Raw genomic sequence first — 57,671 nt, 5'->3', positions numbered from 1 at the left:
CTTTTGCAGGCAAACGATTCTGTTAGTTATAAGACAGAACAAACCAATGAGTCCGGAGAATTTCGTTTTGGCGGTCTAGTAAAAGGCGATTACCTGCTAAAAATGAAAGCAATTGGTTTTGAAGAGTATTACAAAAAGATCACTATTCAAAAAGATACAATTCTGGGCGTACTTTCTTTAAAAGAAATTTCAAACAATCTTGAGGGGATTACAGTTACTTCAACCAGACCTATTGTAAAACGACTGACAGACAGGCTCGAATTTTCGGTAGAAAACTCATCGCTTTCATCAAATAATGCCTGGGAAATTCTAAGTAAAACCCCGGGAGTAATGACCAGTTCCGGAGGAGGAATAAGTATTCGCGGCAGTCAGAGTATACTCGTAACCATCAACGATAAGAAGGTTTATCTTAGTGGCGAAGAATTAAAGCAGTTTTTAGAAGGCACAAGCGGTGAGGAGGTAAAATCGATAGAAGTCATCACTAATCCGCCTGCAAAATACGAAGCGCAGGGAAGTGCCGTATTAAACATTAAACTAAAAAAGAATTTATCATTAGGCTATAAAGGCTCTGTAAATACTGCCTATGTACAATCCAAATACCCAAAAGGAATTGCGTCTGTAAATCAGTTTTATAAAGGAGAAAAATTGTCCCTTGCCGGAAGATATGGCCTTGGTTCTGGTGTATATGTCAATGAAGGGACAGATGTTGTACATTATTTAAAAGAAGATGGCTCGATCGATTCCCGTTGGGAAAGCATTATGATACGTAAGTCAAAGTCGCTGGAGCAACATTCTTACCGCCTTCAGGCTTCGTATGAAATTGATTCACTTAATACGATCTCCGCGGGAGGTACCGGATTGGTTACACCTAGACAACAGGGAGATTTTACAGTACCAACATTTATTTATGGTTCGAATGGTGCTCTGGATTCGTTATATATTACCCGAAACAACCGCAAAAATCCGTTACGAAATAATGCCTATAATATGTCTTTTGATCATTTGTTTAACGCAAAAGAGAAAGTCTCGGTAACAGCAGATTATACCCAATATTGGCGTCAGGAACGTCAGGATATTGTTTCAGCATTTTCGCTTCCCGAGGAAAGTCCTTATCGAACTACGCGTTTTATTAGTGATAATGCACAGGATATTCAGCTTTTTTCAGCCCAGACCGATTATTCGAATGAAAAAAACGGTACGCTGGAAGCAGGTTTGAAATTCGGAAATGTAAAAGCCCAAAGCAATCTCGATTATAAAGACGAAATCAATGGCGATTTCGTGAACAATCCCAATAGAACCAGTCTTTTTCTTTATGACGAGTCTATATTCGCGGGTTACACGAGTTATAGCAAAGAATTCGGGAAATGGAGCCTTAAAGCAGGCTTACGCGGAGAATATACAAGTTTGGAAGGAAACTCGGTTACTACTTCTGAAATTAATGAACAGCATTATTTTAAGCTTTTTCCAACGTTTTACGGACTTTACAAGCCATCAGAAGGTCATGAGATTGGTATTTCGTACGGCAAGCGAATTACGCGCCCGCAATACAGCAGGTTAAATCCATTTCGCTCTTATTATAATTCTTACTCCTATTTTGTGGGAGATCCAAAGTTGTTGCCTACCATTAGCCACAATGTCAATTTACTTTATACACTGAAAAATAAATACAATTTTGATCTTTTTTACCGTCTGGAGAAAAATCCTTCAATGGAAATTTCTTATCAGGATTATGAAACCAACATGCTGGTGTATCATTTTACAAATATCAAAGAAGATTTTGCTTTTGGACTGGAATTTAATACCAACCTTACTTTGTATGATTTCTGGGAATCCGGGATTCAGGCAGGATTAAGTTATGTCGAAGATAGTTTTCAGGGCAGGGATGGGAGTTTCTATAAAAACGGAAAACCTACTTATAATGCCAGCATCAGCAATCGTTTTGTACTCAACAAAAAGAAAGACTTAACCGGAGAATTAAACTTTCAATACAATTCCTCATCCGTACAGGGAACTTTTGTTATCAGTCAAACCTCGAACCTTTCTGCGTCTATTCGCAAGAAAATATGGAAAGGGAATGGAGAAGTATATGCCATCTTTTCGGATATTTATCGCGGAGAACAAGAAAAGGTCGTTACCAATTATGCAGACCAGTACAATTACTTTAAGTCGTATGGTGATACCCAGAGTTTTAGACTAGGATTTCGTTATAATTTTGGAAATCAGAATCTGGTCAACAAAAAGAAAGAAGGGCAGACCGAAGAGCAGCAACGCTTATAGCAAACAGAGCAGCATGTAAACGATTGAAGCTCAAAAAAACTTTAGAAAACAATAAGAAAATCCCATTTCTTACGAAATGGGATTTTCAGTTTTTTACTTTTTAAAACTATTTATTGAGCGTCCCAAGAAGCGCTAGGATAATAAATAGAACTGGTTACCGGAGCTTTCCAGTATTCCTGACTGCCACCACGGAAGGTATGCAGACTTACTGCATTTACATTTCGCTTAGAATCGTTAGTTACCCAACGAATGGTTTGGTTTAACAGCTCTGTACCATTTACATAATATTTGACATATCCGTCAGTATTTGATCCGGTATTTAACTTAACTGAGATTTGACAGTTGTATGTAACGCCTTCTTGTATGAAATATTTTTTTCCAAAATCATTACCAAATTGTCCCGGCTGATCTTTATAATAAACATAGGGCTGAAGGTAAGCGCCGCTTCCTTTGGCACTGTTTGATCCGTTTGGACAATACCACATAAATCGGGCACTACCGCCATTACCATCCCATCCAGGATCGCCACCGGTGTTCTGATCGCCAATTAGGATACCATATCCGCATTTACCGCCTCTGCTCCAATAAAATCCGGAATTAAATTTCATCTGGAACCAAACAGTGTAAACACCGCCCGACCAAACGCCGTAGGATGTACACAAACCACCCGGACACGATAGTGTATTTGTTTGCAATGTAATCGTTCTGGCACCGGCACCGCCACCTGCTAAAGCAGCAGCAGCTTTGTGAGTGTTTTGCGTTGCGTCATTAGCACTTTGCGATGCTTCTTTGCTAACGGCTTGGGGCTCATTTAACTCTTGTTCCTTTTCGCAGGAATTAAACACTAATGCCATAATAAATAGCAAACTTGTTAATTTGAAGATTTTTTTCATTTGTAAAAACTTTAAGGTTAATAATTAATTAATGGTTATTAAAATATGGATAGTAATTTATCAATGCATAAGCGGTTAAAAAACAGCGCATTATAATTGATGCAGCAAAGTTGAATAATAACAATTTGAAAGGGGAGTAAAAAAGTACGATTTTAGGTATGTAAAAATCTTACATATGTTATTTGTGTGTTTTTTTAGTATTTAAAAAATGTTTTTATTAAATAAATAGGTAAAAAATTGTGTACTATTTAAATAATTAAGATTATGATGATCTATATGTAAATGTACAGTGCAGAGGAAACTTTGAAAAGGGTAGAACGTGTATTTTTTTCGTAGTAATTCTTTCTCCGGAGTTTTTTTTAAAATTTAAAATAAATAAAGCATAATTTATTATTAATGTTTATTTTAAAATATACTTTTTAGTATATTTGCAATCTAATTAATGAACAATGCTTAGTAAGGCTGAAAGAACAAAACAATTTATACTGGAAACTGCGGTACCTCTTTATAATGAAAAAGGTATTTCGGGGGTTAATATTGATGATATTCTCGAAGCCACTAAACTTACAAAGGGCTGCCTTTACGGTCATTTTGAAAATAAAGAAGATTTATCAGAGCAGGTTATTGATTTGTCACTGAAAATGGTTTCAGACCGAATCAGAGGAGCGGTTTATCAGGCAAAAACAAGTAAAGGTAAAGTGTTTGCATTTTTAGATTTTTATAAAGACCCAATTGAAACTTATATTTCCGGGGGTTGCCCCATACTTAATACTGCTGTAGAAGCAGATGATAATTATCCTCTTATAAAAGAGAAAGTTGCCAAAGTATTTAGAAGCGGTCAACAGGAGTTAGCGGGGGTACTTCAGGAAGGAATTAATATTGGGGAGTTTTCCGCTAAACTTGATCCTGCTGTCTTTGCTTTTAAATTAGTAGCTTCAGTTGAAGGAGGTATTGTAATGTGCAGAGTTATGGGTACAGCAAAACCAATGCAGGGACTTATCAAAAGTTTAAAATCTGAATTAGAACAATACATCATATAATTTTTTTTTGATTAAAAATAGACCGAAAAGTATATTTTAAAATAGACTAAAAAGTCTAAAATGTAAAATAAAATAAAAATAATAACTCTTTAAATACATCATAATGAACGTACAAGGTAAAACAATATTGATAACCGGCGGAGCATCCGGAATTGGGCTTGAAGCCGCCAAACAGTTTTTAGCAATTGGTGCGAAAGTAATCGTTACCGGAAGGAATCAGGCCAAACTTGATGCTGCTAAAAAAGCAAATCCTGCTATTATAACAATCCAAAGTGATATAGCCAATAAAGAAGATGCGAAATTTCTTTTCAATAAAGTAAAGGAATTGGGCGGTATCGATATTTTGTATAATAACGCCGCTGTACTTGTACCACCTTCAAATTTAGGTATTGCTAATGACACACATACTGATGGTGCTGCCTACGAAATGGAAGTGAATTATCTGGGAGTAGTAAGACTGAATAATATTTTTATGGACATGCTGAAATCACGAAAAGAAGCAGCGATAATAAATACTACATCAATACTTAGTCAGAGTCCGTCGCTGCTGGAAGCTACTTATTCTTCTTCTAAAACAGCATTGGCTTTTTACACGATATCGCTACGTGAACATTTAAAGATCATTGGCAGTAACGTAAAAATATTTGAACTGATCCCGCCGCTTGTTGCTACAGAAATGACTGCAGAACGGAAAGATAAAAAAATATCTGTTGAAGAAATGGTAAAAGGCCTTATCGCCGGGCTTCGAAAAGAACATTATACAATACGAGTTGGTGACGCAAAACTATTTAACGTAATCAACAGGTTTTTCCCGAAAATGGCTTATAAATTAATTAATCCAAAGAAAAGTTATCAACTTTTAAAAAACTAACATGAAAGCATTTATCATAAATAAATATACCAAAGGAGCTCTTCAGCTTGCAGATGTTCCAAATCCTGTTGTGGGTAACAACGATGTTTTGATTGAGGTCTATTCAGCGGGCGTTAATGTTCTGGATTCAAAAATTAAAAAAGGAGAATTTAAATTGATGCTTCCTTACAAATTGCCTATGATTCTTGGTCATGATGTGGCCGGTATCGTTACCAAAGTGGGTAAAAATGTCACGAAATTTAAAGTTGGTGACGAAGTATATTCACGTCCTGCAGATTACCACGTAGGAACCTTTGCGCAATATATCGCCGTAAATGACAAAGATGTGGCATTTAAACCCAAAAACATTTCGATGAACGAAGCAGCCTCTATCCCGCTGGTAGCACTAACGGCATGGCAGACATTGGTTGAGCGTGGAGATTTAAAAAAAGGTCAGAAGGTATTTATACAGGCAGGTTCAGGCGGTGTGGGAACTGTAGCCATACAACTGGCAAAACATCTTGGAGCACAGGTTGCCACAACAGCCAGTAATAAAAGCTTTGAATTACTTAAAAATCTGGGCGCTGATGTACTGATCGATTACAAAACACATGATTTTGAACATGTACTTAAAGAGTATGATGTTGTAGTAAACAGTCAGGATCAAAAAACACTTGAAAAATCATTAAACGTCTTAAAACGAGGCGGTAAGATCATCTCTATTTCAGGGCCTCCAACACCTGAATTTGCGAAGGATTTAGGATTGCCATGGTATATCAAAATGATTATATCATTGATTAGTTTTGGCACAAGAAGCAAGGCTCAAAAAAAGCAGGTTGTGTTTAGTTTTTTATTTATGAGGGCAGAAGGAAGCCAGCTGCAGGAAATCACTAATCTGATTGAAGCTGATGTTATTAAACCTGTAGTAGATAAAGTATTTGCTTTTGAACAAACAAATGAGGCGCTGGAATATGTAGAAAGTGGTCGTGCAAAAGGTAAAGTTGTAATACAAGTAAAGAGTGAGAACTTTTAATTATGTCTTCTAAGATTTTCTTCATCTTTCAATTATAAATTTATTAATCGCAGCAAATGCAAATAAATAATGACACTCCCACTAATGTTGCTGAATATCATCTGAATCAATATCAGCATAACGTGCCAAGATTTTCGGTGCATGAAATTGATAATTATTTAAAAAAATATGATAAAAAAAGGAGGAAAGCTCATGCCGTGGATCATTACCAGATCATTTGGTTTAAAAAAGGAAGAGGCAGGTATTTTATTAATTTTAAAGCATATGATATTGACGAAAATACGCTGTTTTTTTTGAGCAAAAATGATATTCATTATTTTGACAGGAATACCGATTATAAAGGAGTGTTAATTCAGTTTAATGAAGAGTTTCTGATTCAGAACAATAGTGATATAGAGTTTTTCTTCAAACAAAGCCTGTTTAACAATCAGAAACACCCCTCCTGGACGCTTAATTCAGATGATACTTTTATTTTAGATGAATATTTAAACCTGATAAAAAATGAAATAGAAGATAAGAATGAATCCAGTCATGAAGAACTTTTAAAGTGTTACCTCAAAGTATTTTTGATTCAGGTGCAGTACAGATGGAGAAAATCGAATACAATTGATGGGCGCCAGATCTTACCTGAGGATAAAAAACAGCTTCAATTAATTAAATTTGTTAATCTTATAGAGGAAAATTATAAAAAAAGACTTAAGATATCTGATTACGCAGGGCTTCTGCAAATATCATCCAGAACATTATCAGACTTAACGAGTCAGTTGTTAGATAAAAGCCCTTCTGAGATGATTCACGAAAGGATTATTGCAGAAGCTCAAAGATTGCTTCTTGATACTAATTACAATATCAATAAAATAGGATATCATCTTGGTTTTGATGATGATTCTTACTTTGTAAAATATTTTAAAAAACATACTAGTATTTCTCCTTTAGATTTCAGAACTTTCCATTTAAGAGAAATATAAAGGCTAGAAAGCTCTTTTTAAATTTAATTTTATAATTAAAAAAAATACAGAATAAAAAGTCTTTCTGTAAGTAATCTTGAAATTTCATAATTACGGCTTAATTGGTAAATAAAATTTGGTAGTTTTACTGAAGCAACAATTACTGATATGAATATATATTATAATTTAATCTATGTGCGAAACCGGAAAAGAAATTAAACTTTGCACTTGTTTTCCAGCAACTATGGATAAAGTGGTACATCATAAAAACTCAAGAAAATCTAAAAATAAAAGACGTAACGACTTTACCTGGACGTTAGAAAGATGCTTAGGCCCAAGTAAATATACAATGGATGGAATGGGGTATTTACCGGATAAAACTTTATCAGAAGATTTGACTACTGAAAAAATGCTTATTGATCTTAACAGTAAAAATTGTTTTGATTTTGATTACGAACCTGCCGAAGGAGATAATCTTACAATTTATACTCCGGAAAACAATATTAGAAAACACTTATCTTTTATCTTTCAAAATGAAGAATGGATTGATGATTACTATCTGCCTTTCAAATACGAGATGAAAAAAATAAATTATGGGAAAGTAATTTTTGAAGATAAAAATGATAAATGATCCAAGCAACTTTTCTTTAAAAATTTTATATCTGACCGCAGATTAAATACATAAATCGAATCCTTCATCCTAAGCATCTAACAACAATTTAAAAAACAGCAATTTTCCCTGTTTGAATTTCGCCTGAGTTGGTAATTATTTTGTAGATGTAAATTCCTGCCGCAGTATTTTTTAGATTGATATCATTGGTTTTAGAAATCAAAGGAGAGGTAATAGTATTTTGTCCGTTTATAGTATACAAATAGAAAATAGCGTTTTCCTCTTTTTTGGCTTCAATATTTAATTCTTCATTTTTGCTTAATAGAGTAGGATGCACAAAAAACAAATCATTGCCTAAATAATTAGCATCAAGAATTATAGAGCTTATTATAGTATTGTTCTCTAAAACTATATTTATTTTATATTTATTGGTACCCTTTGTAGGGATAGTATCTAAAAAAGAGAATGTTTTTGAATCGATGTCATTTATTGTGCTAATAATAGTTTCGGTAGTATTAATTATTTTTACGAGCTCAATTCTTTTGATATTGTACAAACTGAAAAGACTGGCATCAATTTTTACTTTATTTTCCTCAAAAACTTCTGCAAAAGCCAACTCGAAATAGCAATTAGAGTTTTGAGTATACGGCAATGTTGATTCACTTTTTATTCCTTCATTACTATCAAATACTGGAGAAATAGTATAAATTTTCGCATCAGTATAGGCATAAGTAGTGTTTGTTGTTTGTTCTTTAAATTCTAAATGATCTCCTGTTAGTTGATAAATAGTAAATGAAGCAACATCGGCAGGTTTGTCCCAATTAATTTCTGTAGTTCCATCGCAAACTAAACTGGTACTGATATTTAAATCATAAGAAATTGTAAATTGATCAGAGATATAATCGGTATTTGCAATGGTCATCTTTAATATTGCTTTCGAAAATTTTTTCTCTGCAGGAGTATAGGTAACTTGTTCATTATCCAGATTTATATTGTCTGCGATAATTTCCCAGGTCTGTCCATTATTATAACTTATAGACAATTGTCCGGCGACACCAGAAAAGGAAGAATTCCATTTAAAAGGTGAAATCGTTTTGCCATCATAAGGGAAATTATCATTAGCAACAGGGTAATTCCATTCGAATTGATTTTCCGGTTCATATTCGTAAGCAATACTGTATTCCTGAGCTGTATTCGATACGTATGTACCCATAACGTTTATAGTATAAGATCGGGATGCGGGATTTTCGATAGTTACTTGCTCTATATTGTTAATCTTATCTTTTCCTCTTGTAGCTTGCTGATCAGGGGCATCAGGATTAAGAATCCAGGGTAAAAAAGTAGTATTTTCAGCCGAAACAATTTCCAGATCCAAATCGTTTACCAAACTTATATTGCTATTGATCGCAGCGGGTAAATCGTTCCAGACTAATGTGATTTTTAAGTTTTTTGCCTTTAGCGGAAGCGTAATAATATGTGAATTTGTCTGACCAGAGGTCAAATTACCAGATATAAATCTGTTTTCGCTGATTGTTTTTAAACTTTTATCAGCATTGATATTTCCATAACCATAAGTAAAATCCGGACCTATATTACCTAAATCTTTGGCACTATTAATTAAAATGGCTTTTGCGAGGGAATTAGACAAAGAGGTATTGTTTAAAGTTTTATAATGCTGTTTCATAAGCGTAATAATTCCTGTAGCTATTGCGGTAGAATTTGAAGTTCCTTGTGTGCTAAAAGCGACTAACTCTGGTTTTATACGGCCATCGTAAGCTGGACCTTTGGATGAAAACGGCATAATTACTTCGTTTTGGTCAATACAACCCACTACAATACTATTTTTGGATTGCTTGAAGTTACCCGTAATAGATTTATAACCCTGAAGACCGGTATTTCCGGAGGAAAAACAATGAGTTAAATCAGGGTTTGAGAATAATTGAGAATCATAAGCATTAGCCAGCGAACCATATAAATTTTCAATTTCTGTTCCGTACGAATGATTTTGAGTAGCAGCACCTTGCAAAGTAGCTACTTCATCAGGATAAATATTCAAAAAGTCAGATGAAAGCAGCTGAGTCTTTTGAGCAACTCCTTTTCCTAATGCAGAAGTATTTCCTAATCCGGAAACTATCGTAGCCATGGCTGTAGCGTGGCTGGAAACAATAGAGGATTCAATTGTAGAGGGGATGTATTTATTTAACAGATCAATATCATTCACATCAAAAAGATCATCTTTAATCGCTACAATTTGATTTTCGCCAGTTAAAAGAGGAAAATTTGTATTGGCTTTATTGATAGAATTGATCGTAAAATTTTGATCTGCTATTTTAGATTCAACGTTGGGCTGTAATGCTTCCTGAGAAATAGAAGAAACACTTTGTAGAGTTATAATTTCATCAAGAATTTTTTTAGAATCACTTTTTATCAATACAAGATGGTTGTCTACTATCCTGATATCAGAAATATTCAATGATTTCAAGTCAGTAAGTAACACTTCGATTGCATCAGTTGCGATTATATATTCCTTGCCTTCGGTATGATTTGAAAAATTGGATGGTAATTTCCATAAAGGATTAACGGCGAAAGTTTTTTTTGATGAAAGATTTGATCTTAAACTTTCATTTTCGACAATGCAAAAAGTAGTATCCAGTTTTTTTACAACCTTGTATTTGTTGCGATGTGCATTTTCTAAAGTTGTAAAATAGTATTTCTCAAATTTTATTTCGTTTTCTTTTTTTATGTATTGTTTCCATTTGTCAGAACTCTGTGAGAGACTGATTGTCGTTATCATAAAAAAGAGAAAAGTAATTTGTGTCTTCATTTACTATAGATGTTGGGGGTAATTGTAAATATTAATGGTCAATCTTATAAAAATTGACTTTGGCAACTATTTATTACTTCTTAATGGAGAAAAATCAAAGATGAAATTTTTGATTAATGATTTCGATCTAAAATATTTCTCCGTTGTAGGTAAGTCAAAGTTATTAAAATATTTGTAATAAAATTATGGGTTTTTATTTCATTCAAAATCTTCAAAATTCTTATCAGAACGATTCTTTTTTTATACCCTTTTTATGTTTTGGATGATAGAAAACACTAAAAGTCATTTTTTGACACAGAATACACAAAACAGATCACAAAAATCGCATTATTATAGATAACAAGTTGATTTGTATTGAATTACTGATTTTACTGGGCTTAGAGCAGTTGTAAGATAATTATCATTAATAGATTTATGCGATTATCGGGTAAATAGTGTTAAAATGTTATATTATAAGTATTTTAATACTAAAAATATCTAAATTTGGTCGTGAATATTACAAATATTTTGTGAAGACCCAAATTTATCAACTTATTTTAACAACCAAATTTAAACCTATTATGAAAAAAATTAAATCACTTTTAGCCCTGTCATTTATAGCGCTAACAATTGTGTCTTGTAACAAAGAAGATGTTGCAGATCAATCTAATCAGGAATCACTTAAAGTAACACCAGAAGTGTTAAATAAACTGAGTTCACTTTCACTAAATACATCAGATGTGCAGGTGATTCAGAATACAAAATTAGATGGTACTACTGAGGATGCATTCCTGATAGAAGGAGATATTATCGTGACTGAAGAACAATTAAAGAATATGGATCTTCACGGAGGTATTACCACAGAACAATATCGTACTACAAATTTAGTAACAGCTCCAAAAACTATTAAAGTGGTTGGATTATCAGGGACTGGTACAACAGCTCTGACTACAAATATGCGTGCTGGATTGCAGGCCGCTATAAACAGATACAATAGTTTAGGATTGTCTATCAACTTTACACTGACTTTTAGTTCAAGTACTACGGGTGCAAATATTGTGGTAAGAAGACAGACAGGATCTGCCGGTGGAGTAGCAGGTTTCCCTACTGGAGGAAATCCTTATAATTCAGTTACATTGTATTCAGGATTAGATACTTATTCAACAGGTGTAAACGCACACGTAGCGGCACACGAAATTGGTCACTGTATTGGTTTACGTCATACAGACTGGTTTAGCCGTCAAAGTTGTGGACAAAATTCAAACGAGGGAACAGCAGGTGTAGGAGCAATCCAAATACCGGGAACACCTTCAGGGTATGACGCAACTTCTTATATGAGAGCATGTTTCGGTTCAAACGAAACAGGAGCTTTTAACGCTAACGATGTTACAGCTCTGAATTATTTATACTAGAAAGTTGATTTAGAGTTGTCTTTACAAAATATAGGAGGCTGTTTCAAAAAATTTTGAAGCAGCCTCTATTTTATTGAATGGTTTGTTCTAAACAGCTTACTGTTTTAATCAATATATTGGAAATTATGCTTAATTGAGAATCTAATATTCATCAACGGCATCTTGTTCGAAATTAAAAACAGAAAAACAGCAACTTTATATAGTTTCTACTGTTTGTCTTAAAGGAAGAGTAACAGTGAATTCAGCCCCATTGTCTTTTTCTCCGGTAGCGCTGATTTTTCCGTTGTGTCTTTTTGCGATTTTTCTGCACAGCGCAAGTCCAAGACCATTGCCTTCATAATGATCTTTAGAATGCAGTCTTTCAAAAGCTGTAAATATTCTTTCGGCATATTCAGCATCAAGACCAATGCCATTATCTTTGATTGTGATCTGCACTGCATCGACGCCATCACTATTTACAAGAGCGCTGGTGATAATAACTCTTGGAGGCTGATCTGCTTTTGAGAATTTCAAGGCATTTTGTATCAAATTATAGAAAAGCTGGCTGATTAAAATAGGCGCTCCTTCTATTTCAGGAAGATCGCAAGTTACTAAAATAGCATCTTTTTCTTTTATTACCAGTTCAAGGTCTATTTTGATATTTTCAATAACTTCATTGAGATCTATGGTGTCAATAATCTGCAGCGTTTTATCTAAAGTAGAATAGGTTAAAATTCCCTCTATGATATTTTCCATCCTTTGAGCAGACTGACTGACCTTATGAATGTATTTTCTGGATTTTTCATTAACATCACTTTCGACATTATTTTTTAAAAGAGTATTGAAAATTTTAATTTTACGTAATGGCTCTCTCAAATCATGACTGACTACGCTGGCAAACTGCATAAGATCATTATTAGATCGCGTTAATTCATCTGTACGATAGGTAACCTGTTTTTTTAATTCTTCTTCAAATTCTTTCTGTTCATGGATATCCTGAATAATTCCAATTATAGTTTTTGAATTACCTTCTTTATCCTTTATAATCTTACCATTAATTTTGGTCCATCGCGCTGATTGGTCCTCATTTACAATGCGCGCTTCGTAGCATATTTTTCCGCTTATTGCAGCTTCCTGATGCGCTTTTTCGCGTGCAGGCAGATCATCCGGATGAAGTTTTGCAATTAAATCTTCATTGGTTACTTCGTTTTCAATATTGCACATAGCATTGAAATTACCTGAGGTTTTAATTTTTTTTGTAGCAAGGTCTATTTCATAACTTCCTATTCCTGAGGTATCGATAGCCATGGTAAGCCTTTCAGTCGAATTTTGTATTTCTTCTTTTGCCAGTTGTAAATCGGTTATATCAGTACCAGTGTTGAGAACCCCATAAACTTGTCCCTTATCATCAAACAAAGGAATAAAACTATAGTTGAAGTAATGCTCCATCATGGTTCCCTCTATTACCAGATCTACTTTTTTGCATTTGGCATGAAAAGCAATTCCGGTTTTTAGTACGCCTAATGCCTGATCTAAAATTTGTTGTTTTTCAATTTCCGGAACAACATCAAGATAGGTTTTTCCAAGTACATCATTTCCTTTGCCCCAGGTCTTGATCATGGATGCATTAGCTAATTCAATTTTAAGATTATTTCCTATATATACCCCAATGGGCAGCGGAATCGAGTCAATTATATTTTGTAAAAGCCTTGGATTTTGATACATAGTGGTTAGGGTTAATTGATATAGTTTTTATTGCGAAGCTATTGGTTTTTAAAAGTTTCCTGTTACATGAATTCATTATAGTATATCACAATTCCAATAACTTTTTCATAATTATAATGGTAAGGACATTATACATAAGAATTATAGCGAACTAACGAAGTTAAGTAAAAAACATATAGTTTTGTTTAGAGTTTAAAGAAAATACTTAAACAATAAGCATCTTTAACATTCCGATATTTACTTTAATAAAATGAACCTTAATTCTTATAGGATTTAATAGATAATATCTGATTTTTTGAAAAAAGGATTCAGGAAGCAGTTTGTGCAGGGCCAAACTTAAATCTTTAAAAAAGACGAATAATATTTTGATTGTTGGCAGTAAAGAAATTGATAATGCTGTTTAGGGCAAACAGTTGTACAATTATCAGGAGAACAATATCAGCAGAGCAGGAGTAATCCTGATCTCATCCATTCAATTTGAAATCATTTACCTCAATGAGAATACGATTTCATAATGGTGTAAAATAAAAAAAGCACCTGTCAGACAGGTGCTTAATAAACTAGTTCTATAGTATATGTTATGCTATGATTACGTTTACTGCGTTTGGACCTCTACGGCCTTCTTCTACGTCATATCGAACTGAATCGTTTTCACGAATGTTTTCTGATAGACCTGAAACATGAACAAAAACTTCGTTTCCTCCATTATTTGGTGTAATAAATCCGAAACCTTTTTCTTCATTGAAGAATTTTACTGTACCTTCTTGCATATTAAATATTTAATTTTGTCAAATGTAGCCTATTAAAAAATAGAAAGTTAGAAAATAATTTTTAATTATGCTTTTATTAACTTTAATTACGTAAAGTTATCTTTCTTCATTTTGAATTTTAAATGAAAAACCCGCCAGATACATTACATATCAGACGGGCGTCCATAATAAACATAATCTTCCATTTTATGTCTACTCAAAATTTTTCTCAGCTTCAGACTGAATTAAAAAATAAATAAACACAGAATAGTAGTCCTTGGAATGAACACTGCAGAACTATTTATATAAGATATTTTTTGCCTTAGCAAAATAAACTTTACAGAAGTAATAGGGAGGTTAATTTGTTAGGTCAAAGATGCAACTTAAACAATACTATTATTTTATATGCATATGGTTTGTTGTTATATAATTCGCATAATGATTTAATGAGCCTAACGCAATATAAAATCTTTACCCCAAAATAAAATGCTGATTTAGTGTATTTAAATTGGAAGTTTTGATACTATTTTCCTGATATTATCCAGAACAAGTTTAGGTTCTTCAAGCTGAATAAAATGTCCGGATTTTGTTGTAGTAATATGTGTAAAATCAGTCACCCCAGCCTTAAGAGATTCTTTAGAGTCATACCATAGCTGCCTATCAGCCAAATTGTGTTCAGCATCCGTTTTCATACTTGTAATAGCAATAAGGGGAACGTCAGGTAAATTAGGCAATGTGGCCGTGTATTTAAAATCTTCAATTAATTGCAGGGTTTCTAATGCTATTCCTGAATTTGAACCGTAGGCTGTTTTATAATTATTGTAAAAGAGGTTTATTTGGTCTTGCGAATAATGATTGTACTTTTCGTGCGAAGCATCAACAAATACTAATCCGGCCACTTTTTCAGGGTTTTTTATAGCAAAATCTCTAATAATCAAGCCTCCTAATGAATGTCCTACAAGCACAACTTTTCTGCCATTTGCAAATTGATTCACAACTGTTTCAAGTTCGCTTCTTAATTTTTTAATATCTCTGGATTCAGTATTCAATCCTGATTTTCCATAACCGGCTCTATCGTATAATAAAACATCTGAATCTAAATAATCAGATATAGATAAGATTTCAGAGGATTTTCCGGTGCTGTACCAGGATGTATGATCATTGCCGTGACCTGATTCGAAGACAACTAAGTATTTTGATTGTTTTGATACCGAGTATGCCATTAGTTTATGTGTTCCTACATCTACTGTTGTTCCCGGATATTCTGTATTTTTATTTTTATCATCGTCTGAGCAGGAGATAGAAGAGCAGGCCGATGTGAAGGCAAATAAAATAAGTAGTAGTCGAATTGTGATGATTTGGTTTAGCTTTAATTTTTGTATTTCTTTCTTAAAGATCATGGTAGTATTTTTTAGTTTTAAAGATAAATTCGATGCAAATATTAGCATCATTTACCATTTAAAAGTTCTGATTTATGAATCAGAACCTATTTTAAAGCACACTATACTCTACATGATTTTTATCTAAAAAAAATAAAATAGCATTGAATAATTTTATGCTAAAACGAGATTTACTTTTTTAAATTCAGATGGGGTCAGGCCGGTGCTCTTTTTAAAAGTAGTATTAAAAACCGTTTTAGAATTAAAACCAACTTCAAAAGCAATTCCAATAATACTTAAATGCTGCATATTGGGATCCTGAATCATTTTTTTTGCTTCTTCGATTCGGTACCGATTCACAAACTGATAAAAGTTTTCATTAAAACCTTTATTGATCACATAGGAAAGCTGATGTGATGAGATATCCAATTGAGAAGCTAATTTGAATAAACTCAATTCAGGATCCAAAAAAGGTCTTTTATTGATCATTACGTCCATTAAAACCGATTTTGTTTCTTGTAAATCAATATCAGAAATTCGTTTTTTCTGGTTGCTTTCTACACCTGAATTCTCTTTTATAATAACATCGATTTCCTTTTTTTCCTGCTGATTAAGTTCTGAAATTTCTTTTTGTTTTAAAGAATAATAAGCAATATAAAAAATGCCTATTAGATAAATTAGACTTGCAATATGGTCAAATAACGGATTGTTTTTGGCTAATTTAAAGACATTGTCAATCAACCAAAGTCCTGTTATGATCAGTATACAAATCACTACTTTTTGTAGCCATTTTAAGTTAATTGTGGCTGTATTCGAAGTGTACAAAAACAAATTCTTTTGATAGGCTGCAATTTTTCTGTAAGCCGAGATACAATAAGGTATGACCTGAACACAAAAAAACAGATTAAAAACAGTCAGGATGATAGCGGCATTTTTTTTATCGGCTGCTGTTGGCGGATGTTTTACCTCAATCAATAACGAAAGTAAAAGCAATACCAGCATTACAAAAGCAAAACCAAAATGAAAATTATCTTTTCGTCTCCATTTTTTATCGGGCTGAATAAAATAAATTACGCTAAAATAGAAAACAGGAGCTACTATAAAATCTGTTATGCCCAGAAAATCATTAATGAACATTCTTGTTTTCATAAACTCAGTTTTTTCTAGTAAGTCATTAAACTGAATAAGAAAGATACATAAAATAAAGCAACCGAACCATTTGTTAACTCTGGTACTAACCGGATTAATATTGGCAAAAATTAAAAAGGCCAATAATAAAGCTGTTCCTGCAACAAAGTAGCTAATCAGTTGATCCATAATAAGAGCGTATTTTTTATGTTTTGAATGTTTGACATTTTCTTTAAATTGATAATAAGCGAAAGTAGCTTGATTTTTTCATCTTTAAGCAGCCATTTTTTTACATCTGAGTCCTTTGCTTTAGCAGAAAAATATGTGGTGGCGCAAATCTACAAGAAATTGGCATACATAATAACGGCATTCTCAAAAACTATAAAACATTTGTTTCTCTGATAATTAGGCCCCATTAAAATGTGAACATACAGAATAATTCGACTATAACTGGTAGATAAACTTAAAAACTGGTTGGTACTGGCTCATATTTATAAATGTAGTAACTACATTTGTTAATTAGTCAATAAAAAGAATGTAAAAAAACAGATTCAATATTTTATTCTGATTTTTTTAAACAGATCTTTTTTATTACTCTTAAAAATTAATGATTTTATATTCGAAAATAACGATGAATACTACCTTAAGTACCGGTTTAGATAGAAATTTTGTAGTCATAAGCTTTTTTATGGCAATGACATTTTTTTCTTCTAATGTTAATGCACAGCTTAAAGTTACGGAAACTGAAGTTGGTTTGGGCTGGAGCAATAATTCTGTTAATACCGTTATTTTTAGAAACAATGCGCTGACTTCTTTTAAAGGTGTTCAATATACCGCCTATTATGATCCTGAGGGCAGGATGGTTTTGGCAAAGCGTAACCTAAATTCAAAAAAGTGGGAGACAGTAGTTACTCCTTATACCGGCAATGTCAAAGACGCTCATAATGATATTAGTATAGTCATTGACAGCGAAGGTTATCTTCATGTAAGCTGGGATCATCATGACACCCGTTTGCGTTATGCCAGAAGTAAAAAGGCCTATAGTTTAGAATTAGGAGAAGAGCAGCCCATGACGGGAGAGGATGAATTGAAAGTAACCTATCCTGAATTCCATAATTTACCTAACGGAAAATTACTGTTTTGTTATCGGTCCGGAGCTTCCGGAAGAGGCAATATGATCATGAAATCCTTTGATGTAAAAACGCAGCAATGGACATCATTGCAAAATAATTTAATTGATGGCGAAAATCAACGCAGTGCGTACTGGCAAATGTATGTAGGCAAAAAAGGAATTTACATTTCATGGGTTTGGAGGGAAAGCTGGGATGTATCGACAAACCATGATCTTTGTTATGCCTTTTCGCCCGATGGAGGTAAAACCTGGCAGAAATCTACCGGTGAAAAATACACTTTGCCTATTACAAAACAAACTGCTGAACATGCCTGGGAAATACCTCAAAACAGCAGTCTGATCAATCAAACAGCAATGACCGTTGACGATCAGGGAAATCCGTATATCGCTACTTATTGGGATAATAACGGAATCCCGCAATACAAAGTAGTGTATTTGTCTAACGGAAAATGGAACCTGATTAACACCAGTTTTCATCTAAATCCATTTTCTTTAGGAGGTGGAGGCACTAAAAGAATCCCTATTTCACGCCCTGAAATTTTGGTCGATAAATCGATGTTGTATTTACTTTTTAGAGATGAAGAAAGAGAGAATAAAATAACATTGGGATATACCAACCTACAAAACAAAGATTGGAAACTACAAGATCTTAGCCGGTTTACGGTAGGACAATGGGAGCCTAATTTTGATAAAGAACTTTGGGAACAAAAAAAGCAATTGCATATTTTTTTGCAAAATGTAAGCCAGGCAGACGGAGAAGGATTAGCAAAAGTAGCGCCTCAAATGGTACAGGTTTTAGAAGTGCAAAAGTTGCCTAAATGACAAATAAATAATCATTTCAGCAAAAATAAATACAATATTTAGCTAAAGTATTATTTTTTGCTTTCACAGTTTTTTAATTTAAAAATAATGAAATGAGCTGTAATTTAACCTTATTTAAGCATTTTTAGTGGTTTATATTGATATGCCCCTTCTGTTTTATTGTAATGTCCCTCTTGTCTTATATGGTGTTATCTAAATTTGTGAACCCGATTTTATTTCTGATGGAGCTTACTCTTCTCTTTGAATTTGAAATAAAATTGGGGAGTATTAAATTTTAAAAACTGATTTTGTAAAAGTAATTAAATGAAAAAAATTGTATTAGCACTTGCTTTGTTTTTGAGTCTGCAAAATAATTTTGCCCAACATAACGAATGGGAAAATCCTCAAATATTAGACAGAGGAAAAGAAGCCGGCAGAAGTTCCTTCTTATTGTTCAGTAATGAAAATGAGCTGAAAGGCAACAATCCTCAAAAATCAGAATTGTACCAAAGTCTGAATGGAAACTGGAAATTCAATATTGTTAAAAGTCCTTCACAAAGACCTTTGGATTTTTATGCGGCAGATTTAAACGATTCTAACTGGAAGAATATCGAGGTACCTTCTAACTGGGAATTGCAAGGTTATGACATTCCTATTTATACCAATATTACATATCCGTTTCCTAAAAATCCGCCTTTTATAGCACCCGATTATAATCCGGTAGGAAGTTACAGACGCACCTTTACAGTTTCGGAATCCTGGAATGACAAAGAAATTATACTTCATTTTGCTTCGATCTCAGGTTACGCAAGAGTTTTCCTGAACGGAAAAGAAGTAGGGATGACCAAAGCGGCAAAAACGCCGGCAGAATTTAATATTACTTCTTTTTTAAAGAAAGGAGAAAATCTAATTGCAGTTCAGGTATTCCGCTGGCATGACGGAAGTTATTTAGAAGATCAGGATTTTTGGAGATTAAGCGGTATCGAAAGAGACGTTTATTTACAGGCAATGCCTAAAACGACAGTTTGGGACTATTTTGTAAAAAGTGATTTAGACAATCAATACAAAAACGGACTTTTTAATCTAGATGTTACTTTAAAACATTTTGAAAAAAGTAAAATTAAAAATCCGGCTGTCAAAGTGGAATTGTTTGACAATAAGGAAAATGTAATTTTTTCTGAAACTAAAAAAGTAAACAATAAAGAGGCAAAAATAAGCTTTGAAAAAACAATTGAAAATGTAAAACAATGGAGTAACGAAACACCTAATTTGTACCGTTATACCATTACATTGCTGGACAATAAAGGGAAAGTTTTGGAAATTATTTCTAAAAAAACCGGTTTTAGAAAAGTAGAAATTAAAAATGCCCGATTATTGGTAAACGGCAAGGTCATAATGGTAAAAGGAGTTAATATTCATGAACATGACGATGAAAAAGGACATGTTCCAAATGAAAAATTAACGCTGAAAGACCTTCAGTTAATGAGAGAACATAATGTTAATGCCATCAGGATGAGCCATTATCCGCACGATCCTCATATTTATGATTTATGTGATGAATACGGTTTTTATGTAGTAGATGAAGCCAATATCGAAAGTCACGCGATGGGAGCAGAGTGGCAAAACTGGTTTGATAAAACAAAACATCCTGCTTATTTGCCGGAATGGGCACCGGCGCACATGGATCGTATTGAAAGAATGTTTGCTGTCGACAAAAACCATCCTTCGATTATTATCTGGTCATTGGGAAACGAATGCGGAAATGGTCCTGTTTTTTACGATGCTTACGATTGGTTGAAAAAAGTAGATCATACACGTCCGGTTCAGTTTGAGCAGGCAGGAGAAAACAGAAATACAGACATTGTAGCCCCAATGTATCCGAGTATTAAAAGCATGAAAAATTATGCGAATTCAGATAAAGAGCGCCCTTACATTATGTGTGAATATGCGCATGCGATGGGACAAAGCAGCGGAAATTTTCAGGAATATTGGGATATGATCAATAACAGTAAACGCATGCAAGGCGGGTTTATCTGGGATTGGGTAGATCAGGGAATCAAAACCAAAAATGAAAAAGGCGAAGTTTTTTGGGCTTACGGTGGAGATTTAGGCGGAGCTAATTTGCAAAATGATGAAAATGGCTGTGCCGATGGATTGGTGTTTTCTAACAGAACTCCAAAACCAGCTTTAGAAGAAGTGAAAAAAGTATATCAAAACATTGAATTTAAACTGAATAACAAAACTGATTTAACAATAACAAATCATTTCAATTTTACGAATCTGTCCAATTATACCTTTAAGTGGGAGGTAATCAAAAACGGTTCAAAAGTAAAAACAGGAGAATTTAATTTAGATTTAGATCCGGAACAAAGCAAGAAAGTAGCTTTAGATTTAGGTGCTTTTGATGAAAGTTCAGAATATTTTATGAATGTTTATGCCCTTTCAAAATACGATACACCTTTAGTAGCTAAAGGATTTGAATTTGCAAGAGAACAATTTGAAGTAGCAAAAGGCAATTATTTTACAGCTAATGCAACAGCAAATTCGGGATCTAAATTGAAATATACGGTGGCAAAAAATGTACTTTTCTTTGAAACTGACAATATCACAGGAGAATTTGATTTACAAAAAGGAGAAATACTTAAATATACTTCGAAAAACGGAAAGAATGTTTTTAGCAATTTCCCAAGTCCTTATTTCTGGCGTGCTCCAACTGATAATGATTTTGGAAACGGAATGCCAAATAAATTAGGAATCTGGAAAGAAGCATCCAAAAATCCGACTGTTGTAAGCGTTAATTTGGATAAAAAATCGACAGAAGGAGTTCTTATAAAAGTAGCGTATCAATTGGCTCAGGCAAATGTTCCTTATACGGTAGAGTATTTAATTCAGAATAATGGAGCGATAAAAGTAACGGCGGCGATTGATTTGGCAGGAAAAGAATTACCGGAAATACCTCGTTTTGGAATGCGTTTAAAACTAAACGGAGCATTTGATAATTTGAGTTATTACGGAAGAGGACCTTGGGAAAACTATTCAGATAGAAACTCAGCGGCATTTATTGGTGAATATTCAGATAAAGTAATCAATCAATATGCGAGGAATTTTATTCGTCCGCAAGAGTCGGGTTACAAAACAGATGTTCGTTGGCTGACTTTAAAAAATGATAATGGACAAGGTTTAAAAATCCAAGGGCAGCAGCCAATAGGTTTTAGCGCATTGAATATTTCGACAGAAGATTTAGATCCGGGAAAAAATAAGGAACAGCGTCATCCTACAGATTTAGATTTAAATTCTAAAGAAGCGGTTTACCTGCATGTAGATTACAAGCAAAGAGGTCTTGGTGGTGATGATAGTTGGGGAAGTTTGCCTCACGATGCTTATCGATTACTGGATAAAAAATACAGTTATACCTACACGATTTCATTGGTTAATTAGTTTAGTGTCATTTTTAAGTTTGTCCGGAAAAGCCTATGATTTGTAGTCATAGGTTTTTCTGATTTTTAATAATTTTTTAGAACAATTTGGTAGTAAATAAGTATTTCAATATAACCTAATGCACAATATATTTTGAGAAATAAAGTCCTGTTTTTTTTAATATTCTTAGCTGGTATTGTGGCGAAACCGCAGTCAGCTGCAATATCGTCTGTTTCAAAATTTGAATCGGAAAAATATGATATTGGCTATATTGGTATAAAAAACGGACTTGCTAATAATGCTGTTACTTCAGTCTACAAAGACAAACGAGGTTTAATGTGGTTTGGAACGTACGACGGAATAAGCCGATATGACGGCTATAATTTTGTGAATTACAGAAACGAACCCAATGATCTTAATTCTTTAGTAAATAACAGGGTTGTAAGTATTTGTGGTACCCAAAACGAAATTTGGATTGGTACAAAAGGCGGAATCAGTGTTTACAGTTATTTGACCAACAGGTTTAGTACACGCTATAGTGTAAATCCTAAAACGGGTAAAAATGAACCCATTAATTTTGTCGTTAATCAAATCAAAGATTATAAAACAAATCTATACATTGCTACAGCCGGTAAAGGTTTGCTTTGTTCGAAAAATGGAAAGGAAATTACTTTTGTCCCCCTTTCTGTAAATGGAAAATTGCAGTGGGATTATCATGTTCAGGCAATAGATTTTGATGCATCGGGCAAATTGTGGGGTTTTGTTCAGGGTGTTGGCATTGTCGCTATGGACACGAACACCAATAAATTATCAGTAGTTTTCTCTGAAATTCTCAATGGTACCAGTATTTTTTATGACCCGTTCTCGAACATTTGGGTTGGTGTCGAAGAAGGTTTATTGAAGTACAATACCATCGATAAAACCTACCATGTGTACAGCAATCAGGAAGTGCGATATCCTATTGCTGACTTTATGTACAAGCGTGATACCAGGGAACTTTGGATCGCGACAAATGGTAACGGCGTGGTTCAGTATAATTATACTTCCAATTCCTTTTCTTCCCTTAATGCAAATTTTAGTGACGAAAAGTTAAACAGTAATGCCATTTCTTCTTTGTATTTAGACAGTGCAAATCGCGTCTGGATAGGAACTTTAAGAGGGGGAGTGAATAGAGTTGAGAGCAAAAAAAGCCCTTTTTTGACCGTTTCTAAAAATGAAAAAGCAACAAACACATTACCTAGCGATTTCATTCTTTCCTTATGCGAGCAAGACAGTGAAAACCTTTGGATAGGAACAGATGGAGGTGGTGCCAGTTTATGGAATCGAAAGAATAACAGTTTTACAAATTATTCCTATAATGCCAATAGCAGTAATTCGCTAACCAATAATTTTGTCTCGGCAATTGCAAAGGATGACAAAGGAACCTGGTTTGGAACTTATGGTGGAGGAATTTCTTTATTTAATGCCAAAACCAGAAGTTTTAAAAAGTATGCCCTTTTTAACCCTAAATACAATTCATTCCAAAAGAATATTTGGGTAATGTATCGCAGCAAAGACAAGGTTTTATGGGCCGCATCTCCTGATGATGAAGGCTTGTATCGTTATAATGAAACGACCGATAAATTTGATTTTGTTGATGCGAAAATTAATGGCATAATTTCAATTACCGAAGATGCTCAGGGATGTCTTTGGCTAGGGAATTTTACAGGTATTTTTAAGTACAATCCCAAGACAGCAAAAAGCCAGTTGATTCAATTAATAAAGTATCCGGTACGTTCGATTGTTGCTGTTTCGACTACTAAAATGCTGATTGGTACAGAAGGACGAGGCCTGATGATTTTTAATCCGCAAACATTAAAAGGGAAATTTTTGACCCACAAAGACGGAATTTCAAACAATTCTGTTCTTAATATTGTTCAGGATAATCAGGGCGCATATTGGTGTAGTACCTATAACGGAATATTTGTGTACAATGATGTTACGGGTAAAATAACAAGTTATCATGATAGTGACGGACTTCAGAGCAATCAGTTTAATTATAATGCTGCGCTGAAACTCTCAACGGGAGAAATTGTTTTTGGAGGAATTAAAGGGTTTAATATCATTAACACCAAAATAAATTGTGACGCTCATGGCTTCCCAAAACTGATCATAAATGCCATAAAAGTAAATAATAAAGCGATAGAAGAATCTGGATTGGCCACTTTTGGCATCGATAAACTGAAATTTCCTTATGATGAATCAATGCTGAACATCGATTTTGCAGCTTTAGAATACAGTTTGCCTGAAAAAATATCCTATGCTTATTTTTTAGACGGATGGGATTCGCAATGGCATTATGTTGATAATATCAGAAGCGCCAATTATTCCCGATTAACAGAAGGTGATTATGTGCTAAAAATAAAATCTACCAATGCCGAGGGAGTCTGGAATACTCAATCTATTTCACTGCCCATTACCATTTTGCCGCCATGGTACAGAAGCATTTTTGCTTATTTGTTTTATGCTTTGGCTGTTGCTTTTATTATTTACGTAGTAGATAAATACCAGCGACAACAGGAAAAACTTAAATATGAAGTAAAACTTTCGCAGGATTTAGCCAGACAGGAAAAGGAATTAAATGAAAAAAAACTAACCTTTTTTACTAATATTTCCCATGAGTTCAGGTCGCCTTTGACCATGATTATTAATCCATTAAAAGATATAATTTATGGTACAGATCAGCAAATAGATCCAGGTGCGATAGAGATGGTGTATAGCAATTCCAGAAGATTATTGAGTCTGGTAGATCAGCTGCTTCTTTTTCGAAAAACAGAAACAGAAACGGGAAAACTTAAAATAGGTCAAATTGATATTGTAGAACTCGCTAAAGAAGTTTTTAGCTGTTTTGTGCATCATGCTAAAACCAATAAAATAGATTATAGTTTTAGTATTTCTGAAGAAAAAGTATACCTGTATGTAGATCGCGAAAAAATAGAAATGGCTTTGTTTAATCTGATTTCGAATGCCTTAAAATTTACAGAGAAAGAAAACGGAGCAGTTGCCGTAAATCTGCGTTGCGTAAACAATGAAGTCATCATATCGGTTATTGATAATGGCGAAGGAATTCTGGAGGCTGATAAAGAGAAAATATTCGACTTGTTTTACCAATCCAATAAAAACATCAAAAACAACCGCAAAGGATTTGGTATTGGTCTTTATTTGGTCAAACAGTTTGTAGACCAGCATCATGGAGAAGTAAGCTGCAGCAACAATCAAAACGGAGGAGCTACTTTTGAGATTAAACTGCTTCTTGGAAAAGAACATTTTGGAGATATAGAAATAAGGGAAGATTTAAATGACAGAACCTTATTTTTAGAAGAAGCCTTAGAAGATACGTTGATTCAAAAAGTATCGCATACCATCGAAGAACCCGAAAATGTAAAAGATGTCATCAACGAAGCAAAAAGTATTTTAATTGTAGATGATAATCCTCAGATCAGAAATTATTTAAAACGAATATTAGCCTCAAAATATCATATTACTGCGGCCGAAAGTGCTGAAGCAGCTTTAGAAATAATTAGAAAAGTACAGCCGGATTTAATTATTTCTGATGTGGTCATGGGAGAAATGAATGGTGTGGCTTTTTGCAAATACATCAAAACAGATGAAGAGCTAAAGCATATTCCTGTAATATTACTCACAGGAGGAACTTCAGAGGAAGTAAAGCTGAAAGGCGCCGAAGTAGGAGCAGATGACTACATTACAAAACCCTTTGATAACGAATATTTATTAGCCCGAATTAGTGGAATATTAACAAGACGAGATACTGAACAGAATTACCTACTTAAATCCGTTACCAAAAATGCCGGAAGTCTAAAATTATCAGATGAAGATAAAATACTGATCGAACGAATTGTTGATATCATTGATGCGAATCTCGATGTAGATAATTTTAATGTAAATGATCTGGCGCTTCAACTGGGAATGAGTTATTCTTTGGTTTACAAAAAAATAAAAAAAATTACAGGAAAATCAGTTTCTGAATTTACCCGAAATGTGCGATTGCGAAAAGTGGCCACCTTACTTATTACAACCGATTTGCAAATAAGTCAGGCCGCTTCGATGGCTGGTTTTGGGGATATTAAATACTTCAGGAAACACTTTCAGCAATTTTATAACATAAACCCTTCTGAGTTTAAGAAAAAGTATCAAAACGTCAAGGATAATAAATACATATTGAATGAAAGTTTCTGGAAATCAACCTGATGATGAACAGGGATGAGAAGAAATTAAGAAAAAAACATATGAATCAATATTTAAAAAAGACCATTTTATTAGGACTTGTTTATTTTACAACGAGTACTGCTTTACAATCACAATCAAAAAGACTTCAAAAAAAATCTCCTGAAAAAGTACGTGAATTTTTTGTGTCCTCTTTAGTTAAAATTGGCGATCCCGTTTTAGTAGCATTAAGCAACAATCAGTTAAAACAATTGATGCCTGTAGAAAAATCGCCTGGAGCCTGGGACCAAAGAACACATGTGACTTATTTAGAAGCTTTTGGAAGGCTGCTTTCAGGAATGGCACCCTGGTTAGAATTAGGCCCGGATGAAACGCCCGAAGGAAAATTAAGAGCAAAATACATTGATTTAGCTCAAAAATCGATTCATAATGCCACAGATCCCAATGCGCCTGATTTTATGAATTTTGTAGTAGACAGACAGCCTCTGGTCGATGCTGCTTTTTTTGCGCAGGCTTTGCTTCGTGCACCAAAACAACTTTGGGAACCCCTCGATACCATTACCAAACAAAATGTAATAAAAGCATTAAAATCATCCAGAAAAATTGAGCCTTATCATAGCAATTGGCTGCTTTTTGCAGGAATGATAGAAGCGGCAATCATTAAATTTGATAAAGAGGAAGATAAAGACCGACTGAATTATGCTTTGGAGCAACATAAAAAATGGTATTTAGGAGACGGAACTTATGGCGATGGTCCTGATTTTCATTGGGATTACTATAATAGTTTTGTAATTCACCCGATGCAATTGGATATATTAAATGTATTGAATGAAAAAAACAGCAACTACAAAGCCGATTATGATACGGAGTTAAACAGAGCCCGACGTTATGCTGCTGTTCAGGAAAGATTAATTTCTCCTGATGGGACTTATCCGCCTATTGGACGTTCGTTGGCGTATCGTTTTGGAGCTTTTCAATTGTTATCTCAAATCGCACTTTGGAAAGAATTACCAAAAGAAATTGTTCCCGCTCAGGTGCGTTCGGCCTTGTATTTTATGATTCACAATCAACTAAATGCTAAAGATACTTTCGATAAAAAGGGCTGGCTTCAGATAGGGTTTTACGGACATCAGCCTAATATTGGCGAAGGATATATCTCGACCGGAAGTTTGTATTTATGTTCAGAAGCTTTTTTAGTTCTTGGTTTACCGGCAACAGATTCTTTTTGGAGTGATCCTTACCAGCCGTGGACACAAAAGAAAATATGGTCAGGACAGGAAATTCCAATTGATCATGCCTCAAAATAATTAAACATTAATTTTAATCTCATTATGAATTTTAGCAACTCATTTTTTATTCTAATGGCTTCTGTTTCTTTAACCATTGTTAGTTGTAAAACGGGCGCCGTAAAGTCAGAAACTCAAATAAAACAATCTAAGGCAGAAGTTATTGCTATTATTGACCAGGTAAACAATCGCTGGCAAACTACACATCCGGATTTTGGCAATGCTTTTTGGCATGTTTCCGCCTATCATACAGGAAATATGGAAGCTTATAAAGTTACCCAAAACAAAAAGTACTTGGATTATTCTTTGGCTTGGGCCGAAAAAAATCAATGGATGGGAGCCAAATCAAATAACAAATCAGAATGGAAATACAATTATGGCGAAACTGATCAATATGTATTGTTTGGGGACTGGCAGATTTGTTTTCAGACTTATATCGATTTGTACAACTTAACAGGTAAAAACGATCCTCGCAAAATTGCACGTACACAAGAAGTAATGGAGTACGAAATGAGCACCAAAGCCAATGATTATTGGTGGTGGGTAGACGGGCTGTATATGGTAATGCCAGTCATGACTAAGCTGTACAAGGTTACCGGAAATAAGCTGTACTTAGAAAAATTACATTCGTATCTGGCGTATGCCGACAGTATTATGTACGATGATGAGGCGAAACTGTATTTTCGTGATGCTAAATATGTATATCCAAAACACAAAAGTGCCAACGGAAAAAAAGATTTTTGGGCCAGAGGTGACGGATGGATTTTTGCGGGTTATGCCAAGATTATTAAGGATTTACCCAAAAAAGCCAAACATAGAACCGAATATATAAATCGTTTTAAAGATATGGCCAAAGCTCTGGCCGATGCCCAACAAAAGGAAGGATACTGGACAAGAAGTATTCTGGATCCGGAGCACGCGCCGGGACCGGAAACCAGTGGAACGGCATTTTTTACCTATGGTTTTTTATGGGGAATTAATAATGGAATTTTAGACAAAAAAGACTATTTGCCGGTGGTAGAAAAATCATGGAACTACCTGACGAAATTTGCACTACAAGCTGATGGTACAGTAGGATATGTACAGCCTATTGGCGAAAAAGCAATTCCCGGGCAGGTGGTAGATAAAAATTCTACAGCTGATTTTGGAGTGGGTGCTTTTTTATTGGCAGCATCAGAGATGTCTCGTTTTGTGAAGTAAAGTTTTGTTTTAGGTTAGTTTTACCACAGATTTTTACCACATAGATACACAAAGTTTTTTTAGCAGCTTATTTATTTCATTGAATATTGAGCTTCAGCGCAGCATGCTGAATTTTTCACAGAGTTTCACAAAAGCCAACCTGCTTCTTTGTGAAACTCTGTGAAATCTTTGCGTATCTCTGTGGTAAAACTTTCTGAAACTCCATGGTAAAATATACTCAACAACCAACCTGAAACATCAAAACCTGAAACTTGAAACTCTTTAAGGTATCTTAAAAAATTACGTAAAGTGTATTTTTAACACTAATTTTTTGCGGGAGACATAAAAATAACCTGTTTATTAGGGTAAAATGCTGATTTGACCCTGTTATAATGCTGTAATTACCCCCTTTTACTTGTACCCCTTATGCTAGATTTGCAGGGTAGATTATATAAATATGGGTTTGAAGTGTCCTTAAAAAAAATACTAACGGAATTTTAAGAGAAGTTCATTTCAGCTTATAGTTCAATAATTTCCAAAGCTTATTAACTAATCAATTAACCAAAAAATTACAACCAAAGATGACAAATTTTATTAGGAAAATCAAAGCTCCTGATTGCGTATCTGGATTTGATTTAAAAAAGAAACTTACCCTGTTTTGTGTATTGGTTTCCTTATCTCAAGTGCAGGCCTATACGAGGAGTTCAGGTAATGCAAACGGGCTTGAAAAAGTACAGCAGCAAAATAGTATTGGCGGACAGGTGAAAGACGAAAAAGGAATGCCTTTGCCTGGGGCAACTGTTTTAATAAAAGGAACAAAAATAAGCACGATAACAGATTTTGACGGAAAATTTACTTTAGCGGGAGACGAAAATTCAGTATTGGTAATTTCTTATATGGGTTTTGTAACCAAAGAAGTTCTGGCAAGAGACAAATCTAATATTGTGGTAAAATTAGAACAGAATCCTGCTTCTTTAGATGAAGTGGTAGTCGTGGGATATGGTAAAATGAAGAAAAAGGATTTAACAGGAGCCATTGTTCAGGTTAAAGCCGAAGCTTTGGCCAATCAAAACCCGCAGACCGTTCAGGATTTATTGCGAGGTGTTCCGGGGCTAAAAGTAGGTTATTCTGCTGATGCAAAAGGAGGAGGATCTTTGCAGATTCGTGGGCAGACTTCTGTTTACAATCCTGATGGTGCTAATCATAATTCACCTCTTATTATATTAGACGGAATGCAATTTTATGGTGAACTTTCAGAAATCAATCCTGATGATGTTGGCCAGATCGATGTTTTAAAAGATGCATCTGCAACAGCGGTATATGGTTCTAAAGCAGCAGCAGGAGTTATTGTGATTTCAACAAAAAAAGGAAAAAGTGGTAAACCTGTTATTAACTTAACTACAAACACAACCATTACCAACAAAAGTGCTTATCGCGATGTATACTCTCCAGATGGATATGTAAAATACCGTCAGGATTGGGAAGTAGCAAAAACGTATGGTCAAAATACAACATCAGGGCAATACGAACCTTATGTTGCAGCACGTGTGGGTCAGGCAGGATATTTTGCAAATCCTAATCAGTTAGATCAGTACGGTATTACTCAGGCGCAATGGTTAGCTTATCAGCCAACAGGACAAATACAGGGAAAAAGTTTGAATGAAGTTTGGGGACTTCGTTTAGGAATTACTGATGCTTCACTTTTGAAGAATTTTACTGAAGGAAAAACGCACGATTGGTATAATAGTACTTTTAGAACAGGAATAAATTACGACAATAATTTAAGTGTTTCCGGAGCAGGTGATAAAGTAAATTATTATATGTCTTTAGGATATCTAACATCTGAAGGAGCGATTCAGGGTAATGATTATTCTGCTGTTCGTGCGAATATGAAAGTGGACGCTAAAATTACAGATTGGCTTGAATTTGGGGTAAACGTTAATTTTCAGGATCGTTCAGATGGAGATATATCTGTAGGTACAGGTACTAATTATTGGGATGCTAATATGTTAAGAAACAGCCCGTTTTCTAACTTTACAGAAGCAAATGGCGATTATGCCAGACAACCAATGGGACCAACTATTGGAGGATATAATTACTATTATGACCGCCAATATATAGAGCTTGAGAAAGGGTATACGGTGTTGAATACCATTTTTAATACAAAAATAACTTTACCATTAGGTATTACGTATTCCTTTAATGCAGCACCTCGTTATCAATTTTTTTACAATCGTTATTTTCAGTCGGCAGGCAATAAAAACTGGAATGCTGCTAACATAGGAGTAGATAGAGAAAACGGTAAAAATTTTACATGGAATCTCAACAATACATTAGCATGGGATCATACATTTAATGAGAAACACCATATTATAGCCACTTTAGTTCAGGAAGCAGAAGATCTTAAAACATGGTCAGATCGTATTGATGCAAATAATATTCAACCTTCAGACGCTTTAGGTTTTCACAATATTGCTAATGCAACACTGGCCAATAGTACATTTTCATCTACAGATACACATCAGTCAGGTGATGCATTAATGGCGAGACTTTTCTATTCATTTGATAATCGTTATATGATCACAGGAACGGTGCGTCGCGATGGATATTCAGCATTTGGAGCTTCATATCCTTACGCAACTTTTCCTTCTGTAGCATTGGGATGGAACTTTAATAAAGAAAACTGGTTCAAGTGGGAGCCTTTAAGTACAGGTAAATTACGTTTATCATGGGGTAAAAACGGGAACAGATCATTGGCTGATCCTTATTTGGCTTTAGCCAACTTAAATTCAGGAACCGGAGCAACAATGGGTTATATCGATGCCTCAGGAAATATTGTCGATATGAAATATCTGGGAATAGACCGTTTGGCAAATCCTAATTTGCAATGGGAAAAAACAACAGCAACCAATATTGGTCTTGATCTTGGTTTCTTAAATGACCGCATTACAAGTACAATCGACATTTACAGATCTGTGACCAATGATATGATCATGAATCAGCGTTTACCTGAGTTTACAGGATTTTCATCTATTGCAACTAATCTTGGAGAGGTTGAAAATAAAGGTATTGAGATAAGTCTTAATACGATCAATATCAAAAAAACAAATTTTGAATGGACTACGATGGTGGCTTTTTCATACAATAAGAACACAATTAATGCCTTGTATGGCAACATGGAAGATATCAAGGATGCCAATGGTAATGTTATTGGAAAGAGAGAGGCAGATGATAAAACGAATGGATGGTTTATTGGTAAACCTATTTCTCAAATCTGGGACTATAAAGTGATTGGAATCTGGCAAAAAGATGAATTTGCAGAAGCGGCAAAATACGGACAACGTCCTGGTGACCCAAAAGTGGAGAACAGTTATACCGCTGACGATGTAAATGGAAAACCAACTTATAATGAAAAAGACAAGCAGTTTTTAGGTCAGGGAGCACCTCCAATCAACTGGTCGATGCGTAATGAATTCAAAATTTATAAAAGATGGGATTTAGCCATTAATATGTATTCGTACATGGGGCACAAATCACTTGACGGACGTTATATGAATACGTATAACGACGGTAGTTTATACACCAACAACTACAACCCGTTTGTAAACCCGTATTGGACCATTGATAATCCAACCAATGATTGGGCACGTCTTGATGCAAGAGGGCCTGCAGGAGCCGGAACACAAAAATTATACGATCGCAGTTTTATTCGTTTAGACAATATTTCGCTGGCCTATACACTTCCTAAAGATCTTTTAGATCGTTTGCATGTCAGAAACTTCAAAATTTATGCTTCAGTTCAGAACGCGGCAACATGGTCTGCTTCCGGCGAATGGAAATATTATGGAGACCCGGAAACAGGTGGACTGGCTACTCGAATGTTTAATTTAGGATTTAACGTTTCACTTTAACAATTACAACGATGAAAAGATATATTAAAAATAAGATCTCAGCACTTGCACCTTTAGTAATAGTGGCTGCTCTTATGGTTTCTTGTTCAGAGGATTTTCTGGAGCCGGATCCGCTTTCGTTTTACGAACCGGAAACGACATTTTCTACTGAATCTGGCTTACAGGCCGTTTTAGCAAGTGCCGATAAACAATTACGTAATAATTATATTCACTATAATAGTGCCGGCAATAGTGTGCCTATTGGTACAGAATATGTTTTCTCTGATATGGCCAAATACGGAAAAACGGATAATAGCAGTACTATTTCTGATTTTGCCAATACTATCGTTCCTACAGGAAGCTTTAAAACAGCAACAAATGATGATTTTTACCTGGGATTTTACTGGACTGAAGCTTACACTGGTATTAAAAATGCCAATACTATATTGACATATATTGATAATGTGACAAGTTTAACTCAGGAAGTTAAGAATAGATATATAGGTCAGGCCTATTTTCACAGAGCGTATCGTTATCTTAATCTGGTGTATCAATTTGGAGATATTCCGTTGATTACAAAAATTTTGAAGGTTCCAAAACAGAATTATTATTCGACTAAAAAAGAAGCAATTATCGAAATGATTACTGCAGATATGGAGAAAGCTGTAGAATGGGTACCGGATCAGGCGAAACTGCCTTATCTGGGTGTAGTAAACAAAGGAGCATGCCGTCAGTTATTGATTAAGTGTTATCTGGCTTCCGGAAGATTTAAAGAAGCAGAAACACAGGCAGATTTGCTGATTAATCAATCCGGTTATTCTTTAATGCAAAGTACTTTTGGTACTTTCGATCCGGGAGGAAATCCAACAACATGGGCGATTAACAGAAATGTTATATGGGATTTACACCGACCAGAAAATAAGGTTATTGCTGCTAACAGAGAAGCTATAATGGTGATGCCAAATGGTGGAGTACAGTCATTTTTACCGTTTGCTTCGATGAGAATTTTTGGACCTAACTGGAATTCAGGTACTCTTACAACCCCTGATGGTAAACAAGGAGCCAATCGTTTTGCCTCAAACAATGCGAATTACCAGGCGAAGTATGATTATGCAAGAGCACTTGGGCGTGGTATTGGAACTATAAGTGCTTCTTATTATTCGCAGCACCCTATGTGGGTCGTAAACGGTATTGAGGATAAGCAGGACCTTAGACACAATAGCGCTGTGGGTAACTGGGTAAATATGGAAGATCTTAAATACAGTGATAAAACTTCTTCTTACTACCAGCAAAATTTTAGATTGAAAGAAGGTAATACACTATTGTCAAAAGATACCCTTCGTGAATGGTTTGATTTTCCGTTATATAAAATCTACCTTCATGATGTTGTAAATGAAACCAATCCCAATGCAACTGATTTTCAGGGAGCAAGTACAGGAGGTAAAGCACACTGGTATTTATATCGTTTGGCCGAAACTTATTTGTTAAGAGCCGAAGCCCGTTTTTATCAGGGTAATGTTGGTGGAGCTGCGCAGGACGTAAATGTAATCAGAGCGAGAGCAGGAGCTTCACAAATGTACGGAACAGTTACCATTGGAGATATTTGTGCCGAAAGAGGAAGAGAACTTTACTTAGAAGAATGGAGAAATGCCGAGTTAAAACGTATCTCGCACTGTCTCGCCCTCAGTGGAAAACCAGATGAATGGGGTCAGACGTACAGTAAAACCGATTGGGATAAACAATCCGGAACTGATGCGGCAGGAGGTAGTTATTGGTACCAGCGTATATCACATTACACCCTTTACAATAAATACCCAAGCGGAATCGTGGTTCCAAACGGAACTAAAATTTATTCAATGGACAAGCGTAACAATTACTGGCCAATTCCAAATAGTGCTATAACAGCCAATATAAAAGGAAAACTGAGTCAGAACTTTGGTTACGACGGTTACGATCCCAATGTTAAGGTTTGGGATAAATGGCAAGACGCTGTCGCGGATGAAGATAAAATCGAGTAATGATTCAATTACTTTGAAAGCCCAAGATAAGAACTTTCAAATTTCTTAAATAGTATTATAAATATAGACTCCAGAGTATTATCCTGAGTAATAAAATTACAAGGGATAATGCTGGTGGTCTTTTATTGCCCTGATTTAAAAGATTTTTTTTAGCCACGAATTGCATTAACTAAACTAATTTTTTTCGGCACCCCCGATAGCTATCAGGATAAAAGATTTTAATGATTAAAAAAAATCGGCTCAATCTGCCAAATCTGCGAGAAACTTTTTTTTCGCCGCTAATTGCATTAACTAAACGAATTTTTTCGCCACAGATTAAAAAGATTTTTTAGCGTAATCATTCGTGAATTGCTCCGCCTGTTCACTATCGTTCGGGTCGTGGCTATTTTTTCACAAGTATAAAATTATGCTGCGCAAACCAGCTTAATCCGTAAAACCCGTGGACTATTATTTTACCACTCCGTTATTAATGATTTTTCAATAATTCTAAAACCAAAATTTATTATGAAAAAATTATACACGTTTATATTATTTTGTTTATCGGTCTTTTTATTCCGGGGATATTCACAAGCTCCTAATCTGCCTGTTAAGATAAATTTGGGTACAACATTAAACGGTTCTAAAACATTTAGCAACGCAGCAAATTCAGATATTATAACCTTTCCGTTATCCAGTCAAAGTGAATTTACTTTAGAAGTAAAAGCCAAAATAAACACAGCCCAGGGCAGAGGATTGGATGTTCAGGTTAAAAATTCAGCCGGATTTGGATTCAGAACTTCCTTAGATAAAACAACTTTAAATAATACCACAGCTTTATCCATAATAGAAAATTTAAGCACCTCTGTTGATAATGCTCAGGAACAAACTTTTCGCTATGCTGTAAAAGACGGCGTTGCCAATATCTACCAGGACGGACATTACCTAACATCTAAAACGCTTGATTTTGTAATTGATAATTCAGCAGCACAGCAAATTGTTTATGGTACAGATAACTTGCTTGGTAGATGGGCAGGAATTGCAGGCAATAATTCAGGGAAACCTAACGATTATGGCTGGGCAAATACCGTTGCCACACTTCCATGGAATACCGCAAATTCAACAAGCGGCGTCCGATATCTGGATGTAACCTCCGGGCATACATTCGAATCAGATAATACAGCTTATAACGGCAGGTTAATGTACATCCGTTGGGACAATAGCAGTTATGCTACCTCAACTTACAGTTATCCCGTAAAACTGGAAAAAGACCTGCAATATGAATTCTCATGGATCTACGAGTATATTTCGAATGCGGCAGCGGGCATAAAATTGAATGTGTCCATTTCAACGGGAGCTGACGGATCGGGTGTTTTAGCTTCTAAAACATTTACAACCGGCAGCGCCAATAAATTAAGAAAGGGCGATTTTTCTTTTATTTCCAATGCTGATGGTATTCGCTACATCACCATTACAGGCGATTACGGACTCATGGCCATTGGCGATTTAAAACTAAAATCTTCTAATTTAATGAATACCTGGGATGGTTTTGCCAATGATAATTCCGGAACTCCCGCTGCTTATGGATGGACGAATGCAAGCGTTCCCACGATTTTTACTACAGCCAACAGCACTTCCGGAACACGATATATGGATGTAACTTCCGGACATACTTTTGAATCTGACAATAGTATTTATTCAGGAAGACTCTTATATATCAGATGGGATTCGACTGCACTTCAAAATTCAGTTTACTCATTTCCAATTGCATTAGAAGCTTCGAAAGACTATCAGTTTTCATGGATTTACGAATACATTTCAAATTTAGCTCCCGGATCTCTCATTAATGTATCTGTTTCTACAGTAGCCAATGGAGGAGGAACTATTTTAAATTCTAAAAGTTTTACTTCAGGAGCTGTCAATAAACTCAGAAAAGGAGATTTATCTTTTCAATCTCAAACCGCAGGGACTTATTATATAAATATTAGCGGAGCCAATGCACTTTTTGGAATAGGAGAACTAAAGCTTCAGTCCCAAACAAGTCCAGCTATTGTAATTGGTAAAAATTATACAACAGGTATAGTTGATATGGTAGTGAGTTCAGTAACGTATGAGAATGTGGCTTATGCACCGGAAAAAATCATTAGTCCTTCATTGCAAACAGCAGAAATTACCAGTAATCAGAATGTAAAAAGCTATGCAAAATCAAAATTAAACCTGAACGGATCTTCTTCTTTGTATTTGCAAAATGCCTACAACCCTTTAATTAATTCAACAGTCAATTTAAATTCGACAGCTTCGCGTTTGTATTTCGAGAATATTAAACCCAGTGACGTTATTAGTTCGTACCTAAAGTTTGTATCCGTAAACGGAGTTTTGGCCGGGAATGGCAGTAATGTATCGGTTACCAATTATGGTTCAGGTACTGTTGTGGCTCCTTATACTGTTAACGAAACACCATTAGAGGTTTTTACTGCAGAAAATTTTGGAGGAGCATCGAGACAGTTTGCACCCGTTACGCCTTATGATAATTTAGAAGCGTTTGATAACAGTATTAAATCATTCAAATTAAAAAAAGGTTATATGGCCACCTTTGCCACCAGTGCTGACGGAAGCGGATATAGCAGGGTGTATATTGCAGAAAATCAAGATTTGGAGATAGCAGATTTACCTGTTAATCTAAAAGGGACCATTTCGTTTGTCAGAACAATGAAATGGCATGAAGTCAATAAAAAGGGACTTGCAGGCGGTGATGCACAGGCTATAGATGCAACAAACATTACCTGGTATTACAATTGGAACACAGGATTAGATTCTACACCCAATGTAGAATATGTTCCTATAAGACAAACACAATCCTGGCCATCATTTACTCCTGCTTATACGAAAGAAGGATATACGCATCTTTTAGGTTTTAATGAACCGGATCGCCCTGATCAGTCTAATATGACTGTTGAAGCTGCAATAACTTCATGGCCTGGATTACTGAAATCAGGTTTACGATTAGGTTCGCCTTCTACATCAGATCCGTTTAATCCATGGATGGCAAGTTTTATGACTCAGGCCGAGGCTAATAATTATCGAGTTGATTATGTGGCGCTTCATTGTTATTGGTACAAAACTGCCGCACAATGGAAAAGTGATTTGCAAAACATATATGATAAATACAAAAGACCAATCTGGATTACAGAATGGAATATAGGAGCCAACTGGACCGGGAATAATTTTCCTGACGGTCCTGTCTTATTAACAGATGCAAATGCCATCAAACATAAAAATGATTTGGCGGCGATTCTAAATGTATTAGAAACGACAGATTATGTAGAACGTTATTCGATCTACAATTGGGTTCAGGATTCCAGAGCCATGTATGTTACTATCAACGATGCTTTTAAAACAAGAAATCCAAACTGGCAGAGTTATCTATGGCTTCAGACAGCGCCGGTAATTTCAAGCACCGCAACTGATTATACCGTTTTAACTCCGGCAGGAGAATATTATGCCAAAAATGCATCGGCGAAAGCCTATACTTCGGCCAGAGAATATATTTCGGTATGGAAAACAAAAGTAGAAACACTAACGTATGAATTGTCATCAGATTATAAAAATATTACAGTAAAATGGACAGGTACCAATCAGGATCTAGTGAATAAATATATTCTGGAAAGAAAATTAGAAGGAGAAACCGCATTTTCAGTTTTTCAGGAATCGACAGATTATACTGTTCTTAAAAAAACAGATATAGTTCATACAAAAGCAGAATACAGGATTAAAGTAGTAGGTAAGGATAATGTAGAAACAGCATACTCGGCTATATTGGTTTTTGAGCAGGCTGCAATCCCTGTAACGCCCGCAAATATTGAAGGCACAGGAATATCTACCTCAATAATCAATTTAAAATGGTCAGCATCAGCAGGAGCAATATCTTATACTATTAAAAGGTCAGAAAGTTTAAATGGTACTTATGAAACTGTTGCCACTTATGTAAAAGATACGGTTTACGAGGATAAAGATTTAACAGCAGATACCAATTACTATTATAAACTTGCTGCTGAGAATTCAGGAGGAGAAAGTGCTTATTCTGCAGCTTTCCAGGTTAAAACATTGGCTTTAGCCATTCCAAATGCAGTAACAAATGCCGTTGTGGGATCTGGTGATGCAAAAGTAATTCTGGGTTGGGATTTTATGTACGATGCTTCTTTTCATGTCAAAAGAGCGACTTCACAAGCAGGTCCTTTTACTACTATTGGGACTATCACTACCAATTCATATCAGGATACAGCAGTTACAAACGGGAATACGTATTATTATAAAATTGCCGCTTTTAATTCTTTAGGCGAGGGTGCTGATTCAGTTGTATTAACAGCAAAACCAGCGGGAGGACAAAAGATTACCGGAACTATCATTGGTCACGAAGGATCGTATCAAAACAATGGTTTGACCATAGCGAAAGCTTTCGATGAAGATATCAATACATACGTTGACGGACCAACTGCTGCGGGTTATTTAGGTTATGATTTTGGATTAGACAGCAGCGCCAGTTTAACAGCTATAAAATATGTTCCCCGTCCTACTTTTGGAACCCGTATGACCGGAAGTGAGATAAGAGGTTCTAACAGTGCCGATTATCTTACGACTTATGATGTTTTACATACCATAACACAAACACCTCCAAATGCGGTTTTTACTGAAGATGCAGGTTTGGCCACTCAAAAATACAGATATATATACTGGTACACACCAACGGGTTACGGAAACATTGCAGAGCTTGAGTTTTATGGTACGGTTTATAATGAATCGCCAACATTGAGTTCGTTTACTCCTAAAACAGTACAGGGATCATCTTCAGATATAACGCTTAAGGCATTTCCAAATCCTACTTCAGGTCAGTTTGAGATTGATGTACCAGCCAATGAAGATGCAGTAACTATTGGAATTTATACTTCAGATGCAAGATTGATTTCTAAGGCAAAGTATAGTATTGAAAATGGTAAAGTCAATTTGAATATCTCCAATGCCACAGCAGGAATATATCTGGTAAAGATTGAATCTTATCCTGATAAAACAATTCGCATTATTAAAAAATAAAACTACCCTTTGGGTATAATTCAAAAAAAAATAAACACATAGAAACATAGATTTTTTTTAGCTAAAAAAAATGCAAAAAAGAAATACATTTCTTTCACATAGCGGGCGAGCTATATGCATTTAATAAGTGAAATACCTTTTTTAAAAGACCTAAAACCTATGTTCCTGTGTGTTAAAATTAATTACTCAACGTATTACAACTATAAATAAGAAGGCTGTTGGTTCATAATATTTACCGGCATTTGTTCATGTTTTAAAAGATAAAACCAACAGCACTTATTATTCTTAAGGTTTTGATTTTAAAACAGATATAAAATGACGTCTACCACCTTTCGGTTTTTGATTTTAGCCATTGTATTAGCCTTAACTTTTAGCTTTATTCCAAATCAGGAAAAACCTCCCAAATACAAAGGATATGATTTGGTCTGGAATGATGAATTTGCTGTAGATGGCGCTCCGGATAAAAAGAATTGGAATTATGAAATTGGTTTTATGAGAAATCAGGAAGAGCAGTGGTATCAAAAAGAAAACGCTTATTGTAAAGCCGGTTTTTTAATTATTGAAGCCAGAAAAGAAAATAAAGTCAATCCTAATTTTATCTCTAAAAGCCATCAGGACTGGACAAAAAACAGAGATTCTATAAAAGCGACCTCTTCGTGTTTAATCACACAAGGAAAACATGCCTGGCAGTATGGCCGGTTTGAAATGCGGGCTCAGATTCCAATCGCAAAAGGAATGTGGCCGGCCTTTTGGACTTTGGGTATAAAAGGAAATTGGCCTGCGAATGGCGAAATTGATATTATGGAATATTACACAGGGAAAATATTGGCCAATGCGGCATGGAAATCAAAAGAATCTAATACAGCCTGGGATAGCAGCACATTTAAGCTGAGTGATTTTAAGGACAATTCATGGGCAGATAAATTTCATGTCTGGAGAATGGACTGGGATGCTCAGTCGATTAAGTTATTTGTAGACGATCAATTACTCAACGAGATCAATGTACAGCAAACAATACAAAGTACCGATCAAAAAATAATTCCGTTTCAGCAGCCACATTACTTATTGGTAAATCTGGCAGTAGGAGGAATCAATGGCGGAGACTATACAGCAACCAGTTTTCCGTCAAAATATACAATAGATTATATCAGGGTTTATCAAAAAAAGAAGTAAAATGAAATTAAAATATTCGATAATTATAAGTTTGGTATGTTCGCTTGTTTTCAGTCAGAACAAAGATTTTGTTCCGGGAAAACAATGGAAAGATAATGATGGCGTACATATTAATGCCCACGGTGGCGGTATGCTTTTTATTGACGGAACCTACTATTGGTACGGCGAATATAAAACTGCGGGACGTGCGGGAAATACCGCTTTAGAAGGAATTAGCTGTTACACCTCAAAAGATTTGTACAATTGGCACAACGAAGGCATTGTACTTAGGGTAGAGGAAAACCCTGCCTCTGAAATAGCCAAAGGATGTATAATGGAACGCCCTAAAGTGGTTTTTAATAAAAAAACAGCTAAATACGTGATGTGGTTTCACTTAGAGTTGAAAGGGCAAGGTTATAATGCTGCCAGTGCTGCGGTTGCCGTAAGTGATACGCCAAACGGGCCTTTTAAATTTAAAAAATCATACCGTCCTAATAAAGGAGTTTGGCCAATTAATTTTAAAGATGAGTTCAAAACAGCTTCTATAGACGAAAGTAAGTTGAAATCGTGGACTCCGGAATGGCTAACGGCAGTAAAAAACGGAATGCTGATTCGCAGGGATTTTGAAAAAGGACAAATGTCAAGGGATATGACTGTTTATGTAGATGATAATGAGAAAGCGTATCTGATTCATTCATCAGAAGATAATCTGACACTTCATATTTCAGAACTTACGGCTGATTATTTAGATTTTACCCAAAAATGGACAACAGTGGCTCCGGCAGGTCATAATGAAGCTCCGGCAGTCTTTAAACAAGATGGGGTTTATTATATGATAACTTCAGGCTGTACAGGCTGGGATCCTAATGAGGCACGTTCGTTTAAATCGAAATCTATTTGGGGACCATGGCAATCTTTGGGAAATCCGTGTATTGGTAAAGATGCTGAACTGACATTTTATTCGCAAAGCACCTATATTTTCCCAGTTCAGGGAAAAAAAGATCAATTTATTTTTATGGCTGACCGATGGAAACCAGAGAGTCCTATTGAGGGAAGTTATGTTTGGCTGCCTATAACAATTAGAAACGGGAAGCCAGTTTTGAAATGGCTGGAGAAATGGGATTTAAATGCTTTTAGAGAAAAGAGATAAAGTAGAGCTTTCTCAACAATACCAATCGTATTTGTGAATTAACAAACACGCAGGCAAAAGAAGCAGCGAAAAGCTAAATTTTAAGCATAATAGTTTTTATATTTGAAAAGTGTTGTTTTGACACTTGTAATTGTTGTTTGTGAATATTGAAACAGAACAAAATAATTATTATGACTATTTTTTTTCCAAGATGCATCACTTTAATTTTTCTAACAACATTTTTGATAGGTTGTAATGCTTCAAAACAAAAGAATTCAATAAAACGAATGAATTTTAAATAAACAGACATCATAATGAAAATGAGAAAAATAGTAAAGGCATTATTCTTAATTAATTTGATAATAATGAGCTGCATATCACAAAGTGTAGCGCAGAATACAAATCAAGAGCGAAAACAACGTTTTAATTTTGATTGGAAATTTGCCTTAGGAGATGCTGCTGAAAATAGCGCAATAAATTTTGATGACAGCACTTGGCGAAAATTAGATTTACCCCACGATTGGAGTATTGAAGGAAAATCAGAAAAAAATAACCCAAGTGGAGGAGATGGTGGTTTTTATCCGATGGGAACGGGCTGGTACAGAAAAACATTTTCTGCACCAAAGGAGTGGAAGAACCAGAAAATTGCTATTTATTTTGAAGGAGTTTATATGAATGCTCAGGTTTTTATTAATGGAAAATCAGTGGGTATTCAGCCTTACGGTTATACCTCTTTCGAATATGATCTCACACCTTATTTAAAATTAGGTCAGCAAAATACAATTGCAGTCAGGGTCGATAATTCACAACAAAAAAATTGCAGATGGTATAGTGGTTCAGGTATTTACCGCAATGTATGGTTAATGGTAAAAAATCCCGTTCATGTTAAAAATTGGGGCGTTGCCATTAGTACATTAGAAGTAAAAAATAATAAGGCTGTAGTTCAGGTTAAAACCATTGTAAAAAACGAAACGCCAGTATTAGAAGTTGTTATGCTCTCTACTGCTATTACGGATAGAAAAGGAAAAACTGTAGCAAATGCATCTGGTAAAATCGAATTGCAGCCAAATGAAGAAAAAGAAGTAATTCAGACAATTGATGTAGAAAATCCTAAATTGTGGTCATTGGAAGCACCAAACAGGTATCAGGCTAAAGTGTCAATTGTAAAAGAGTCAAAAATTATAGATGTTGTAACAATTGATTTTGGAATTCGGACAATTAAGTTTAGCGCTGAAAACGGATTTGTATTAAACGATAAAAAAATACTATTAAACGGTGGTTGCGTGCATCATGATAATGGAGCGCTGGGTGCTGCCGCTTATGATCGTGCTGAAGAAAGAAAGATAGAATTGATGAAAGCAGCAGGGTTTAATGCGCTTAGAACCTCTCATAACCCTCCTTCTGAAGCTTTTTTGGAGGCGTGCGACAAATTAGGTATGCTTGTCATAGATGAAGCTTTTGATGGATGGAGAGAAAAGAAAAATACTTTTGATTATGCCAGTATTTTTGATAAATGGTGGAAACACGATGTAGAATCTATGGTGCTGAGAGACCGCAATCATCCTTCAGTCATTATGTGGAGCATTGGTAATGAAATTATTGAGCGTACCAAGCCACAAGCAGTTGAAACAGCAAAAATGTTTGCAAATGCAATTCGAGGTATAGATGCTACACGCCCTATAACATCGGCTATGACCACTTGGGATCAGGGTTGGGAAATTTTTGATCCTTTGATGGCTGCTCATGATGTTGCAGGATATAATTATCAATTGCATTATGCAGAATCAGATCATGAAAGGGTACCTTCCCGAATTATTTTGCAGACTGAATCATATCCTAAAGATGCTTTTGCCAACTGGGACTTAGTTCAAAAACACAATTACATTATAGGCGATTTTGTCTGGACAGCAATGGATTATTTAGGCGAATCAGGAATTGGCCGTTTTGTTTATCCGGGAGAAACAGAGGGAGAACACTGGACAGCAAATTTATATCCCTGGCATGGTGCGTATTGTGGTGATGTAGATTTAATGGGATGGCGAAAACCAATTTCGCATTATAGAAGTATGTTGTATGATGATAATGAAAAATTATATATGGCAGTTCGGGAACCAAATCCTGAAAATGGAAAAATTAAATTGACAAGCTGGTCGGTTTGGCCTACATGGGAAAGCTGGACGTGGCCTGGTCAGGAAGATAAAAATATTGAGGTCGAAGTATATTCGAAATATTCTAAAGTAAGGCTCTACCTGAACGGTAAAAATTTAGGAGAAAAAGAAACAACCAAAGCGCAGGAGTTTAAGGCAATTTTTGTAATTCCATATACAAAAGGCGAATTAAAAGCAGTTGGATTACAAGATAACAAAGAAGTAGAATCGGTGTTCTTAAAAACAGCAGGTCAGGCGGCTACAATTAAATTAAAAGCAGATCGTAAAACTATCGAATCTGATGGTCAGGATTTAGTATATATAAATGTTGAGCTTTTAGATGAAAAAGGTATTTTAAATCCCAATGTGGCTAATGAACTTACATTTAAAGTTTCGGGTGCCGGAACAATTGCAGGAGTCGACAATGCCGATTTAAAAGATGCTGATTTATATGTAGCAAATACTCGTAAAACCTGGAAAGGACGTGCAATGGTAATTATAAAAAGCAATAAACAGTCAGGGAATATTAATCTTGAAGTTACTTCTCCGGGATTGGGTAAAACAGTCCTTACTATAAAGGCTATTAAAAAAAATAAAATGTAAAATGATAATATTGCAAAATTATTTTAAAATGAATAAAGTAAAAATATCCCTTTTAATTTTTGTTTTTAGCGTGTCTTTATTTTCACAGCAAAAAGAAAATACAGCCAGCGTATTTGAGATAAAAAATCCCAATTACGCTATAAGTCCGTATACCGGAATGACAAAACAACATTGGAGAGATGCTGCACTGTATTTATTAGACGGAGCATTTAGTTACATTCATACGCTGGATGATCCTATGAAATTTCCCAAGCAGGAAGGGAAAAGTTATCCCAAAGAAGAAAGCCAGGTTCCAACCGAAAAACTGGAAGGGCTTTGCAGAACCTTGTTTATAGCTTCGCCTTTATTAAAAGAGAATCCATCATTAGTGATTAATAACATTAAAGTAGGGGATTATTATCGGTATCAAATAGGCAAATTAACAGATCCGGCAAGTCCATCTTATATTGCGCCTCGTTCTCAAAATGGCGGGCCAAGTCAAAAACTAGTAGAGTTTGGCGCTTTGGCCGTATCGTTGCTTACCAATCCTGAGGTTTTATGGAAACCATTACCAAAAAATCAGAAAGATGCACTGGCAAAAATTATGCTGAGTTATGGTGATGGTCCAACGGTAGATTCGAACTGGAAGTTTTTCAACATTTTTGTATTGAGCTTTTTTAAAGAACAAGGCTATACGGTAAATGAAAAATTATTGGTGGAATATCTCGAAAAATCACTAAAAAATTACACAGGAAACGGTTGGTACAATGATAGTCCGGCGTATGATTACTACAGTATGTGGGCTTTTCAGATGTACGGAACAATTTGGTCTGAGTTTTTTGGTAAAGCACATTATCCGGAGATCGTGGCTAAATTTACCCGTAATTTCAATGATTTAAAGGATAATTACCCCAATTTGTTTAGCAAAAATGGCGAAATGATCATGTGGGGAAGAAGCATCAGCTACAGAACCGGTGCTATAGTTCCTTTTCCTTTAATGGGATTTCAAAATGATCCCAATACCAATTATGGATGGATGCGAAGAATCTCGTCTGGCGTGATCAAACAGTTTTTAACGCATCCCGATTTTATGAAAGATAATGTGCCTACACTTGGTTTTTACGGCGCTTTCGAACCATCCGTTCAGGTTTACAGCTGTAGGGGAAGTGTGTATTGGATGGGAAAAGCATTCCTTGGATTGCTGGTTCCTGATGATAATCCTTTTTGGAATGCCAAAGAAAACAATGGCGATTGGGACATTTTCAAAAAAGACAAAGTTTACAATAAATATCAGGGAGATTCTCATATATTAATTACAGATTATCCTAATATCGGAGCTTCTGAAGTGCGAGCGTGGTGCAATGAAAAAGTAAAAAACGACTGGCAAAAGTTTAGATCAACAGAAAATTATAACAAGCTGTCTTATAATAGCGCTTTTCCTTGGCAGGCTGATGGAGAAAATGGAGAAGTGGCAATGAATTATGTCATTAAAAACAAAAATGGCGCCTGGGAAGCCTTTAGATTGTACACTTTTAAGAAATTTGAAAACGGCATTTATTACAGAGATGTAGTTTTAGAAACCGATGAAAATATCCAGTTCAATTTAGCCGATATTCCTTTGGCAAACGGAATTTTAAGAGTAGATAAAAACAATAGTGATAAAACAATTGCGATGAGGTTGGGGCATTATGCTTTGCCAGAATTAGATAAAGAGATCGTGACTTCTACAAAAAAGGTAAACGGATTTGATGTTACAATTATTGATAACGGAAAATACCAATTGGCAATGATTCCAATTTTAGGATGGGAAAAGACAGAAGTTGTAAAAGCCAAAGGATTACATCCGGAAAGTAATGAAAGTAGTGTTATTGATGTAAGAAGTACTTCTGCACCCAAAAAGTCAAATATTTATGCGACTTTGATGCTTTGGAAACAATCAAATAAAAAATTTACCAATAAAGAATTGTCGCCTGTGAGTAAAATTATGGATTTAGGTGATGGTACTTTCTCCGTTACAATTGAAGGAGAACCAGAAAAAAAGATCCAATTTTAAGGTGTCTGATAAATAAATTAAAATAAGTAAGCATGAGATTAATTAGAATTTTCACTTTGGTGATGGTAACTGTAATGTATTCTAATCAGAGTTATTCACAATCTACAGAATTTAATAACCCCATTGCAGAACAGCGCGCTGATCCCTGGGTATATAAAACAGATACCGGAGACTACTTTTTGATAGCAACTGTTCCGGAATATGATCGTATCGTACTAAGAAAGGCAAATAGCATCAACGGATTAAAAGAAGCCAAGGAAAAAGAAATTTGGCATAAACATGAAAAAGGAGTGATGGGAAGCCATATCTGGGCTCCCGAATTGCATAGGATCGATGGTAAATGGTACATTTATTTTGCAGCAGGCGAGGCTGAAAATATATGGAATATCAGGATGTGGGTATTGTCGAATTCGTCAGCAGACCCAATGCAGGGCAAATGGAAAGAAGAAGGACAGATAAAAACGCAAAAAGAATCCTTTTCTTTAGATGCCACTACTTTTGAGCACAAAGGAAAAAGATACTTAATATGGGCGCAAAATGTACGTGGAGGAGATAGCGGAACAGCTTTGGTTCTATCTGAAATGAAAAATCCAACCACGCTTACAGGGCCGGAAGTGATTTTGACCGAGCCTGAATTCAGCTGGGAAAGGGTAAAATACAATGTAAATGAAGGACCTGCCGTAATTAAAAAAGACGGAAGAATATTTATTGCCTATTCTGCCAGTGCAACAAATCATAATTATTGTATGGGTTTGTTGTGGGCGAATGAAGACACAGATTTGCTGAATGCTGCTAACTGGAACAAGTCTCCGGGACCAGTTTTCTACACCAGCGAAGAGCTAAAAAGATACGGTCCCGGCCATAATTCGTTTACGACTTCTGAAGACGGAAAATCAACGATAATGATTTATCATGCTCGTGATTATAAAGAAATACAAGGGCACGAGTTATCAGATAAAAATCGTGCTACTCGCGCACGCAAAGTAAATTGGACAAAAAGCGGTTTTCCGGATTTTATGCAAAATGAAAAAGATTAAACAATCAGTCTCAAATTTTTAATCATACTGCCTTTAAAATTTTAACGACATCGATGATTTCACGATGCAAAAAGTTTATTTTATCTGCAGTATCAGTACTAAAATGTCCTGATTTAGCCTCTTCTTCAATAATAGTTAAATAGTTACTAAGGTCTTTTAGCATAAAAATTTCGAGACTGGATTTCATATTATGCGCAATATTCTTTACTGACTCGTTATCATTATTATGAAATGCTTTTTCAAGTTGTGCTGCTTCATTAGGGATTCTTTCAATAAAAAGTTGAATCATCTCTTTTATAAAGGCAGTATCTTCGCCAGCCATCTCTTCCAAAAAAGATAAATTAATCTTTCTTTTGGGTTGCGTTTTACCCTCTTTGCTTAGAACTGTTTTTATCGCTTCTAAAAGTAAGGGCTGCTTAAAAGGTTTTGGTACATACGCATCCATTCCTACATCAAAACAAAGTTGCTGTTCTCCCACAAGAGAGTGCGCTGTCATGGCTATTATAGGAATAGTCATGTTCATTTCATTCCTGATGTATTTTGTGGTTTGGTATCCGTCTTTAACGGGCATCTGAAGATCCATTAATATCAAATCATATTTATTTTTTGATAAAAGACCGATTCCTATTTCGCCATTTTCAGCTATGTCTAATTCAAAGCCAAAATTGAAAATAACGTTCTTTACCAGTTTCTGATTTAAAACATTATCCTCACAAAGCAGTATCTTAAGTTTTCCCAAATTATACTCGGACAAAGTTTCGTCTGCAGTTTCAATTTGGTTTGATTTTTTATAAGTCAGTACAAAGAAAAATTCTGAACCGCGTCCTTCTTTACTTTTTACGTGAATTATCGAATTCTGTAATTCTACCAGTTGTTTTACGATGTTAAGGCCAAGTCCGGTGCCGCCAAATTTTCGCGTAGTACTTTCTTCAGCTTGTGTAAATCGTTCGAAAATAGTTTTCAATTTATCCTCTTTTATTCCAATTCCGGTATCTTTAACCGAAAATCTAAGCGAATAATTATCGGCAGTTTCGGCTACTTTTTTTACCGAAACCGTTACTTCGCCATCTTCAGTAAACTTAAGCGCATTACCGGCTAAGTTCATTAGTATCTGATTTAATCTTCCCTGATCGCCAATTACATTTTCGGGCATATCGGCATCGAGAAAGAGATTAAATTCAACATCTTTCTGAACTTTTACTTTTAGTAAATCATAAACATGTTTAAGCGTGTTCTTTAAATTAAAAGGCTGTGCTTCAATAGTCAGATTGCCTGATTCTATTTTAGAAAGATCTAAAATATCATTTACGATCAAAAGTAAATTTTCTTCAGCAATTTGGACACTTTCGATATAATCACGCTGAATAGCATCAAGTCTTGTTTGAGCCAGCAGGTCGGTAAAACCAATGATTGCATTAAGTGGAGTTCTGATTTCATGACTCATATTGGCTAAAAAACTATCTTTTGCAAATACGGCACGATCGGCAATTTTTTTCTGGGCGGCCAATTCAATATTTTTTGTTGTTAATTCCAACTGATTGATCACGTGCTTTCCAATAATAGTAAGTGCATTTCGTTGGTCTTTATTAAGTTCTTTCGCCACATGATCTATAGCGCAAATTGTTCCTATGTTATATCCGTCAGGCGTTGTAAGGGGAACCCCGGCATAAAATCTCACTTTAAAACCTCCTGTAACATTAGGATCATTTTTAAATCGTTCATTTGCATGCGTGTCCGGTATTTCAACCATTTCCGATTCCAAAATAGTATAACGGCAAAAAGTAATTTCTCTTGGAACTTCTGAAACTCCAATACCAATTTCAGATTTAAACCACTGCCTGTTCTGGTCTATAAATGAAATATGTGCGATGGGCACGCCACATATATAAGAAACGAGTTTTGTAGCATCATCAAAAGCATCCTCGGGCAATGTATCAAGAATATTGTATCGTTTTAATGCTGCCAGACGTTCCAGCTCGTTGTGTGGTATGGGTTGTTGTAGAGTATTCATTCTATTGGGAAAGTAAAATGCAAAAATAGAATAATTTCAAGTAAAACCGGGTAAAAAAATAAGTCTCACAAATAAAGGGTTGTTTTTTCTTTTTACTACAGTAAATGATGATGGTCTGACAGGTAATTTAAAATTCTTACGTAGTAAATAACTTTCAAATACGATTTGTCTCCCAGGAAAAATAAAAACTTTTTTATTACATTTGATTTCTAAATTGAGCAAACAAAATCAATTTATTTATCATTAACCATAGTACTACTTATATGAAATTTTATGCACTTGTTTTAGCAGTTAGTCTGCTTTCATCTGCTGCATTCTGTCAAAAGACAGTTGCACCCGGCAGCAAGGATATCAATACCAAATACATCAAACCCGAAAAATCCCTTTATACCGTTTATTATGTTAAAGATACAAGCTGGGTAAAGCAGGGAACATTAACCTATGATATTGTTGTGGCAAATAATCAGTTGAGTCTGACCAATTCCTATACTCCAAAAGACAATTCAAGAACTAGTGCCCGCACCAGTGTAGCAGATGCCCAAACACTGAAACCTATAAGCTATACGAGCGATGGAAAGGAGTCAAAACTAAATCTCGACTTTGGTGAGACGGTTACAGGAAATTATTATTCGAAGAAAACCAAAAAGGATAAAAAGCTGAAACTGCATCCCAAAGAGGTTTATATTGACTGGAACTGGACTGATCATTTGATTTGTACATTGCCATTAGATGTAGGTTATAAAGCCCGCATCCCGCAGTTTTACTATAATAATGAGTCTGATGTTCTTGTTGAATACTATACCGTCAAAGAGGTAAAAAGTTTTATCTACAATTCTCCAAAGACTGGTAAGCACGACACATGGCTTGTCTCAGTTTTAGAAGAAAATACCGGTGCTATCTATAATTATATTGTAGACAAAAAAGACCATCGTTTATGGCAGCGCGAAATGTCTATGGGTAAAGGTATGTGGGAAATTACAGCCAACGAAGAGCTCGATTATCAGCCTATTAAGAACATATTCAACAAAGAACTTATGGTGCAGCAAATCTCCAAAGGCAATAGTGTCATTATTGGTACAGCCTATGCACGATCAGACTCTGGAAAGAAATTGGGTGGTTTGGTGAATACCGCTAAGAAACAATATGCTCCAAAGGGTACAGAGATTACGCTTTTTCCAAGTTCCGATTATTATGAGGAGTGGGTAGAAGTGAACAAGAAGATTCGCAAACAGAAAAAAATGCCGGAAGTTCCTTTGAACCGTGATTTTGGTTATTCGGTCAAAAAAGCCAAAGTTTACGATGATGAAGGACATTTTGAATTCGCAGATCTTATGCCTGGTAATTATGTCGTTATGGCCAGCTTTGATTTTTCTAACTCTTATAACTATTCCTATGTATCGGGCTATACCAATTATTATAACTATTGGGGGTATACGGGTTCATCAACAAATTACAGTACAGCCAGACAATCCTATATAGACAAGGCTAATATTGAGAAGCGTGTAACTATAGATAAAGATGGCGACAAAAAAGAAGTGAGCTTAAAAGAATAATGAAAAAAGCTCATTTCTTATGAAATGGGCTTTTGTAAACTGCAAAAAAGAGTCTTAACTTAATTGCAAAAAACTTTATTATTTACTAAAATCAGCCCCTTTATAGTTATACAACTTTTGTCGCAACTTGAATTTAGAAAGATATATCTCTCGTTATTCAAAAATAGTAAAGCATCTACTAGTATTGCTTGGTTTTCCTTTTCATCGGATTTACTGTCTTTAAATGGTGAGAAGGCATTAAAAACTGGGGTTAAGAGACTTGTTAGCTCTTCTAAAGTACAACTCATGCCGTTTCTGTCGGCAAGTATCTGCAGCACTTTTATAAGAAAGGTTGGTAATGTTTCCATGACAACTGCTTTTACTTATCATATACGAAAATTGATTCATAACAGATTTTTGGAAGGGTTAAAATATTTTAAGAACTAAAAAAGCAAAATATTTGGACTAAAAAGAAAAATATGTTTTTCTTAGTGCTCGTATCTTTGTATCTGAACTTTATAGTGTTTTAGGATTAATTCCAAAGCAAAGTTAAAACCGCTTTAATAGTTGCAATATGAAGAAAATGATTAAGGTTCCAACTTCTTTGATTGGCGGAGATGCGCCTCAAAACTCCCTGATGTTAGATGGTTGTTCTGTAATCGAGCAGTGTATACACAGTACCGAAGTTAAAGGAACTATGTACTTAGAACAGCATTTACTACTAATTGTACTGGAAGGATCTGTGGTGTTGACTTATGGAAAACAGGAATACAAGCTTTGCAAAAATGATATGATTTTGTTGAAAAAAGCCACTGCTGTAAAGTATCATAAATTCGGGAATGCTGAAAATGATAATATTTACGATAGTTTAATGTTCAGTATCAAAGATGATCTTCTAAAATCATTTTTATCAACCTCAGAAATTAAGGTAGCAAAACCAGAGGGAGAAATTAAGACAGGAGTTTATCCAATGAATGAATGTCTGGTTGCATTTGCCCATTCTATGAAGCCTTACTTTTTTGATCATTCTGTGGTACATCCCGGACAGCTTCGCCTGAAAATTATGGAATTACTTTATGATGTTGCAGAATGCAACAGAAGTATGTTTTTACAAATTCTGCAATTGCACGAGCCTGTAAGAACTGATATCCGCAATGTGGTCGAACAGCATTATGCTTCGCCAGTCTCTGTTTCGGAACTAGCATATCTTTCCGGAAGAAGTCTCTCGAGTTTTAAAAGAGATTTTCAGAATATATACAATGTTGCACCGGCAACCTGGATCAGAGAAAAGAGATTGGAAAAGGCAAAAGACATGCTGGAAACTACAGCTTTGTCGGTTTCAGATATCTGTTATTGCCTGGGATTTGAAAATGTCTCTCACTTTTCAAGAATATACAAGGAATTCCACGGACAGGCACCAAGTATCTCCCGTTAATAGCCAATACTCCAATTGACCAAGTACTAAATCACCTTCAATAAAATTCCGGTATTCAATTATTTGAATCACATTTTTCCATCTTAATTTCCAATTTATCATTAAAAGAGTTTTTATAATACATCTTATTACTGGAGAAACTTCCACACGGGATATTTTAATTCTCAAAAAGGACTAATTAGTCAAAATCTTTGAACTAATTAGAAAAAACTACACGCTTTGGTCATTGTAACTTTGTTTTAGAAATAGAGCTTAACTATTCTGTTAGTCAGTACAGTAGATTATGCTCGGAAATTTAATAATATTCAACTAAAACAAAACGATTTATGACAAACATTCCAGAACAACAAAACGTAGTTTCAAGTTCCGCAGGTTTTAATACTAATGTCTTTAGACAAGGCATTGGAAAAATTTCGAAAAAAATATTTTCCTCAGTCCCTACGGTAGTCCTTATTTCAACACTAATAATTGGAGGTGTATTAGTCTCCTGTCAAGATAAAAATAATCAAAACAATAAAACAGAAGTTATGCAAAACAATCAAGAAGAAAAAGAAGGTATCCTCAAAGCAATAGATTTATATGTAGAAGCAGGAAGAAAAGGGGATGGTAATATTGCAAAACCAGCATTTGCGTCAACGGCAACCATGTCGTGGTCTGAAAACGGAGCATTAAAAAGTGTTCCTATTCAGGCACTATTTGATGGATTTTCTGCAGCGAAGCCAATGGAGGCGAATTACAAATTGACCACTCTGGATGTAGAAGGTGATGTAGCAATAGCGAGAATCGAATCTCAATTTGGACCAGACAAATATGCCGATATGTTTACATTGGTTAAGGATGGCAGCAACTGGAAAATCATCAGTAAAATTTATCAAGTTAAAAAATAAGAAAAATGGCAGCAAATAAAAATATAAACACCGTTCAGGATTATGAAGATGTCCTGGCGGCAATGGAAGGCTATGTTCAGGGATTAAAAACAGGGAATGTAGCAGCCTTAAAAGAGACCTTTCATCAGGATGCAATAATGTATGGTCACTTGGGTGATGACCTCTCAGAAGGTACTATAGATAATTTGTATACCTATGTGGAGAAATTTGGCGCAGCACCAAATATCAAAACCAATCTGACGGTTTTGCACAAAACACCCACCACAGCAATTGTTCGCATTGAAATGGAACACGATGTTGCAGATGAAGATTTCACCGATTACCATTCATTAATCAAAATTAATGGTGAATGGAAAGTTATTGCAAAGCTTTTTCATCTCTATGCTAAATAATTAAAAATCATTTCGTTAAAGTTTTTACTGGAAGCATCGTATTGCTTTCAGTGGAGCTTCGTGTTTAAAAATAAAAACAAAAATGTCAAAATTATTCAGCCCATTGACTGTCAAATCAGTTACGTTTAAGAACAGAATTATGGACATATCGAAATGCTTGCTAAGATTGCATCTTTTATAAAAAGTACCGGAAGTGTTCCTGCTATTCAATTGGCTCACGCAGGCGGAACAACCGATTATTTACCGATCTAAGTAATTAACAACATTTATAATTGTCAACAAAGAAGGTGCAGCAATTGCAGCCTGTTTAATAAAAAAATAAGTAATGAATAAATATAAAAAGCTGTTTGCTCCCTTGTTATTTGCGAACGGAATTAGTTTAAAAAATAGAATTGTGATGTCGCCTATGACTACTTGGGCATCTAATGAAGACTTCACTATATCTGATGAAGAAGTTGAATATTACAAGAAAAGAGTAAATGGTGTTGGATTAGTAATCACAGGATGTACCCACGTTACGGCAAATGGCATTGGTTTTACCCACGAATTTGCAGGATATGATGATACTTTTCTTCCCAGTTTGAAGAAATTGGCGAATGCTGTAAAAAGTGGTGGAGCACCGGCAATTTTACAGATCTTTCACGCAGGCAATAAAGCAATTCCCGGACTTATTCCAGATGGTGAAGTGGTAAGTGCAAGTGCAGTGTCAAGCGGACCTATAGTACTTTTTGAAAAAGAAAATCTTCCAAAAGAATTGAGTGAAAATGAAATTTTGGAAATCATCAAAGCATTTGCCGAAACTACCAGAAGAGCAATTGAAGCAGGTTTTGATGGCGTAGAGATTCACGGGGCACATGGATTTTTGCTTCAAAATTTTATATCGCCTTTTTTCAATAACAGAAATGATCAATGGGGAGGTTCACTGGAAAATCGTTTACGACTTAGCCTGGAAATTTTAAGAGCAGTAAAAAGTATAATTTCAAAATATGCTGATCGTCCTTTTTTGATAGGGTATAGAATTTCACCTGAAGAATTTCCGCAACAAACTTATGGACTTCCGGATACGTTTATTCTAATGGATAAGTTGATTGAAGAAAAGATTGATTATTTACATTTCTCTCTGCTGGATGCCGTTAATCAAAAAGCAATTGATTCAGAATTTTCTAGCGAACCGATATCGGTTGTACTAAACAATTATGTAAACAACAGAGTTCCTGTTCTTGTTGCGGGAGGTATTACAACGCCTGCAATGGCTGATCAGGTTGTAGACTATGGTGTTTCTATGGCAGCAATAGGAAGAACTTTGATTGTTAATCCTGATTGGGTAGAATTAACTAAAAATGGAGAAGAAGAGAAGATCACTTCAATTCTTAAACTTGCAACAGTACAAGAGAAAAAAATCCCATCAAAATTAATGACAATATTCGAAAAATTAGAAGGTTGGGTAGAAGTAGAAGCTTAATTTAATTAATGACCATAACAAAGGTATATGATATGAAAATCAATTAGTTTATGATTTAAATTCAGTTGGGTTTAAGTAAAAATAAAAAGATCTAAAAAAGGTATATTCGAAAGGATATACCTTTTTGCTTAATAAGCGAATTTAAATTGCCAATCAAATAATAATATAATAAAGCAACATAATGTTGTAAATCATTTGCGAATAGGCTTAATTATTTTTAATATACTAAAACTGAATGATCAGTTTTTAGAAATAAAGAGAATTATTCACTAACTATTAATGATCAAAATTATGTTTAAGAAAGGTCAAAATGTACAGCAGGAGTTTGGTAATCAGATCATGAAAATTATTGATTTCGAGCCGGACTTAATAGAAAATGTTATTACCCAATGGGAAGATGAAGAAGGTACAATTGTTACCGGCAAGTTTATGGAATCACAGCTTTTGCCGGCAGATGATTAAGCAAGAAATAAATATTTGATTATTTAATTATAGTATGCCAAAAAAGATGAAAATCAATACAAAATCCAAAAATACTTTCTACGATTATCAGGAAAAAGATATTGAAACTATTTTTGATCAGATGGAAAGTTCTGCTGCTCCAAAACTCTTATATCAATTGCCAACTGGCGGCGGTAAAACAGTTGTGTTTTCTGAAATAGCCAGAAGATTTATAGAGCGATTTGGCAAAACGGTTGTTATTCTGACACATCGTAAAGAATTATGCACGCAAACATCCACTACATTAAAAAATATTGGAGTAAAAAATCTCATAATAAGCAGCACAAGCGGTAATTTTAAACCTGATTGTGACTGTTATGTGGCAATGGTAGAAACGCTTCGAAACAGAATTAAATCTAAAAAAATAAAAACCAATAATGTTGGTCTTGTTATCGTAGATGAAGCGCATCACAATTCTTTCAGGAAATTAATGAGCAGTTTTAAGAAAGCAGTGGTAATTGGTGTTACAGCCACGCCTTTTAGTTGTGATACTTCTAAACCCATGAAGAAACATTATAACTCCTTAATTACAGGCGTAAATATTGCAGCACTTATTTCAGATGGATTTCTGGCAAAACCACAATCGTATGTTTATGAAGTAGAATTAAATTCTTTAAAAACGGGATTACATGGAGATTATACCATAAGTTCCTCTAATGAATTGTATAGTTCTGCAGCGATGCAGGATTTATTGCTGCAAGCCTTTAAAGAAAATGCAGAAGGGCAAAAAACGCTTATTTTTAATAACGGAATTGAAACGTCTCTTAGAGTATATGAAACTTTTACCGCCGCCGGATTTGCTATAAAACATCTTGATAATAAAACATCGGATGATGAGCGAAAAAAAATTCTGAAATGGTTTAAAAAAACAAAAGGGGCTATTCTTACTTCGGTTTCCATACTTACAACAGGATTTGATGAGCCTACTGTGCAGCATGTGATTCTAAATCGTGCTACGACTTCTATAACGCTATACCATCAAATGATTGGGCGCGGAGCAAGAAAACTTCCGTCTAAAAAAAATTTTGGAATTACAGATCTGGGCAATAATATACACCGTTTTGGCCCTTGGGAAGAACCTGTGGACTGGAAATATGTTTTTGAGCATCCTGATGATTTTGCCAAACAGCTGCGTCATCATGCTAATGGCGGAACATCTGTACATTCGCATGCTTTGCCCGCTGAATTAAGAGCTCAGTTTCCCAATACTCTGGAAATGACTTTTGATGTCGAAGGAAATTATCAGGAAGCTATTGATACTGATAAAAAGCCAAAAAACGTTATTCAGCAGTCGGTTAGGCAGCAGGCAAAGATGTGTATGGATAATGCCCACACATTATCGCAGGCCATTTCTTTGGCAGAATTATTACAGCCTGAAATAGAATGGCGCGTAAAACAGTATGTTAAGTGTCTTGATAATGCCAGTAAAAACTATAAAGAATGGCTGATGGAGGATTATAAAAACCGCTTAAAGGGATTAATTATAAAGTTGTACCCAAAGGTAAAGGCGGCATA

Annotated in this window: 35 protein-coding genes (2 of these 35 only partly in view); 27 read left to right on the top strand and 8 right to left on the bottom strand. The window is 35.1% G+C overall.

Translation table 11 applies throughout. The features are described from left to right. Positions 1 to 2,277, top strand: partial view of an outer membrane beta-barrel family protein gene (locus GIY83_RS09280; protein ID WP_208686518.1) — the 3' portion only. It extends 120 nt beyond the left edge of the window; 2,277 of the gene's 2,397 nt are visible here — the last part of the coding sequence; its start codon lies beyond the left edge, outside the window; its stop codon occupies positions 2,275 to 2,277. A 110-nt stretch (positions 2,278 to 2,387) separates the two neighbouring features. On the opposite strand, the gene GIY83_RS09275 is transcribed toward GIY83_RS09280, so the two are convergent. Next, positions 2,388 to 3,170, bottom strand: a complete 783-nt coding sequence (locus GIY83_RS09275) for a polysaccharide lyase (RefSeq protein WP_208686516.1) — start codon at positions 3,168 to 3,170, stop codon at positions 2,388 to 2,390. Positions 3,171 to 3,619: 449 nt separating this feature from the next. On the opposite strand from GIY83_RS09275, the gene GIY83_RS09270 reads away from it, so the two are divergent. From GIY83_RS09270 to GIY83_RS09250, 5 genes are all read left to right on the top strand, one after another. Further along, on the top strand, positions 3,620 to 4,210 hold the full coding sequence (locus tag GIY83_RS09270) for a TetR/AcrR family transcriptional regulator (protein WP_208686515.1): 591 nt from the start codon (positions 3,620 to 3,622) through the stop codon (positions 4,208 to 4,210). A 103-nt stretch (positions 4,211 to 4,313) separates the two neighbouring features. Next, entirely contained in the window at positions 4,314 to 5,081 is a 768-nt protein-coding gene (locus tag GIY83_RS09265) for an SDR family oxidoreductase (protein ID WP_208686513.1), read from the top strand. A 1-nt stretch (position 5,082) separates the two neighbouring features. Further along, positions 5,083 to 6,093, top strand: a complete 1,011-nt coding sequence (locus GIY83_RS09260) for an NADP-dependent oxidoreductase (protein WP_208686511.1) — start codon at positions 5,083 to 5,085, stop codon at positions 6,091 to 6,093. Positions 6,094 to 6,149: 56 nt separating this feature from the next. Beyond that, positions 6,150 to 7,061: an AraC family transcriptional regulator gene (locus GIY83_RS09255; protein ID WP_208686510.1), complete on the top strand. Its 912-nt coding sequence runs from the start codon at positions 6,150 to 6,152 to the stop codon at positions 7,059 to 7,061. Positions 7,062 to 7,233: 172 nt separating this feature from the next. Next, entirely contained in the window at positions 7,234 to 7,671 is a 438-nt protein-coding gene (locus GIY83_RS09250; RefSeq protein WP_208686509.1) for a hypothetical protein, read from the top strand. 88 nt (positions 7,672 to 7,759) lie between these two features. On the opposite strand, the gene GIY83_RS09245 is transcribed toward GIY83_RS09250, so the two are convergent. Next, complete coding sequence (locus tag GIY83_RS09245; RefSeq protein WP_208686508.1) at positions 7,760 to 10,474, bottom strand: S8 family serine peptidase; 2,715 nt, start codon at positions 10,472 to 10,474, stop codon at positions 7,760 to 7,762. 560 nt (positions 10,475 to 11,034) lie between these two features. On the opposite strand from GIY83_RS09245, the gene GIY83_RS09240 reads away from it, so the two are divergent. Next, complete coding sequence (locus GIY83_RS09240; protein WP_208686507.1) at positions 11,035 to 11,865, top strand: M57 family metalloprotease; 831 nt, start codon at positions 11,035 to 11,037, stop codon at positions 11,863 to 11,865. A 195-nt stretch (positions 11,866 to 12,060) separates the two neighbouring features. Here the strand turns inward: GIY83_RS09240 and GIY83_RS09235 are convergent, their stop codons facing one another. The 4 genes from GIY83_RS09235 to GIY83_RS09220 all read right to left on the bottom strand — a co-directional run bounded on the left by GIY83_RS09235 (position 12,061) and on the right by GIY83_RS09220 (position 17,014). Continuing rightward, positions 12,061 to 13,569, bottom strand: a complete 1,509-nt coding sequence (locus GIY83_RS09235) for an ATP-binding protein (RefSeq protein WP_194614782.1) — start codon at positions 13,567 to 13,569, stop codon at positions 12,061 to 12,063. 578 nt (positions 13,570 to 14,147) lie between these two features. Continuing rightward, entirely contained in the window at positions 14,148 to 14,339 is a 192-nt protein-coding gene (locus GIY83_RS09230; RefSeq protein ID WP_194614781.1) for a cold-shock protein, read from the bottom strand. Between the two features lie 482 nt (positions 14,340 to 14,821). Then, on the bottom strand, positions 14,822 to 15,769 hold the full coding sequence (locus tag GIY83_RS09225) for an alpha/beta fold hydrolase (RefSeq protein ID WP_229029263.1): 948 nt from the start codon (positions 15,767 to 15,769) through the stop codon (positions 14,822 to 14,824). A gap of 102 nt (positions 15,770 to 15,871) precedes the next feature. After that, on the bottom strand, positions 15,872 to 17,014 hold the full coding sequence (locus GIY83_RS09220) for an AraC family transcriptional regulator (protein ID WP_208686505.1): 1,143 nt from the start codon (positions 17,012 to 17,014) through the stop codon (positions 15,872 to 15,874). 442 nt (positions 17,015 to 17,456) lie between these two features. Between GIY83_RS09220 and GIY83_RS09215 the strand changes: the two genes are divergently transcribed. The 13 genes from GIY83_RS09215 (at position 17,457) to GIY83_RS09155 (ending at position 47,936) form a co-directional block, all read left to right on the top strand. Then, entirely contained in the window at positions 17,457 to 18,779 is a 1,323-nt protein-coding gene (locus GIY83_RS09215) for a BNR repeat-containing protein (protein WP_208686504.1), read from the top strand. Between the two features lie 303 nt (positions 18,780 to 19,082). Continuing rightward, the gene (locus GIY83_RS09210) at positions 19,083 to 22,196 is read left to right on the top strand and encodes a glycoside hydrolase family 2 TIM barrel-domain containing protein (RefSeq protein WP_208686502.1); all 3,114 of its coding nucleotides are present in this window, start codon (positions 19,083 to 19,085) and stop codon (positions 22,194 to 22,196) included. A gap of 132 nt (positions 22,197 to 22,328) precedes the next feature. After that, entirely contained in the window at positions 22,329 to 26,423 is a 4,095-nt protein-coding gene (locus tag GIY83_RS09205; RefSeq protein WP_208686500.1) for a hybrid sensor histidine kinase/response regulator transcription factor, read from the top strand. A 38-nt stretch (positions 26,424 to 26,461) separates the two neighbouring features. Next, a complete protein-coding gene (locus GIY83_RS09200; RefSeq protein WP_208686498.1) occupies positions 26,462 to 27,706 on the top strand; it encodes a DUF2264 domain-containing protein in 1,245 nt (414 codons plus the stop codon). Between the two features lie 24 nt (positions 27,707 to 27,730). Further along, complete coding sequence (locus tag GIY83_RS09195) at positions 27,731 to 28,885, top strand: glycoside hydrolase family 88 protein (RefSeq protein ID WP_229029261.1); 1,155 nt, start codon at positions 27,731 to 27,733, stop codon at positions 28,883 to 28,885. A gap of 560 nt (positions 28,886 to 29,445) precedes the next feature. Next, on the top strand, positions 29,446 to 32,775 hold the full coding sequence (locus tag GIY83_RS09190) for a SusC/RagA family TonB-linked outer membrane protein (protein WP_208686496.1): 3,330 nt from the start codon (positions 29,446 to 29,448) through the stop codon (positions 32,773 to 32,775). A gap of 11 nt (positions 32,776 to 32,786) precedes the next feature. Continuing rightward, complete coding sequence (locus tag GIY83_RS09185) at positions 32,787 to 34,772, top strand: RagB/SusD family nutrient uptake outer membrane protein (RefSeq protein ID WP_208686494.1); 1,986 nt, start codon at positions 32,787 to 32,789, stop codon at positions 34,770 to 34,772. A gap of 504 nt (positions 34,773 to 35,276) precedes the next feature. Then, on the top strand, positions 35,277 to 39,836 hold the full coding sequence (locus GIY83_RS09180) for a glycosyl hydrolase (RefSeq protein ID WP_208686492.1): 4,560 nt from the start codon (positions 35,277 to 35,279) through the stop codon (positions 39,834 to 39,836). Positions 39,837 to 40,151: 315 nt separating this feature from the next. Then, a complete protein-coding gene (locus GIY83_RS09175; protein ID WP_208686490.1) occupies positions 40,152 to 41,009 on the top strand; it encodes a family 16 glycosylhydrolase in 858 nt (285 codons plus the stop codon). 1 nt (position 41,010) lies between these two features. Further along, positions 41,011 to 42,138 carry a glycoside hydrolase family 43 protein gene (locus GIY83_RS09170; protein ID WP_208686488.1) on the top strand — a complete coding sequence of 376 codons (1,128 nt, stop codon included), beginning with the start codon at positions 41,011 to 41,013 and terminating at the stop codon, positions 42,136 to 42,138. Between the two features lie 344 nt (positions 42,139 to 42,482). Continuing rightward, the gene (locus GIY83_RS09165; protein ID WP_229029259.1) at positions 42,483 to 44,867 is read left to right on the top strand and encodes a sugar-binding domain-containing protein; all 2,385 of its coding nucleotides are present in this window, start codon (positions 42,483 to 42,485) and stop codon (positions 44,865 to 44,867) included. Positions 44,868 to 44,895: 28 nt separating this feature from the next. Then, positions 44,896 to 46,899 (top strand): DUF2264 domain-containing protein, encoded by a 2,004-nt coding sequence (locus tag GIY83_RS09160; protein WP_208686485.1) that lies wholly within the window; start codon positions 44,896 to 44,898, stop codon positions 46,897 to 46,899. Between the two features lie 32 nt (positions 46,900 to 46,931). Further along, positions 46,932 to 47,936 carry a family 43 glycosylhydrolase gene (locus GIY83_RS09155; RefSeq protein ID WP_208686483.1) on the top strand — a complete coding sequence of 335 codons (1,005 nt, stop codon included), beginning with the start codon at positions 46,932 to 46,934 and terminating at the stop codon, positions 47,934 to 47,936. Positions 47,937 to 47,958: 22 nt separating this feature from the next. Here the strand turns inward: GIY83_RS09155 and GIY83_RS09150 are convergent, their stop codons facing one another. Continuing rightward, positions 47,959 to 49,947: an ATP-binding protein gene (locus GIY83_RS09150; protein ID WP_208686482.1), complete on the bottom strand. Its 1,989-nt coding sequence runs from the start codon at positions 49,945 to 49,947 to the stop codon at positions 47,959 to 47,961. Positions 49,948 to 50,210: 263 nt separating this feature from the next. On the opposite strand from GIY83_RS09150, the gene GIY83_RS09145 reads away from it, so the two are divergent. Then, positions 50,211 to 51,500 carry a hypothetical protein gene (locus GIY83_RS09145; RefSeq protein WP_208686480.1) on the top strand — a complete coding sequence of 430 codons (1,290 nt, stop codon included), beginning with the start codon at positions 50,211 to 50,213 and terminating at the stop codon, positions 51,498 to 51,500. 59 nt (positions 51,501 to 51,559) lie between these two features. Here GIY83_RS09145 and GIY83_RS09140 read toward each other — a convergent pair whose 3' ends face one another. Then, complete coding sequence (locus tag GIY83_RS09140; RefSeq protein ID WP_208686478.1) at positions 51,560 to 51,847, bottom strand: hypothetical protein; 288 nt, start codon at positions 51,845 to 51,847, stop codon at positions 51,560 to 51,562. A gap of 206 nt (positions 51,848 to 52,053) precedes the next feature. Between GIY83_RS09140 and GIY83_RS09135 the strand changes: the two genes are divergently transcribed. The 6 genes from GIY83_RS09135 to GIY83_RS09110 all read left to right on the top strand — a co-directional run. Further along, on the top strand, positions 52,054 to 52,914 hold the full coding sequence (locus tag GIY83_RS09135; RefSeq protein WP_208686476.1) for an AraC family transcriptional regulator: 861 nt from the start codon (positions 52,054 to 52,056) through the stop codon (positions 52,912 to 52,914). A gap of 326 nt (positions 52,915 to 53,240) precedes the next feature. After that, a complete protein-coding gene (locus GIY83_RS09130; protein ID WP_194614762.1) occupies positions 53,241 to 53,801 on the top strand; it encodes a nuclear transport factor 2 family protein in 561 nt (186 codons plus the stop codon). Between the two features lie 5 nt (positions 53,802 to 53,806). Then, positions 53,807 to 54,193: a nuclear transport factor 2 family protein gene (locus tag GIY83_RS09125; protein ID WP_208686474.1), complete on the top strand. Its 387-nt coding sequence runs from the start codon at positions 53,807 to 53,809 to the stop codon at positions 54,191 to 54,193. Between the two features lie 325 nt (positions 54,194 to 54,518). Beyond that, positions 54,519 to 55,655, top strand: coding sequence for an NADH-dependent flavin oxidoreductase (locus tag GIY83_RS09120; protein WP_208686472.1), 1,137 nt, complete (start codon positions 54,519 to 54,521; stop codon positions 55,653 to 55,655). A 291-nt stretch (positions 55,656 to 55,946) separates the two neighbouring features. Next, positions 55,947 to 56,117 (top strand): hypothetical protein, encoded by a 171-nt coding sequence (locus tag GIY83_RS09115; protein WP_194614759.1) that lies wholly within the window; start codon positions 55,947 to 55,949, stop codon positions 56,115 to 56,117. Between the two features lie 46 nt (positions 56,118 to 56,163). Beyond that, positions 56,164 to 57,671, top strand: partial view of a DEAD/DEAH box helicase gene (locus tag GIY83_RS09110; RefSeq protein WP_229029256.1) — the 5' portion only. It continues 1 nt past the right edge of the window; the window shows 1,508 of its 1,509 coding nt (coding positions 1-1,508); it begins with the start codon at positions 56,164 to 56,166; the stop codon is cut by the window's right edge — 2 of its three bases fall inside, at positions 57,670 to 57,671.

The organism is Flavobacterium sp. SLB02 (assembly GCF_009664855.1).
In the GTDB taxonomy this organism is placed as follows: Bacteria; Bacteroidota; Bacteroidia; order Flavobacteriales; family Flavobacteriaceae; genus Flavobacterium.
This window is presented reverse-complemented; position numbering and strand designations above follow the sequence as displayed.

What these genes read in the sequence shown, in the direction of transcription:
- GIY83_RS09275 (WP_208686516.1), bottom strand. Translation starts at nt 3,170, where the DNA reads ATGAAAAAAATCTTCAAATTAACAAGTTTGCTATTTATTATGGCATTA.
- GIY83_RS09120 (WP_208686472.1), top strand. Translation starts at nt 54,519, where the DNA reads ATGAATAAATATAAAAAGCTGTTTGCTCCCTTGTTATTTGCGAACGGA.
- GIY83_RS09250 (WP_208686509.1), top strand. Translation starts at nt 7,234, where the DNA reads ATGTGCGAAACCGGAAAAGAAATTAAACTTTGCACTTGTTTTCCAGCA.
- GIY83_RS09170 (WP_208686488.1), top strand. Translation starts at nt 41,011, where the DNA reads ATGAAATTAAAATATTCGATAATTATAAGTTTGGTATGTTCGCTTGTT.
- GIY83_RS09140 (WP_208686478.1), bottom strand. Translation starts at nt 51,847, where the DNA reads ATGGAAACATTACCAACCTTTCTTATAAAAGTGCTGCAGATACTTGCC.
- GIY83_RS09145 (WP_208686480.1), top strand. Translation starts at nt 50,211, where the DNA reads ATGAAATTTTATGCACTTGTTTTAGCAGTTAGTCTGCTTTCATCTGCT.
- GIY83_RS09130 (WP_194614762.1), top strand. Translation starts at nt 53,241, where the DNA reads ATGACAAACATTCCAGAACAACAAAACGTAGTTTCAAGTTCCGCAGGT.
- GIY83_RS09235 (WP_194614782.1), bottom strand. Translation starts at nt 13,569, where the DNA reads ATGTATCAAAATCCAAGGCTTTTACAAAATATAATTGACTCGATTCCG.
- GIY83_RS09240 (WP_208686507.1), top strand. Translation starts at nt 11,035, where the DNA reads ATGAAAAAAATTAAATCACTTTTAGCCCTGTCATTTATAGCGCTAACA.
- GIY83_RS09155 (WP_208686483.1), top strand. Translation starts at nt 46,932, where the DNA reads ATGAGATTAATTAGAATTTTCACTTTGGTGATGGTAACTGTAATGTAT.
- GIY83_RS09220 (WP_208686505.1), bottom strand. Translation starts at nt 17,014, where the DNA reads ATGGATCAACTGATTAGCTACTTTGTTGCAGGAACAGCTTTATTATTG.
- GIY83_RS09175 (WP_208686490.1), top strand. Translation starts at nt 40,152, where the DNA reads ATGACGTCTACCACCTTTCGGTTTTTGATTTTAGCCATTGTATTAGCC.
- GIY83_RS09230 (WP_194614781.1), bottom strand. Translation starts at nt 14,339, where the DNA reads ATGCAAGAAGGTACAGTAAAATTCTTCAATGAAGAAAAAGGTTTCGGA.
- GIY83_RS09190 (WP_208686496.1), top strand. Translation starts at nt 29,446, where the DNA reads ATGACAAATTTTATTAGGAAAATCAAAGCTCCTGATTGCGTATCTGGA.
- GIY83_RS09260 (WP_208686511.1), top strand. Translation starts at nt 5,083, where the DNA reads ATGAAAGCATTTATCATAAATAAATATACCAAAGGAGCTCTTCAGCTT.
- GIY83_RS09210 (WP_208686502.1), top strand. Translation starts at nt 19,083, where the DNA reads ATGAAAAAAATTGTATTAGCACTTGCTTTGTTTTTGAGTCTGCAAAAT.
- GIY83_RS09195 (WP_229029261.1), top strand. Translation starts at nt 27,731, where the DNA reads ATGAATTTTAGCAACTCATTTTTTATTCTAATGGCTTCTGTTTCTTTA.
- GIY83_RS09270 (WP_208686515.1), top strand. Translation starts at nt 3,620, where the DNA reads ATGCTTAGTAAGGCTGAAAGAACAAAACAATTTATACTGGAAACTGCG.
- GIY83_RS09150 (WP_208686482.1), bottom strand. Translation starts at nt 49,947, where the DNA reads ATGAATACTCTACAACAACCCATACCACACAACGAGCTGGAACGTCTG.
- GIY83_RS09255 (WP_208686510.1), top strand. Translation starts at nt 6,150, where the DNA reads ATGCAAATAAATAATGACACTCCCACTAATGTTGCTGAATATCATCTG.
- GIY83_RS09225 (WP_229029263.1), bottom strand. Translation starts at nt 15,769, where the DNA reads ATGATGCTAATATTTGCATCGAATTTATCTTTAAAACTAAAAAATACT.
- GIY83_RS09160 (WP_208686485.1), top strand. Translation starts at nt 44,896, where the DNA reads ATGAATAAAGTAAAAATATCCCTTTTAATTTTTGTTTTTAGCGTGTCT.
- GIY83_RS09265 (WP_208686513.1), top strand. Translation starts at nt 4,314, where the DNA reads ATGAACGTACAAGGTAAAACAATATTGATAACCGGCGGAGCATCCGGA.
- GIY83_RS09200 (WP_208686498.1), top strand. Translation starts at nt 26,462, where the DNA reads ATGAATCAATATTTAAAAAAGACCATTTTATTAGGACTTGTTTATTTT.
- GIY83_RS09115 (WP_194614759.1), top strand. Translation starts at nt 55,947, where the DNA reads ATGTTTAAGAAAGGTCAAAATGTACAGCAGGAGTTTGGTAATCAGATC.
- GIY83_RS09185 (WP_208686494.1), top strand. Translation starts at nt 32,787, where the DNA reads ATGAAAAGATATATTAAAAATAAGATCTCAGCACTTGCACCTTTAGTA.
- GIY83_RS09245 (WP_208686508.1), bottom strand. Translation starts at nt 10,474, where the DNA reads ATGAAGACACAAATTACTTTTCTCTTTTTTATGATAACGACAATCAGT.
- GIY83_RS09215 (WP_208686504.1), top strand. Translation starts at nt 17,457, where the DNA reads ATGAATACTACCTTAAGTACCGGTTTAGATAGAAATTTTGTAGTCATA.
- GIY83_RS09135 (WP_208686476.1), top strand. Translation starts at nt 52,054, where the DNA reads ATGAAGAAAATGATTAAGGTTCCAACTTCTTTGATTGGCGGAGATGCG.
- GIY83_RS09180 (WP_208686492.1), top strand. Translation starts at nt 35,277, where the DNA reads ATGAAAAAATTATACACGTTTATATTATTTTGTTTATCGGTCTTTTTA.
- GIY83_RS09125 (WP_208686474.1), top strand. Translation starts at nt 53,807, where the DNA reads ATGGCAGCAAATAAAAATATAAACACCGTTCAGGATTATGAAGATGTC.
- GIY83_RS09165 (WP_229029259.1), top strand. Translation starts at nt 42,483, where the DNA reads ATGAGCTGCATATCACAAAGTGTAGCGCAGAATACAAATCAAGAGCGA.